This window comes from Lentzea alba, from assembly GCF_047445655.1.
GTDB classification, from domain to species: Bacteria; Actinomycetota; Actinomycetes; order Mycobacteriales; family Pseudonocardiaceae; genus Lentzea; species Lentzea alba_A.
The window spans coordinates 1-54,531 of the sequence record NZ_JAJAEG010000052.1; the positions used below are offsets into that span (position 1 = coordinate 1).

60 protein-coding genes and 1 pseudogene (1 of these 61 only partly in view) are annotated in these 54,531 nt (G+C 65.7%); 40 read left to right on the forward strand and 21 right to left on the reverse strand.

Annotated features, from left to right (window positions below; translation table 11 throughout):
• Positions 1–113: 113 nt before the first annotated feature.
• The gene (locus LFM09_RS46680; RefSeq protein WP_414103101.1) at positions 114–440 is read left to right on the forward strand and encodes a hypothetical protein; all 327 of its coding nucleotides are present in this window, start codon (positions 114–116) and stop codon (positions 438–440) included.
• Here LFM09_RS46680 and LFM09_RS46685 read toward each other — a convergent pair.
• Both LFM09_RS46685 and LFM09_RS46690 read right to left on the reverse strand, forming a co-directional pair.
• The gene (locus LFM09_RS46685; protein ID WP_414103102.1) at positions 437–937 is read right to left on the reverse strand and encodes a hypothetical protein; all 501 of its coding nucleotides are present in this window, start codon (positions 935–937) and stop codon (positions 437–439) included. The two genes, LFM09_RS46680 and LFM09_RS46685, sit on opposite strands and share 4 nt — an antisense overlap.
• A 103-nt stretch (positions 938–1,040) precedes the next feature.
• Positions 1,041–1,769, reverse strand: a complete 729-nt coding sequence (locus tag LFM09_RS46690; RefSeq protein ID WP_414103103.1) for a thermonuclease family protein — start codon at positions 1,767–1,769, stop codon at positions 1,041–1,043.
• 353 nt (positions 1,770–2,122) lie between these two features.
• Here LFM09_RS46690 and LFM09_RS46695 point away from each other — a divergent pair, with 353 nt between their 5' ends.
• From LFM09_RS46695 to LFM09_RS46735, 9 genes are all read left to right on the forward strand, one after another.
• Positions 2,123–2,443, forward strand: a complete 321-nt coding sequence (locus tag LFM09_RS46695; RefSeq protein ID WP_414103104.1) for a hypothetical protein — start codon at positions 2,123–2,125, stop codon at positions 2,441–2,443.
• A gap of 20 nt (positions 2,444–2,463) precedes the next feature.
• Positions 2,464–3,429 carry a hypothetical protein gene (locus tag LFM09_RS46700; protein WP_414103105.1) on the forward strand — a complete coding sequence of 322 codons (966 nt, stop codon included), beginning with the start codon at positions 2,464–2,466 and terminating at the stop codon, positions 3,427–3,429.
• 11 nt (positions 3,430–3,440) lie between these two features.
• Complete coding sequence (locus LFM09_RS46705; RefSeq protein WP_414103106.1) at positions 3,441–4,742, forward strand: peptidoglycan-binding protein; 1,302 nt, start codon at positions 3,441–3,443, stop codon at positions 4,740–4,742.
• Entirely contained in the window at positions 4,739–5,455 is a 717-nt protein-coding gene (locus LFM09_RS46710) for an ABC transporter ATP-binding protein (RefSeq protein WP_414103107.1), read from the forward strand. The genes LFM09_RS46705 and LFM09_RS46710 overlap by 4 nt, the downstream gene beginning before the upstream one ends.
• Positions 5,452–6,642 carry an ABC transporter permease gene (locus LFM09_RS46715; protein WP_414103108.1) on the forward strand — a complete coding sequence of 397 codons (1,191 nt, stop codon included), beginning with the start codon at positions 5,452–5,454 and terminating at the stop codon, positions 6,640–6,642. The genes LFM09_RS46710 and LFM09_RS46715 overlap by 4 nt, the downstream gene beginning before the upstream one ends.
• 910 nt (positions 6,643–7,552) lie before the next feature.
• Entirely contained in the window at positions 7,553–9,535 is a 1,983-nt protein-coding gene (locus LFM09_RS46720; RefSeq protein ID WP_414103109.1) for an AAA family ATPase, read from the forward strand.
• Positions 9,532–10,200: a hypothetical protein gene (locus LFM09_RS46725; RefSeq protein WP_414103110.1), complete on the forward strand. Its 669-nt coding sequence runs from the start codon at positions 9,532–9,534 to the stop codon at positions 10,198–10,200. The genes LFM09_RS46720 and LFM09_RS46725 overlap by 4 nt, the downstream gene beginning before the upstream one ends.
• On the forward strand, positions 10,193–11,257 hold the full coding sequence (locus LFM09_RS46730; RefSeq protein ID WP_414103111.1) for a hypothetical protein: 1,065 nt from the start codon (positions 10,193–10,195) through the stop codon (positions 11,255–11,257). The genes LFM09_RS46725 and LFM09_RS46730 overlap by 8 nt, the downstream gene beginning before the upstream one ends.
• A gap of 352 nt (positions 11,258–11,609) precedes the next feature.
• A complete protein-coding gene (locus LFM09_RS46735) occupies positions 11,610–12,647 on the forward strand; it encodes a hypothetical protein (RefSeq protein WP_414103112.1) in 1,038 nt (345 codons plus the stop codon).
• On the opposite strand, the gene LFM09_RS46740 is transcribed toward LFM09_RS46735, so the two are convergent.
• A complete protein-coding gene (locus LFM09_RS46740; RefSeq protein WP_414103113.1) occupies positions 12,648–13,358 on the reverse strand; it encodes an HAD family hydrolase in 711 nt (236 codons plus the stop codon). It lies immediately after the preceding gene.
• Positions 13,355–14,197: a GntR family transcriptional regulator gene (locus LFM09_RS46745; RefSeq protein WP_414103114.1), complete on the reverse strand. Its 843-nt coding sequence runs from the start codon at positions 14,195–14,197 to the stop codon at positions 13,355–13,357. Before LFM09_RS46745 ends, LFM09_RS46740 begins: the two co-directional genes overlap by 4 nt.
• 198 nt (positions 14,198–14,395) lie before the next feature.
• On the opposite strand from LFM09_RS46745, the gene LFM09_RS46750 reads away from it, so the two are divergent.
• The 9 genes from LFM09_RS46750 to LFM09_RS46790 all read left to right on the forward strand — a co-directional run bounded on the left by LFM09_RS46750 (position 14,396) and on the right by LFM09_RS46790 (position 21,002).
• Entirely contained in the window at positions 14,396–14,872 is a 477-nt protein-coding gene (locus LFM09_RS46750; protein ID WP_414103115.1) for a hypothetical protein, read from the forward strand.
• Positions 14,873–14,874: 2 nt separating this feature from the next.
• Positions 14,875–15,141 carry a hypothetical protein gene (locus LFM09_RS46755; RefSeq protein WP_090074554.1) on the forward strand — a complete coding sequence of 89 codons (267 nt, stop codon included), beginning with the start codon at positions 14,875–14,877 and terminating at the stop codon, positions 15,139–15,141.
• Positions 15,141–15,413 (forward strand): hypothetical protein, encoded by a 273-nt coding sequence (locus LFM09_RS46760; RefSeq protein WP_414103116.1) that lies wholly within the window; start codon positions 15,141–15,143, stop codon positions 15,411–15,413. Before LFM09_RS46755 ends, LFM09_RS46760 begins: the two co-directional genes overlap by 1 nt.
• A gap of 2 nt (positions 15,414–15,415) precedes the next feature.
• Complete coding sequence (locus LFM09_RS46765; RefSeq protein WP_090074559.1) at positions 15,416–15,835, forward strand: hypothetical protein; 420 nt, start codon at positions 15,416–15,418, stop codon at positions 15,833–15,835.
• Between the two features lie 348 nt (positions 15,836–16,183).
• Complete coding sequence (locus LFM09_RS46770) at positions 16,184–16,462, forward strand: hypothetical protein (protein WP_414103117.1); 279 nt, start codon at positions 16,184–16,186, stop codon at positions 16,460–16,462.
• Positions 16,459–17,919, forward strand: coding sequence for an FtsK/SpoIIIE domain-containing protein (locus LFM09_RS46775; protein WP_414103118.1), 1,461 nt, complete (start codon positions 16,459–16,461; stop codon positions 17,917–17,919). Before LFM09_RS46770 ends, LFM09_RS46775 begins: the two co-directional genes overlap by 4 nt.
• On the forward strand, positions 17,916–19,526 hold the full coding sequence (locus LFM09_RS46780; protein WP_414103119.1) for a replication initiator: 1,611 nt from the start codon (positions 17,916–17,918) through the stop codon (positions 19,524–19,526). The genes LFM09_RS46775 and LFM09_RS46780 overlap by 4 nt, the downstream gene beginning before the upstream one ends.
• A gap of 21 nt (positions 19,527–19,547) precedes the next feature.
• Entirely contained in the window at positions 19,548–19,742 is a 195-nt protein-coding gene (locus tag LFM09_RS46785) for a helix-turn-helix transcriptional regulator (RefSeq protein WP_414103120.1), read from the forward strand.
• Positions 19,743–19,778: 36 nt separating this feature from the next.
• Complete coding sequence (locus LFM09_RS46790; protein WP_414103121.1) at positions 19,779–21,002, forward strand: tyrosine-type recombinase/integrase; 1,224 nt, start codon at positions 19,779–19,781, stop codon at positions 21,000–21,002.
• Between the two features lie 21 nt (positions 21,003–21,023).
• On the opposite strand, the gene LFM09_RS46795 is transcribed toward LFM09_RS46790, so the two are convergent.
• A complete protein-coding gene (locus LFM09_RS46795) occupies positions 21,024–22,238 on the reverse strand; it encodes an acyl-CoA dehydrogenase family protein (RefSeq protein ID WP_053731936.1) in 1,215 nt (404 codons plus the stop codon).
• A 15-nt stretch (positions 22,239–22,253) separates the two neighbouring features.
• Complete coding sequence (locus tag LFM09_RS46800) at positions 22,254–22,883, reverse strand: SCP2 sterol-binding domain-containing protein (RefSeq protein ID WP_414103122.1); 630 nt, start codon at positions 22,881–22,883, stop codon at positions 22,254–22,256.
• A gap of 101 nt (positions 22,884–22,984) precedes the next feature.
• Between LFM09_RS46800 and LFM09_RS46805 the strand changes: the two genes are divergently transcribed.
• A complete protein-coding gene (locus LFM09_RS46805; protein WP_414103123.1) occupies positions 22,985–23,620 on the forward strand; it encodes a TetR/AcrR family transcriptional regulator in 636 nt (211 codons plus the stop codon).
• Here the strand turns inward: LFM09_RS46805 and LFM09_RS46810 are convergent.
• Both LFM09_RS46810 and LFM09_RS46815 read right to left on the reverse strand, forming a co-directional pair.
• Positions 23,609–24,367, reverse strand: a complete 759-nt coding sequence (locus LFM09_RS46810; RefSeq protein WP_414103154.1) for a MaoC family dehydratase — start codon at positions 24,365–24,367, stop codon at positions 23,609–23,611. The two genes, LFM09_RS46805 and LFM09_RS46810, sit on opposite strands and share 12 nt — an antisense overlap.
• Positions 24,367–25,602: a 3-oxoacyl-ACP reductase gene (locus LFM09_RS46815; protein ID WP_414103124.1), complete on the reverse strand. Its 1,236-nt coding sequence runs from the start codon at positions 25,600–25,602 to the stop codon at positions 24,367–24,369. The genes LFM09_RS46810 and LFM09_RS46815 overlap by 1 nt, the downstream gene beginning before the upstream one ends.
• A 53-nt stretch (positions 25,603–25,655) precedes the next feature.
• Here LFM09_RS46815 and LFM09_RS46820 point away from each other — a divergent pair, with 53 nt between their 5' ends.
• Both LFM09_RS46820 and LFM09_RS46825 read left to right on the forward strand, forming a co-directional pair.
• Positions 25,656–26,861, forward strand: a complete 1,206-nt coding sequence (locus LFM09_RS46820) for an acetyl-CoA C-acetyltransferase (RefSeq protein ID WP_414103125.1) — start codon at positions 25,656–25,658, stop codon at positions 26,859–26,861.
• Between the two features lie 60 nt (positions 26,862–26,921).
• Positions 26,922–27,179, forward strand: coding sequence for a hypothetical protein (locus tag LFM09_RS46825; protein WP_414103126.1), 258 nt, complete (start codon positions 26,922–26,924; stop codon positions 27,177–27,179).
• On the opposite strand, the gene LFM09_RS46830 is transcribed toward LFM09_RS46825, so the two are convergent.
• Both LFM09_RS46830 and LFM09_RS46835 read right to left on the reverse strand, forming a co-directional pair.
• Positions 27,169–27,417 carry a hypothetical protein gene (locus LFM09_RS46830; RefSeq protein ID WP_414103127.1) on the reverse strand — a complete coding sequence of 83 codons (249 nt, stop codon included), beginning with the start codon at positions 27,415–27,417 and terminating at the stop codon, positions 27,169–27,171. The two genes, LFM09_RS46825 and LFM09_RS46830, sit on opposite strands and share 11 nt — an antisense overlap.
• A gap of 74 nt (positions 27,418–27,491) precedes the next feature.
• Positions 27,492–28,085 (reverse strand): SIMPL domain-containing protein, encoded by a 594-nt coding sequence (locus LFM09_RS46835; protein WP_414103128.1) that lies wholly within the window; start codon positions 28,083–28,085, stop codon positions 27,492–27,494.
• A gap of 334 nt (positions 28,086–28,419) precedes the next feature.
• On the opposite strand from LFM09_RS46835, the gene LFM09_RS46840 reads away from it, so the two are divergent.
• The 5 genes from LFM09_RS46840 to LFM09_RS46860 all read left to right on the forward strand — a co-directional run bounded on the left by LFM09_RS46840 (position 28,420) and on the right by LFM09_RS46860 (position 32,777).
• Positions 28,420–29,613, forward strand: coding sequence for an AAA family ATPase (locus LFM09_RS46840; RefSeq protein ID WP_414103129.1), 1,194 nt, complete (start codon positions 28,420–28,422; stop codon positions 29,611–29,613).
• A gap of 158 nt (positions 29,614–29,771) precedes the next feature.
• The gene (locus LFM09_RS46845) at positions 29,772–29,918 is read left to right on the forward strand and encodes a hypothetical protein (RefSeq protein ID WP_167969512.1); all 147 of its coding nucleotides are present in this window, start codon (positions 29,772–29,774) and stop codon (positions 29,916–29,918) included.
• Between the two features lie 228 nt (positions 29,919–30,146).
• On the forward strand, positions 30,147–30,998 hold the full coding sequence (locus LFM09_RS46850) for an NAD(P)-dependent oxidoreductase (protein WP_414103130.1): 852 nt from the start codon (positions 30,147–30,149) through the stop codon (positions 30,996–30,998).
• 52 nt (positions 30,999–31,050) lie between these two features.
• On the forward strand, positions 31,051–32,418 hold the full coding sequence (locus LFM09_RS46855) for a S28 family serine protease (protein WP_414103131.1): 1,368 nt from the start codon (positions 31,051–31,053) through the stop codon (positions 32,416–32,418).
• Positions 32,419–32,432: 14 nt separating this feature from the next.
• Positions 32,433–32,777 carry an NTP pyrophosphohydrolase gene (locus LFM09_RS46860; RefSeq protein WP_414103132.1) on the forward strand — a complete coding sequence of 115 codons (345 nt, stop codon included), beginning with the start codon at positions 32,433–32,435 and terminating at the stop codon, positions 32,775–32,777.
• Here LFM09_RS46860 and LFM09_RS46865 read toward each other — a convergent pair.
• Together LFM09_RS46865 and LFM09_RS46870 are read right to left on the reverse strand one after the other, a co-directional pair.
• A complete protein-coding gene (locus LFM09_RS46865; RefSeq protein ID WP_414103133.1) occupies positions 32,774–33,547 on the reverse strand; it encodes a Cof-type HAD-IIB family hydrolase in 774 nt (257 codons plus the stop codon). The two genes, LFM09_RS46860 and LFM09_RS46865, sit on opposite strands and share 4 nt — an antisense overlap.
• A 21-nt stretch (positions 33,548–33,568) precedes the next feature.
• On the reverse strand, positions 33,569–34,228 hold the full coding sequence (locus LFM09_RS46870) for a TetR/AcrR family transcriptional regulator (RefSeq protein ID WP_414103134.1): 660 nt from the start codon (positions 34,226–34,228) through the stop codon (positions 33,569–33,571).
• A gap of 97 nt (positions 34,229–34,325) precedes the next feature.
• On the opposite strand from LFM09_RS46870, the gene LFM09_RS46875 reads away from it, so the two are divergent.
• Both LFM09_RS46875 and LFM09_RS46880 read left to right on the forward strand, forming a co-directional pair.
• Positions 34,326–35,231 carry an SDR family oxidoreductase gene (locus LFM09_RS46875; protein ID WP_414103135.1) on the forward strand — a complete coding sequence of 302 codons (906 nt, stop codon included), beginning with the start codon at positions 34,326–34,328 and terminating at the stop codon, positions 35,229–35,231.
• A 22-nt stretch (positions 35,232–35,253) separates the two neighbouring features.
• Positions 35,254–35,922, forward strand: a complete 669-nt coding sequence (locus tag LFM09_RS46880) for a dienelactone hydrolase family protein (protein WP_414103136.1) — start codon at positions 35,254–35,256, stop codon at positions 35,920–35,922.
• Here LFM09_RS46880 and LFM09_RS46885 read toward each other — a convergent pair.
• Complete coding sequence (locus LFM09_RS46885) at positions 35,919–36,962, reverse strand: NAD(P)-binding domain-containing protein (protein WP_414103137.1); 1,044 nt, start codon at positions 36,960–36,962, stop codon at positions 35,919–35,921. The two genes, LFM09_RS46880 and LFM09_RS46885, sit on opposite strands and share 4 nt — an antisense overlap.
• Before the next feature lie 357 nt (positions 36,963–37,319).
• Here LFM09_RS46885 and LFM09_RS46890 point away from each other — a divergent pair, with 357 nt between their 5' ends.
• The 6 genes and pseudogenes from LFM09_RS46890 to LFM09_RS46915 all read left to right on the forward strand — a co-directional run.
• Positions 37,320–37,667 (forward strand): SCO4402 family protein, encoded by a 348-nt coding sequence (locus LFM09_RS46890; protein WP_414103138.1) that lies wholly within the window; start codon positions 37,320–37,322, stop codon positions 37,665–37,667.
• Complete coding sequence (locus LFM09_RS46895) at positions 37,667–39,526, forward strand: NHL domain-containing thioredoxin family protein (protein ID WP_414103139.1); 1,860 nt, start codon at positions 37,667–37,669, stop codon at positions 39,524–39,526. Before LFM09_RS46890 ends, LFM09_RS46895 begins: the two co-directional genes overlap by 1 nt.
• 36 nt (positions 39,527–39,562) lie before the next feature.
• Positions 39,563–39,856, forward strand: coding sequence for a GroES family chaperonin (locus LFM09_RS46900; protein ID WP_166049398.1), 294 nt, complete (start codon positions 39,563–39,565; stop codon positions 39,854–39,856).
• A 280-nt stretch (positions 39,857–40,136) separates the two neighbouring features.
• The gene (locus tag LFM09_RS46905) at positions 40,137–41,936 is read left to right on the forward strand and encodes a VanW family protein (RefSeq protein ID WP_414103155.1); all 1,800 of its coding nucleotides are present in this window, start codon (positions 40,137–40,139) and stop codon (positions 41,934–41,936) included.
• A gap of 109 nt (positions 41,937–42,045) precedes the next feature.
• A complete protein-coding gene (locus LFM09_RS46910) occupies positions 42,046–42,774 on the forward strand; it encodes a DUF1206 domain-containing protein (protein WP_414103140.1) in 729 nt (242 codons plus the stop codon).
• Positions 42,775–42,897: 123 nt separating this feature from the next.
• Positions 42,898–43,932: pseudogene (locus tag LFM09_RS46915) on the forward strand (Cmx/CmrA family chloramphenicol efflux MFS transporter); the annotation flags it as partial.
• Positions 43,933–44,008: 76 nt separating this feature from the next.
• Here the strand turns inward: LFM09_RS46915 and LFM09_RS46920 are convergent.
• The gene (locus LFM09_RS46920; RefSeq protein ID WP_414103141.1) at positions 44,009–45,844 is read right to left on the reverse strand and encodes an acyl-CoA dehydrogenase; all 1,836 of its coding nucleotides are present in this window, start codon (positions 45,842–45,844) and stop codon (positions 44,009–44,011) included.
• Positions 45,845–45,995: 151 nt separating this feature from the next.
• Positions 45,996–47,030, reverse strand: coding sequence for an FAD-dependent oxidoreductase (locus LFM09_RS46925; RefSeq protein ID WP_414103142.1), 1,035 nt, complete (start codon positions 47,028–47,030; stop codon positions 45,996–45,998).
• Positions 47,031–47,112: 82 nt separating this feature from the next.
• On the opposite strand from LFM09_RS46925, the gene LFM09_RS46930 reads away from it, so the two are divergent.
• Positions 47,113–47,691 carry a TetR/AcrR family transcriptional regulator gene (locus tag LFM09_RS46930; RefSeq protein ID WP_414103143.1) on the forward strand — a complete coding sequence of 193 codons (579 nt, stop codon included), beginning with the start codon at positions 47,113–47,115 and terminating at the stop codon, positions 47,689–47,691.
• Here the strand turns inward: LFM09_RS46930 and LFM09_RS46935 are convergent.
• The gene (locus LFM09_RS46935; RefSeq protein ID WP_414103144.1) at positions 47,653–48,291 is read right to left on the reverse strand and encodes a LuxR C-terminal-related transcriptional regulator; all 639 of its coding nucleotides are present in this window, start codon (positions 48,289–48,291) and stop codon (positions 47,653–47,655) included. The two genes, LFM09_RS46930 and LFM09_RS46935, sit on opposite strands and share 39 nt — an antisense overlap.
• 243 nt (positions 48,292–48,534) lie before the next feature.
• On the opposite strand from LFM09_RS46935, the gene LFM09_RS46940 reads away from it, so the two are divergent.
• Complete coding sequence (locus LFM09_RS46940) at positions 48,535–50,049, forward strand: sodium:solute symporter family protein (RefSeq protein WP_414103145.1); 1,515 nt, start codon at positions 48,535–48,537, stop codon at positions 50,047–50,049.
• Here LFM09_RS46940 and LFM09_RS46945 read toward each other — a convergent pair.
• Positions 50,039–50,401, reverse strand: coding sequence for a hypothetical protein (locus tag LFM09_RS46945; RefSeq protein ID WP_414103146.1), 363 nt, complete (start codon positions 50,399–50,401; stop codon positions 50,039–50,041). The two genes, LFM09_RS46940 and LFM09_RS46945, sit on opposite strands and share 11 nt — an antisense overlap.
• 92 nt (positions 50,402–50,493) lie before the next feature.
• On the opposite strand from LFM09_RS46945, the gene LFM09_RS46950 reads away from it, so the two are divergent.
• Positions 50,494–50,910 (forward strand): hypothetical protein, encoded by a 417-nt coding sequence (locus LFM09_RS46950; protein WP_414103147.1) that lies wholly within the window; start codon positions 50,494–50,496, stop codon positions 50,908–50,910.
• Here LFM09_RS46950 and LFM09_RS46955 read toward each other — a convergent pair.
• From LFM09_RS46955 to LFM09_RS46970, 4 genes are all read right to left on the reverse strand, one after another.
• Positions 50,907–51,485, reverse strand: a complete 579-nt coding sequence (locus tag LFM09_RS46955; protein ID WP_414103148.1) for a response regulator — start codon at positions 51,483–51,485, stop codon at positions 50,907–50,909. The genes LFM09_RS46950 and LFM09_RS46955 overlap by 4 nt on opposite strands.
• 78 nt (positions 51,486–51,563) lie before the next feature.
• Positions 51,564–51,812, reverse strand: a complete 249-nt coding sequence (locus tag LFM09_RS46960) for a TIR domain-containing protein (RefSeq protein WP_414103149.1) — start codon at positions 51,810–51,812, stop codon at positions 51,564–51,566.
• 14 nt (positions 51,813–51,826) lie between these two features.
• Entirely contained in the window at positions 51,827–52,198 is a 372-nt protein-coding gene (locus tag LFM09_RS46965) for a hypothetical protein (RefSeq protein WP_414103156.1), read from the reverse strand.
• A 132-nt stretch (positions 52,199–52,330) separates the two neighbouring features.
• Entirely contained in the window at positions 52,331–52,747 is a 417-nt protein-coding gene (locus tag LFM09_RS46970; protein WP_414103150.1) for a roadblock/LC7 domain-containing protein, read from the reverse strand.
• 662 nt (positions 52,748–53,409) lie between these two features.
• Here LFM09_RS46970 and LFM09_RS46975 point away from each other — a divergent pair.
• On the forward strand, positions 53,410–54,054 hold the full coding sequence (locus tag LFM09_RS46975) for a hypothetical protein (RefSeq protein WP_414103151.1): 645 nt from the start codon (positions 53,410–53,412) through the stop codon (positions 54,052–54,054).
• 97 nt (positions 54,055–54,151) lie between these two features.
• On the forward strand, positions 54,152–54,531 hold the 5' portion of the coding sequence (locus tag LFM09_RS46980; protein WP_414103152.1) for a DUF2511 domain-containing protein. It continues 73 nt past the right edge of the window; the window shows 380 of its 453 coding nt (coding positions 1–380); the start codon lies at positions 54,152–54,154; its stop codon lies beyond the right edge, outside the window.

Consider the following 54,531-nt stretch of genomic DNA (forward strand, 5'->3'; position numbering starts at 1 on the left):
CCGCCCGCCAGCCGCGTTCCGAACCTCTCCGGTCAGTACAGCTAGATCACCCTCGCCACACCGGGAACCAGCTGGGCGCCCAGCTCGTTCCTGTAGCAACGAAGGGGGTCGTCATGTCTGCACTTTTCGAGTTGTTCGGGGGAGTTCTCGCGGAGGCGTTCGCGCCGGGCGGTGACGACAACAGCCGCGGCGACGGCGACGTCTTCCTGGACGGTGAGTGGCACGAGGGCGAGCTGTTCTTCGGGCCGTCGAAGATCATCTGGGCTGAGCGGATCGTCTTCAGCCCCGAGGAGGGCCGGGTCGAGATGGTCGTGGACCACGACCCGCCGCATCCGAACTTCGTGGTGCTGCACTTCCGCCGCGCCAAGGACATCGTGCTGCTCGCCGTGCACCGCCGCGAGCTCAAGCGCGTGGAGAAGATCCTTCCGCTACCGGTCTAACCGGTCTCCTTGATCCTGCGGGCCATCCCGGCGAAACCGAGCACACCACCGGCGAACGCGAGGCTGAAACCGGTCCAGGCGCGCTGGCTCGCGGCCTGGGCGGCGACGTACTGCTCCTCGGTCAGCTCACGGACGACCTTGCGTTGCGTCGACGTGTACTTCCCGTTCTCGTGGTTGAGGTTTCCGGCGAAGCTGTCGCTGGCCAGGGCGGTCATGAAGAGGAGCCAACCGCCGTAGAACGCAACGGCGGCCAGCGCGATCGCCCACTTCGGCAACGTCTCGCGCAACAACCGGAACAGCGTCGCAAAGCCCTTGACGCTGAACGACCCTCCGGACATCAGCAACATCACGATCATGAGCGCGACGCTCGCCAGCACCAGGGCGAGATTCGCCGGCCACGGCAAGAGCGCGGTGCCGGTGGCCAACACCGTCGCCACGATGATCGCGTCGACCACGATGAGGACGACCGCGGCCCATTGCACCGGTAACAGCTTCATGGCTCGGGAGGATAGGTCCAACCTGGACGTTTACCGCGCCATAACCGCGAAACGAGATGGTGTCGTGGTTGGCGGCCCGCCGGCGCAGGGGAACGGCGGGCCGTCATCTCAAGCCCTTCACGACGTTGCGCAGCTCGGCCTCCTTGCGGTACAGCGTCGGCACCACCTTGGTGACCTTGGCCAGCAGCACCGTCTGGTCCACCGGCGCCACCGCGTCCCACGTCAGCCCGCCGGGCTTGGCCAGCTGGTCGACCAGTCCGATCGCGGTCTTGGCGGTGTCCGCGGCGACGGTCAGCTCGGTTTTGCTGCCCCGCAACGGTTGTGCCTCCACGGCGGCCGCGGCCTCGGTGATCGCCCGCACCTGGCCGGACAGTGTGCACGGCACGTCCGGTGAGTGCAGACCCTTCTGCTGCGCGGTCGCGGCGTGGTGCGCCTCCTTGGCCCGGTCGAGGTACAGCGTGCCGTTGACCGTTGGCACCGCAAGACCTTCGCCGATCAACGCGGTGTTGACCAGCTCTCCGTCCTGTGTGGACACCGCGGCGAACGGGCCGTCGCGGACCACGGTGACCGGGGTGCCCTCGGGCAGCAGCTCGCTGAGCTTCAGCACGGACTCCCGGTGCAGGCACTCGGAAGCCGCCGGTGCGTCGACGTTGACGAGCTTGATCCTGGTGACGCGATCACCGTCGCGCACCTCGATCGTCTCGCCGTCGAGCACCTCCGCGACGTGGCTGACCACGAGCGGTTCGGGACGGTCCACGACCGTCACGACGTAGGCACTGCCCGCGGCACCGGCCAGGACCGCGGCGGCCAGGACGTACACATTCGGGAGCATCTCGATTCCCCCTAACGCCGTTCCACTGGGCTGATCGGAGCAGCGGGACGCGGCGTTACAGGCCGCTCACGGAGCGTTGGCGACGGCCGCTCGCATTCTGGGGCGCATGGAATTGTGAAGAAGCTGTTTGTAATGTTTGACATGGAATGTTAATTAGCGCGGATGGCGGTATCGTGGCCGAGTGCGCCGTGGAAAGAATGTTGATCGAGTCGGTATAGGGGACCGGCTCTCCGGGGGGAAGATCATTCATGTTCGCTGTCTGCGCATCGCGCTGTACGGCTTCCTTTGTGGAGCCTTTTGGCTCTGTCGTCCCTCCGGATTCCGCAATGGAATTGCTCTGTGAGGGGTGGAATATGAAGGCAGTTCTCAAGGGCGTCGTCGCTGCCGCAGCGGCGACGGCACTGCTCAGCGGCATGGTGGCGGGGACCGCTTCCGCAGGTGTTCGCGGTGACTACGACGGCAGTGCGGTGCGCGTTCGCACCCAGCCGAAGCTCAACGCGACCGTCCTCGGGCTCGGCTACCGCGGCAACGGGCTGTGCGCCTACCGCGTCGTCTCCGGCGACCCGGTGAACGGCAACTACGCGTGGATCGACCACAAGAACCTCTCGCGGCCGATTGCGCGTGGTTACAGCCACGCCGATCTCATCGTGCTTTTCGGTGGGACGTCTTGCTGAGTGAACTGACGGAAAGGTCGGTGGCCCGGGTTGTCCCGGGCCACCGGTCCCGGTTGATTTCGCTGCTCGCCGCCGTGTTGCTCATTTCCGCGTGTTCGTCGAATTCGCAACCTGAGAATCGCGACGGCACCGCCGACGTCGCACCGCCGAGCGTGCCGTCCTCGGTGCCGCCCATCCCGGCTGACCAAGGCGCGATCACGATGCCGCTGGACGCCTACGGCCTGGTCTCGGAGGAGGACCGGGTCGTGATCGAGAAGGCGGGGCAGATCGCGACGGCCCAGTGCATGAAGGCGAAGAACTTCGAGGTGCCGCCGGAGAAGGTGAAGTCGTCGCAGCCGCGCAAGAAGTCGGCGACCGCCGGGTTCGGCCTCGTCGACCGCGAACAGGCGCAGACCAGCGGCTACCTGCCGACCGGCGGGGTGCGGGTCAGCGCCGGGAGTGCGGCCGCCGTCGAGGACCTGAACAAGCAGCTGGGCCTGTCCTCGAAGGAAGAGGACATCGCCAAGTACGGCAAGCCCTGGTACGAGGCCATGTACGGCGTCGACTCGCCGACCGGCGACAAGGGGTCGGGTGGTTGCGTCGAGGCGCTCAACTCCTTCGACAAGGAGGTCATGGGCAACGCCGACGTCGACCTGCCTGCTCGCCTTCAGGCCGAGGCCGGCAGCAAGACGGGCGCACACGAGAAGGTGGCCGTGGCCGCCAAGGCGTGGAGCGAGTGCATGAAGGCCAAGGGCTTCACCTTCGGCACACCGCAGCAGGCCCAGAGCAAGAAGTGGCCGCAGCCGGTGGGCCAGGAGGAGATCGCCACCGCCACCGCGGACGTCGACTGCAAGACGCAGACGAACTACGCGGCGACCTGGCTGTACGTGGAGACCGAGTACCAGCGGATCTTCGTGGAACGCAACGCCGCGGCGCTGGACGAGCTCGCCAAGCGCAATGCCGCCCGCGTCGCGAAGGCACGCGAGATCATCGCGAAGGGACCGTGATCGGAGCCGTCATGCCGACTCTGCCGACTTCGCCGCGCAGGCGGGTCGTCATGATCGTGATCGCCGCGGCGGCGGTGGTCACGGCGGGCGGCCTGTGGGCGGCCACGCTGATCAAGTCACCGGCCCAGGTCGCCGCCGACGCGGCGCCGCCACCGCCGTCGGTGCTCACCGCACCGGTGGAGAACCGCGTGGTCAGCCAGACGCTCACGGCCCGCGGCGAGGTCGTGATCGCGTCGACGTTCACCGCCAACACGCCGCCGGCCGCAGGTCAGCCCGGGATGATCACCAAGATCCCCGCAGGCCCAGGCACCGAGGTGGAGGCGGGCGGTCAGGTGCTGGAGCTGTCCGGCAGGCCGGTGTTCGTGCTGGCCGGCGCGACTCCCAGCTACCGCGACCTGGCCGTGGGCGTGGCCGGTGATGACGTCGCACAGCTGCAACGCGGTCTGGCGTCGCTCGGCCTCGGCAGTGGTGCGGACAAGGCGGGCACGTACGGCGCAGGCACGGCCTCCGCTGTCGATCGTTTCTACAAACGCCTCGGCTACCCGGTGCTCACGTCCGGCGATCCCGGAGCTGTGAAGGCAGCCGCGGATGCCGTCGAGCAGAAGAAGCGCGAGGCCGCTGCCGATCCCGCGGCCAAGCCGGCGCTGGCAGCGGCCGAGCAGGAGCTGAAGCGGTTGCGCGCCGAGAACGTCGCGAAGGTGCCGGCAGGTGAGGTCGTCTTCGTGTCGCAGCTGCCCGCGACCGTCTCGGCGGTGGGCGGCGTGGTCGGTCAGGTCGCGAAGGATCCAGTGCTGACGCTGGCCGTCGGCACACCCGTCGTGCGCGCCAAGCTGCCCGTGTCGCAACGGGCCAAGGTCGCCGCGGGCATGACGGCCAGAATCGTCGACGCCGACGGCAAAGCGCACGACGCCAAGGTCACCGACGTCGGAGCACCCGTGCAGCCGGAACCCGGTGCGGGCAACGCGAGCGCCGAGGCACCGTACGTGCCGGTGACGTTGACCCCGGCCGAGGCGCTGAACCCGAGTGCGGTGAGCCAACAGGTCCAGGTCGCGCTGACGGTGGACGGCACGGCAGGTCCGGTGCTCGCCGTTCCGGCCGCCGCGATCTTCGCCAGAGCCGACGGCGGCCGTTACGTCCAGGTGCACGAGAACGGCGCCACCCGAACGGTTTCGGTGGTCGCGGGCAAGGTGGGCGACGGGTTCGTGGAGATCACCCCGCAGCCCGCCGACGCGCTGGCGGCGGGCACACCGGTCGTGATCGGGACGGCGGAGGCGGCGCCGGCGACCCAAGGTCAGGGACCGGGCCAGGGATGATCGAGTCACCGCAGGCAGCAGAAGCCGAGGCGTGGTCGGCCGAGCCGCCGGTCGTCGAACTGCGCGGCGTGGGCATGACCTACCCCGGCCCGCCACCGGTGTCCGCCCTCCACCCGACGCACCTGGCCGTGCACCGCGGCGACTACGTGACGATCAGCGGCCCGTCCGGCTCCGGCAAGTCCACGCTGCTCAACCTGATCGGCCTGCTGGACCGCCCGACCGAGGGTGAGCTGATGGTCGGCGGAGTGTCCACATCGGACATGCGCGACGACGCGCTCGCCTCGCTGCGGGCCGCGCACATCGGGTTCATCTTCCAGTCGTTCCACCTGCTCCCGTACCGCTCGGCCACCGAGAACGTGATGCTCGCCGGCATCTACCGCGGCTGGTCCCGCAAACAACGCCACAACCACGCCGTCACCGCACTGGACCGCGTGGGTCTGTCCCACCGCGCCCACGCCGCGCCGACCGAGCTCTCCGGCGGTGAACGCCAACGCGTGGCGATCGCCAGAGCACTGGCCGGTCAGCCGTCCGTGCTGCTCTGCGACGAGCCGACCGGCAACCTCGACAGCCGCACCGCCAGCGGCATCGTCGACCTGCTGGCCGAACTCCACACCGACGGCCTCACCATCATCGTCATCAGCCACGACGAAACCGTTGCCGCCCAGGGAGAACGACGACTGTCCATTCGCGACGGAGAGGTGCACGAGCAGTGACCAGCTCGCGGATGCGACTCCCGGACCTCGTGGGCGAGGCGCTGGCCGGCATGTCCCAGCGCCCCGGCCGCTCGCTGCTCACCATGCTCGGCACGGTGCTCGGCATCGGCTCGTTCGTCGCGATCATCGGCCTCTCCGACACCGCGAGCAGCCAGATCACCGCCCAGTTCAACCTGCTCAACGCCACCCAGGTGACCGTCACCGACATCGCGGAAGGCGTCACGACCAGCTTCCCCGACGACGCCGACGATCGCATGAGCCGCCTGAACGGCGTGGAAGCCGCCGGAGTGTGGTGGGTAGCGGCCCGCGACCAGCCCGTTTCCTCAGTGCCAGCGGTGGAGTCCGGCACCAGGCTCGACGTCTACGCGGCCACCCAGGGAACGATCGACGCCGCCGAACCCGCGCTCCGCCAAGGCGTCGCCATCAACAGCTTCCACCAGGACAGCGCGGCCCGAGTAGCCCTTCTCGGCACGAGCGGCGCCCGCTCGCTCGGCATCACCAGCATCGCCAACCAGCCCGCGATCTTCGTGAACGGCCAGGCCCTGACTGTGATCGGCGTGGTCGACGACACCCAACGCCTGCCTCAACTCTCACTGGGCTTGGTGGTGCCCGCCTCGACCGCCCGCGAACTCTGGGGCCCGCCCCGAGGTACCGACGGCGCAAGCATGATCGTCAAAACCGCACTCGGCGCCAGCCAGGTCGTGAGCCGCCAGGCACCACTGGCCCTGCGCCCAGACGCGCCGCAGTCGTTCCGCGCAACAGCCGCGCTCGATCCGACTTCCTTACGGCGCACCGTGGAAGGCAGCGTCAACAGCGTCCTGCTGTCGGTCTCGATCGTGGCCGTAGTGGTGGGCGCCATCGGCATCGCCAACACCTCGCTGGTCGCCGTCCTGGAACGCCGCAACGAAATCGGCCTCCGCCGCGCCCTGGGTGCCCGCCGCCGCCACATCGCCGGCCAGTTCCTGGTCGAGAGCACACTCCTGGGCCTGCTCGGCGGCATGATCGGCACGGCCCTCGGCGTGGTCGTGTCCCTGTCCGTGGCCATCGCCCGCGACTGGACCGCCGTCCTCAATCCACTGGTTCCGGCACTCGCGCCGATCGCCGGGGCCCTGGTGGGACTGCTCGCGGGGTCGTATCCGGCCCTGCGAGCAGCCTCCGTCCAACCAGCCGTCGCCCTGCGTCAGTAGGTCACTTGATCTGCATGCCCGAGATCATCCGCGACACGACGAGCCGCTGAATCTCCGACGTGCCCTCGAAAATGGTGAAGATCTTGCGCTGGGGTCGGGCTGATCTGGCTCTCTTGAAGGAGAATCGCGGCTGACCTGTGCGTTCCGGGTCGTCGTTTGTCGTTGTTGATCGACCCTTTCAGACCTTCGACGGCCTGGACACGGCCTGGCTTTGGGCTACCCACACCTCGGGCATCACCCCGACACGAAGCCGATCTCGCGGTCAGTGGTGGCGGGTCAAGGCACGCTCCCCCGCCTTGACGCGACGCTGCTGGCCTTGGCTGATCATGACGTGACGGGGTGGTGCCTTCGTGTTGCCCGCAGTTCGTTGGCCGTTGGCGCGGAGCGTCGGCGGGCGTCGATCGCCGTGCCCAGCTCGATCAGGGTGACCATGCGCGCGATCGGCCTGGCCGGTGCTGGCTGGGAGCTTGGTCCTGCGCGCCGCCGGCGGTGGTGCTGCCGACCGGCTGGCGGTGCCGCGCCGCCCGGCCGACAGGCGGAGCGAAGCGGGAGCCTGGCGTGCCGGGATGGATGTGGACACGGTGCCAAGGTGACAGGCACAGCGCGCCGCCGTCGGCGGCGCGCCTTGATCCCATAGAGCCAAGTTCTGCAACCCAAGCATGCCCGTCAACCATGCTTGTCTACTCAGAAGCTGAAGGCGAACAGCAACATGGCCGTCTACGCAGACTTCCCTCGAGGCAACACGATCGACGAGTGATGCTCTGTGGGTCATCAGCACCGCGGCATCCCATCACGTGCGGCAACACGCAGCAAATTCGACCTATCGGCGTAACGCAAAGCAAGGACGCCCCGACACACCCGTAGCTAAGGTCGTACGAGTTGCTCATAGCCCGGCCAAACCGAGGTACACATGATCAGGTTTCCGATTTTCGAACACCTCGCTGTGGAGCGGTATGGCCTGTACCCGGGCACCGAAGAAAGACCAGGCCTAACGGCAGCATTTGAACCCGGTCTAACGCTGATTCTTGGGGCAAACGGCCTCGGCAAAAGCACGCTAGTACTACTTCTGTACAGGATGTGCTCGGGCACTACCGATATTGCAGGGGTGACATCTAGGCCTGAACTTGGTTCCCGACAGCTAGATACGAGCGACATTCGAGCTGCCGATAGAAAGACCTTTGCGGCGCGGGTTCACAATGGCGCCACTGGCGCAACTGCCACTCTCCGGTTTCGCCTTGGAACTTCAGTCATTGAAGTAAAGAGAGAACTCTCAAACCTCTCGCTAATGTCACTGACTGTCGATGGGCAGCCCGTATCACCAACTGAAGACGACTACAAGACGACGATCACTGAAAAAGCTGGAGTGTACGGATTCGAAGACTGGATTCTCATTCTTCGATATCTGGTTTTCTACTTCGAGGATCGGCGATCTCTTGTTTGGGACCCGACAGCTCAACGACAGATCCTTCGACTGTTGTTTCTGCCTCCCGCCGAGACTGAGAAATACCTAGCGCTTGAAGGCGAGCTCCTCCGCAAAGATAGTGCCGCGAGGAACCTATCGGCCTCGCTGTATAAGCAAGAAGAAGCTCTAAAGACCCAGGAGAAGAGCGGAACTTCGCGCTCAGCTCTTGAAAACGCTCTAAACAAGCTTACCGCCAAGCAGGATTCGGACGAGCAGCAGCTAGAAAAGCTTGAGACAGAACTCAACCTGCTCGAATCTGAATTTCAAGCTGCGAAACTTGCATCGCTACGTGCTGCGGAGCAACGTGAAGCAGCCTACAGGTCCGTTGAGTACAAACGACTTGAGCAGATTCATCGATCTTTTCCTTCAACTAAGGAAAGCAACGCCTATATTCTGGGTCAGCTTCTATCTGCTGATACCTGTGTTGCGTGCTCAAACCATGTTCCACACTTCGCTGAAGAACTGCGAAACCGTCTAGATAACTCAATGTGCGTGGTGTGTTCGACGCCTACGGGGCCGCTTAGTAGCACTGATGGTGACGAACTCGATATGGCGCGCGCAACGAACCTACTTAAGAGTGCCGAAGAGCACCGCGAATCAGCGCGCAAGGCTTTGCGAGAAACAGATAATCGATACCGAAACGCGGTCAGAAGCACTCACGAGCTACGAGCCTCGCTCGCGCGTCGCGAGACAGAGATTGATTCGCTTGTCCGTCAACTCCCGAAATCCGAGCAGCATATACGGGACCGTCGCTCCGAGCTGAACGCACTTCGTTCACGGCATCGCGAATTGGTCGCCGAAGTTCAAATTATCCGCGAGTCGTATACGGAAATGATCGAAGAGGTGAACCGAAAGTTTGCATCCCGCCAAGAGGATGTGAAATCTGCCTTCGATGGACATGCGGTTGAGTTCCTGCTTGAGCAGTGTGCACTTATGTGGAGCAGTCACAAGGAGAAGGTTGGCCAGCAGGGTAGCCCTGTAGAATTCTCAATCTTCGAAGTCGACATGACCGGAACGGACTTCGACTCGCCTGTGAGGCGACGTGGAACTGAACAGGTTTCGGAAAGTCAACGCGAGTTTATTGACCTGGCTTTTCGGATGGCCTTGATCGCCGTAGCTGGCGAAGGCGGTGTTGGAACACTAGTGATGGACGCGCCTGAGTCATCGCTCGATGCGGTATTCGCACCTCGAGCCGCAAAAGTGCTCGCAGCGTTTAGTGCGCCCCCTTTGCAGAACCGCGTAATCCTGACGTCGAACCTCGTCGAAGGCAAGCTAATACCTACCCTTCTCCGGTCATCAGGAATTGATACGAGAACTGATCCTCGACTTGTCGACCTTTTCAGCATCGCTTCCCCGACTGCAGCACTAACTCAGCTGCGACCTGAATATGACGAGGCCCTTAAGGCGCTGTTCCCGGAGAAACAGCGGTGACGCCGGACGCAAAGACCGAACGCGCCCACTATGCGCGTATTGCGATACGACTTGTAGCAATCGTTCACGCTTGTGAGCGCGCGGGGATTTCTCCAGCTCCCCTTCAAGTGATTCACACAGTCGCGTACTTCGCCGATGCCCTGGCCCCGCTCTGGAATATTCCAGTCGTAGAAGGACAGCTTCTCAAGAAGGCCGACGTTCCGTCAAATCCAGAGATACAGGCAGATATTGACTCCCTTGTAGGGCGAGGAGTCCTTATCCCCTCCTCGGTGAGGCACGTGGAAACCTCAAATGGCAGGCGTATTGACGCAAAGTACGCCTTGAACATGGATTTCGCAGAGAGAATTCTAGAGGCGATTTCGCTGGACGAACAGTTTTCAAAAGAACTGAGCTTTGTTCACGAAGTTACGCTAGCCCTCTCTGGACTTGGCGTATCAGGTATGGGCAACGCGGTGCTGGTTGACGCGACTTATGCTGACCCGCTGCTCGACTTTGGTAGCATCGTTAATCTGTCACCAGACATCGTGCCGACACGCACAGTCCAAGTCAGCCAGCGCTTCTCTCAGCTTATGTCGACGGAACGAAGCCTTAGTGATGCAGAGCTGACACACCTGTATGTGCGTCATCTCTACGGCCTTGTGAGGACGGCCGACGACGATGACTAGCCGCAGCTCTGATCCGTGGTCCGATACCGCAATCGAAAGTACTCTCAAGAACTATCTCGGCGTTGGGCTCGATGCCGACTTGCCTGATGACGTGCGATTCCTCGCTAGCGTCACGCAACTGATTCGAAAGCGTATTGCCAAAGGGGAAGTGTCAGAAGATTCTCCGGCAATCTTTTTATTGCACCCACATGAGCCTGAGCTGCCCGCTACTCGGGAGAGCAGCAAGGTGTGGATGCTTGACAACGGTTTGCGCGGTGTATCCGGACGAATGTGGTTTGTAAACAAGACCGTAAGCAATGGAACCGCGGTACACCTAAGTCCAATGGACGAAGATAGTGATCTCTTTCAGTTGGCTGTTGATGAGCTTGACGCAGGAAATGTTCCGGCAGTCGTTTTCGACGCCAGAACGCCCGCCCCTGAAATGCGATACTATCCAGATGGACTAGTCGCCTCTGACAACTTCAGGTTTGTTCAAGTAGCTGGCAGCACGATAACGTTGAGCGATGTTTTCGACGTAATTGATCGTCTTCACCTACAGCAGTTGTGCACGCCGAGTGTTCAGCAAAAGGCCATGACCCTGTGGGCTAATCCCGATAAGCACCATGTTTCCAAGCATGCAGAAGATCTAATTCAGGGTGTGCTGCGTGCCGGACTAACGGGGCAATTTCCGGCGTGCACAATTAAGGCAGAGCAAGCGCAAGCTTCAGGTCGATTGGATATAGAGATCGAAGAAGCGTCGCCCTTCGATCGGTCACAAATAACTCGCCATGTCATTCTCGAGTTGAAGGTGCTTCGTAGCTTCGGATCGACTGGCGTAAAAGTAAGCGATACCGAAAATGAGGATTGGACGAGGAGCGGCGTAAAACAGGCAGCGACATACCGCGACGAGCGTGGCACACGATTGGCTGCGTTGTGTTGTTTCGACATGCGCACCGTTCACATCGGTGATAGCTGCTTCGACAACGTCAGGGATCTAGCACTACGACTGCAAGTGGAATTGCGCTCATGGCACATCTTCGCGTCTTCCGAGGCTTACCGGCATGCTAAGGTGTCATGACCACTTAAATCCCCAAGACGGTTACGGAGGGCCTGCGGACGTGTCCAGCGTGGCCGGAGATGATTTGTCCGCACACTACCGCGCGCTTGAGGCCAAGTGGGCGATTAGTGAGCGTCAGGTGGACTACGGCCCTCTTGTGACTCCGACAGGAAACTCCGAGGAACCAGTCCACAGGTGGTTTCACTTTAAGGAAGGCTACTCGTGGTCATTGTTGGCTAGGCTGTTTAAAGACTCTGCCTACACACCGTCAGGTAGCCTCTCGATTTGCGATCCCTTCCTTGGAAGCGGCACCACGCTCGTTAGTGCTCTTAGGCTCGCTCGTGAGACCGGCTTGTCTGTACGGAGCTTGGGGGTGGAGCGGAACCCTGCGATCCATACGATCGCCGCAGCAAAGATTGCAGGAATCAAGCTAGGACAGAGGCTGTCTGACGCGTTGATTCAGCACGAGACCGCGTTCTGGGATCAATACAAAAAGTCTCGACGCAATTGGCGATCTCTCGCAACAGTGTCGACAACGCTCAACAACGAGGCCTACTATCCAGCCGGTCACGTACGCGCATTGATTGCACTCAATCGCGCTGCCGATGGCATCGACGATGACGACGTCCGCACGGTATATAAGGCGTGCGTCGCTGCCGCAGTTGAGCCCGCTGGAATGCTGAGGAGAGACGGGCGCGCTCTGCGCTTCGCGCCTGGCCGAGTTCCAGTCGACCCGACTGAAGCCTTCTCTGCGGCATTGAGCAAGTGCATCGAAGACACGGCAATGCTGCCTTCTCTGGGATCTCGCGCGGAGACAGCAACTATTCTTGGTGACGCACGTGGTATAGAAACGCACGCTGAGTCGAAGAAATTTGACTGGATCGTTTGCTCTCCTCCGTATCCAAACAACATCGACTACACGGAGGTTTACAAGACAGAATCCTGGGCGCTTGAGGTATATAGCAATGCGCAGGAGATGCGTGATCAACGTTTGGGAACGCTACGTAGCCACCCGAGCATCAAGTTTCCAGATCAGTATTCCTACACTGATTCATTGCATCACAACGCAGTTCGCGATCTGCTTGAGCCGATCGAGAATGCCATCGCAGACGATCGCTATGCATTCGGCAGGCGGCAAGTAGTGGTTGGATACGCTGACGACATGCTGCAGGTGCTCCTCGGCCTGCGCAAGATCAGCGAAGCAGGCGGAAGGTGTGTGCTCGTCGTCGGCAATTCGGTTCACGGCACCGAATCCACGAGCTTGGTCATTGCTGCGGATCTCATGCTTGCTCGGCTCGGAGAAATAGCAGGTTGGAAGGTTGAAGAGATCAGAGTCGCAAGAAATCTTCGACGTCGTGGTCATGATTCAGCTCATCTGCGTGAAAGTGTTGTCGTGCTCAGGAACGAATAGTTATCGAATGGCGTCGATGAGCCATCCTAGGTTGGTCACGATCGCGTCAGGGCAATGGATCTCCTGAAAATCCTTTAGCTTCCCGTCCTTGTTTGCAAATCCGACGACCTTCATTTTGGCGTACTCTGCTGCTTCTATGTCGGTTGCATAGTCGCCGACAAAGACGCAAACATTTACTGCGACGCCCAATGCTGCTGCGGCTTCTCGGAGCAGGTGCGGGTTCGGCTTTAGGAGTGCGGGATCGGGTTGCGTGCGCCCGATTGCTGATCCAACTTCTTCTGTGAGCTTCCATTTCGCAAGATAAGCTTCGACTGCCATGCGTGAGTTATTGCTCGCGATTCCCAGAGGGATCTCCAGGTCGGCGCATACTCTAATTAGTTCGTGCGCTCGTTCGGTCGGTTGGGCTGTATCGACTGCCTCAATTTCGTGTGCAGTTAGTGCTGCTTCTATGTAACGAGCCTCGTCGAATCCGATTGTTGCCGAGTGCTTCAATACGTCAAACGGATCCCTTGTTTCGCCTACTTCTGGGGGTAGTTCGATATGACCGCCTTCAGCAAGAATTTCACGTAGTTGTCTCGCGACCTCGGGTGCAGGGAACCCGGAAAAGACGGAGCATATAGGGCCATCGAAGTCGAGGATCAGCGCTTTCGCCTCACTGAGGAGGCCAGTCAGAACGTTCGGATCGTCGACCGTCGGCTGACGTCCCGTCATCGCTTGTACGCCGTTGAGACGGTGCCCCACATGGAGTCGAACCACATGCGTGCTTGCTCGACGTACTGGCTGCCGGTGCTGGTGTCGTCGTCGGTGACGCTGTGGTGGAAGAGAATGGCTTCCTTGCCCACGAGGTCGTAGATCGGCTTGGGTTCGCCATCGAAGCGGATGAGATGCTCGCGGACGGGATAGAAGCCGAAGAAGGCTTCCTCGTTGTTGAGCAAGTAGAGCTTGAACAGCGGCGCGGCGCGGTGGACCTTGATCTCGACGGAGACTTCCTTGACCAGGCCCAGGTCTCCAAGTTCTTGGACATTGTCCACGATCGCGAGGGTGTGGCGTCGCATGATCTCGTCCATGCGCTTTCGGAAGCCTGGGCTGTCCTGCAAGTCCTCAACCTGGCACGGGATCGCCCACGGCTGAGATGTGTCCGGGACCAGCATTCGGATGTTGATCGAGGCGGGCGTCAATCGGCCGATTCGGATCTTGTCCAGCGGTTCCTGCATGACGCCCTGCAGCGTCTCACCAGAGAAACCGGAGAAGGCGATGGAGACGTGCTCGGCCTCGAACGCGCGCTCGATGTGCGGCCGAAGTCCCACTGGGCGTTCGGTGCGCTCGCGGACGAAGACGCCGCTGCCCTGTCGGGAGACGATCAGGCCTTCGTCGCGCAGTTCGCGTAGCGCGTTCTGCACGGTCATCGGTGCGACTTCGTACTTCTTCGCCAGCTCGGCGCGCGAGGGCAACTTGTCGCCGGCCTTGAACACCTTGGTGAGGATGGCGGCCCGTAGAGCATTCGCTACCTGCACGTATGGCGGGCGCGGGTCGTCCGGGTCCAGTGCCATGGCGTCCTCTCGATCTTCGATCCACAGAAAGGTCTCTGTGGCTGGTGTCCTAGAGCATAGGGCGACTTGTCTAGCCCGCCTAGGAAGCTAGCTCACCTGCGAAAACGACGACTTGCTTGACCTGGCTAGACAACCTAGCTAGCTTGTAACTTGTCTAGGTCGTACAGACGGCCTAGCGAGGCTAGGGAGGTTGCAGTCATGGCGGTTCCGTACGGCACTCGCTTCGAAGCGGCGTTTGACCAGGTCTTTCCGCAGGGCGCGCTGATGGTCGGCGTGGTCGCACCGGACATGGAGTACATGAGCAACGAGGACAAGGCGCGCGGCAAGCAGGCCAAGCAGAAGGTCGACGAGCGGTCCGGCAAGCGTCAGTGGAAGGTCGTCGTCACTGACCCGTCGGCGGAGAAGGAGCGGGACGCCTCGGTCACGATCACCGTGCTCGCGGACGTCCAGCCCGTCCCGCCTCAGGCCGTGCAGGTCATGCCCGGCGTTGAGGTCCGGCCCGTCGCGTTCGAGGGACTGACGGTCGAGCCGCGAGTCATGGGGGACCGGTTCAAGTACCAGGGCTTCACGATCCGGGCCACGGGTATCAGCGCGCCTCAGGTCGGGGTTCCGCCCAAGCGTGAGAACAAGCCTGCGGGTCAGCAGGGTCAGACCGATCAGAAGTCGGCGGCCTAACAGTGGCGCGGCCGTCGCGTGAGGCGGTCGCCCGGTGGAACACCGCGTATGCGGAGCAGACGGCGGCACTGTTTGCGGCGTCCCGTACGGGCGACAAGCAGGCACTTCTTCGTCTGGCTCTGGGCTACTCCGCGGTGGCGGAGGCGTGGCGGATCTTGGCCGCTGATTTGGCGGTGCCGCTGTGGGCTCGTCACGCCTGCTCCATCGCCGCTGAGGAGTTCGAGCGTCGCGCGCGGCTTGAACAGTCCCGTTCTGGGGAGGAGTCGTGATGTTGAAGCTCATGATCTCGCCTGGTCCTGCGGCGTCGGCGGACATCGTGGCGTGGCCCGACTCGGCCGCTGCGGAGCACTGCTTGCGGCTGAACCTCGATCCGGCGCAGATCGCAATCCACGTGCCGGACGGGCCTGACGGTCGGGAGCAGTTGGCGGCGTTCCTGCGGACGCTGTCGCAGCACGCCGGCCTGTTGGCTGCGGTGCTCGAACCGTCCAAAGGTGCTGGCTGGGTCGGGAATACGCCTGCGCCACTGATGGAGCGGGGCTAGCCATGCTCGATGAACTCCAGCTGTCTGACGCGGTGCTCGGTGAGTTCGCGGACGACGTGCAGGTTCAGCTGATGCTGGTGGCCCTGCTCGACGATCCGTGGAGCTTGTGGACCGTGCCGAAGCTGGCCGAGTTTCTTCGGCAACCGCTGTGGACCGTCTACCGGCGGATGGAGCGGTTGCGTCGCTGCGGGTTGGTGCAGCGGGTTCCGTTCTGGCCAGAGCAGGAACGGCCGTGGCGGTACTGGGTCTCGCCGGACGGGCTGCGGTCGTCGCGGTGGCTGATCCGGGCGAACTTCGAGGTGCTGCACGTGATGGCGGTGCCGCTCGGATTGTCGGTGCGCAAGGCGTTGGGGTTCGGCCCGGTCCTCGATGCCTGCCGGTGTGACTGTGGCCGGTGCTGTTGCGGGCTTCCGCACATCTAGCCGCGTGAGGCGGTGGTGCCGGTGAGGCCTCGCCTGCTGGCTCGGTTGATGTACCGGCTGAACCTGACGGCCACGCATCCGGTGACTGGCCGGGTTCGCATGGAGTACCGGGACTGCTCGCGCTGCATGGGTAGCGGCTGGTTCCGGAAGACGGAGAAACGGCCGCTCTGCTCCTGGTGCAGGGCGCTCGCGAAGAAACTCGGTCAGAGCTGATCCACAACTGAACAAACAGCGTTGGTGTGTGTCGCGCGGAAACAGTCCAAAGTCTTGGCGGGCCTTGACTGTTCCCGGCGACGTACACCGACTCGAACGACCCTGAAATCGTTGGGACACAAGGAGATTCGAGTCATGCATAGGATATCTGTGCGCACCTGGGGTGCGTCAAGTCAACAGGACCGGTTCGCCGCGATGGTGGAGCGTTTGCAGACCGTCGACACCTACACGGTGATGATCGACGGCGGCGGGCTGGTCAGCCTCGAACTCACTCAGGCTCAGGCCGAAGGGTTCGAGTGCCTGACGTGCAAGCGACTGTGCGGCAACGGGTTGAGCGCATTCAAGCCCGTGGGGTTCATCCCTAGTACAGGCATGGTGTTCCGCTGCGTCTCGTGCCTGGACGGTGCGGCATGAGCGGGACGAAGTGGGTTGATCCGGCCCCGTTCGAGGGTGCTCGGCCGCGTTTCCCTTGGTGGATCTGGCTTCCTCGGTGGGCAAAGGTTGTTGCGGCACCGTTCGTGCTGGCGGGCTTCGCCATGTGGCTTGGCGTCCGCCTGGTGCTCGTTGTCGTGCGGTACCCGGTCGTGGCCGGCCTGGCTGTCGTCGGGCTCGCGGCCTATCGGAGGTTCGGGCTCTCCCCGCTCGTGCTGGCGCTGCTCACGCTCGTTGCTGCGCTGCTGATCTGGTTCGGGCTCCATCAGCGGTCGTTTCTGCGGCACGGCTGGTACCGGGCGGTCACTGAGTGGCGGCGGGCCACGGTCTACGTGCCGAAATGGCGCACGGTCATGCGGCTGGCTGATCTCGCCAAGGAACACCGGGGCAAGGAGTACCGGCCTGAGCTGCGGCGCGTCCGGGCTGAGGGCTGGCGAGACAAGGTCCGGGTACGGATGATCCCGGCGCAGTCTCCAGAGCAGTGGGAAGCGCGACGGGACAACCTGGCGCACTCCTTCAACGCTCGGTCCTGCCGGGTGCGGGTACTGAAGCCTCGGCTGCTTGAGCTCGACTTCATCCACGCTGACCCACTGGCGCGGCCCGTGGCAGTTCCGCCGCTGGGGGATTCTGCGGACGTCGATCTGACGAAGCTGGTCGTCGGGCGGACGGAGACCGGTAAGCCGTGGAGGTTGAAGCTGCTCGGCTCTCAGATCCTCGTCGTCGGCGTCCCTGGCGCGGGTAAGGGCTCGGTGCTCTGGTCGATCGTCTGGCAGCTCGCTCCCGCGATTCGCGCTGGCCTGGTTCGGCTCGTCGGCATCGACCCCAAGGGCGGGATGGAACTCGGCCAGTGTCCGGACGCCTTCGACAAGGTCGTCTACGACAACGGGCCGGAAGCCGTGGAACTGCTGGAAGAGATCGCTGCGGAGGTCAAGGCTCGGGCGTCGCGGTACCGGGGTGTTCGACGGCTGTGGACTCGGAACGCTGGTGAGCCGTTCACGGTCCTGGTGGTTGACGAGCTGGCGGATCTGGTGGCTTACCAGCAGGACAAGCAGCTTCGGGAACGCGCTGCCCGTGCGGTGCAGACGATCAGCTCGCAGGGACGGGCTCCTGGTGTGGCCACGGTGGCGCTGGTGCAGGACCCGCGCAAGGAGGTCGTGAGCTTTCGGCACCTGTTCACCACTCGGGTGGCGCTGCGCCTGGACGAGCCGATTCAGGTGGACATGGTGCTGGGGGATGGCGTTCGGCAACGGGGCGCGGCTGCTCATGAGATCAGCGAGAGCACGCCTGGTGTCGCGTGGCTCAAGGAGGACGGGCAGCGCGAACCGGAGCGTGCGAGGGCCTTTCACGTGACGGACGCGGACCTGGTCGAGCTGGGCGTCTACTTCGCCCCGGCCACCGTTCACGACTTCCCGGCAAGCAGCGAGCGGAGGGCAGCATGAGCACGAACATCACTACGTTTCCTGGCGATGTAGCAGGCCAGACCCGCGCGCAACGGATGAGGCAGCATGCCGCGCTCGACGTCACCAAGGCTGCCGCTGAGCAGCACGGGGTGTGCGTCCGGCCGTTCACGATGGAAGTCGAGGACCACGAGTCCTACGAAGTTCGCTACGTCGCGGTCCCGTGCGGCTCGACGGTCGAGAGCGTTTGTGCACCGTGCGCGAAGAAGGCCAAGGCGTTGCGGATGGCTCAGTGCCGCGAGGGCTGGCACATGGAGGTAGAGCCCGACTTCACCCCCGAACCGGCCACAAAGGACCAGACGGAACTGCTGGAGTACCGCGCTGACCTCTTCAAGGCCTACAAGGAGGAAGGCGGCTCGGCTGAGGCGGACGAGCTGCGGGAGGAGATCCACAGCGTCGACGAAGAACTTCGGCAACTCGGCGTCCGTGGTCGCCTGCCCTCGCCGGACGACCCCGGCAAGCGGCCCGTGAAGCGCTCGACAAAGCGTCGGCAGGATGCGCCGGACCTGCCTCGGCGGCGCGTGGAGAAGCGGACGGTGGGACGGGAGTTCGCGGGAGCCTTCCGTCCCTCGATGTTCGTCACGCTCACCCTGGACACCTACGGCAAGGTGCGCGACGACGGCACGCCCGTGGACCCGGACACCTACGACTACCGCCGTGCTGCGCGGGATGCCGTGCACTTCGCGTCGCTCGTTGACCGGTGGTGGCAGAACCTTCGGCGGGTCGTCGGCTGGGACGTCCAGTACTTCGCCACGGTCGAGCCCCAGAAACGCGCTGCTCCGCACCTGCACGCGGCACTCCGCGGTTCGATCCCCCATGAGTTGATTCGCCTGGTCACGGCAGCCACCTACCACCAGGTGTGGTGGCCCAACCACGACGAACGTGTCTACGTAGACCAGCTGCCGGTCTGGGACTTCGACGCCAAGGCGTTCGTTGACCTGGACACCCGGAGGGCCTTGACCACCTGGGAAGACGCGGAGGTCGAGGAACCGGCGCACGTCGCGCGCTTCGGGCGTCAGGTGCACTCCAAAGGCATCCTCGGCGGGTCTGAGGAAGCTGGCCGGCACATCGGCTACCTGACGAAGTACCTCACGAAATCCATCGGTGAGGTGGTGGAGCAGGACACCGAACGGCAACGCCGGCATGCGGACCGCCTAGCGGACGAGCTGGCCGTCACGCCGTGCTCTGACCGCTGTGCGAACTGGCTCCTGTACGGCGTCCAGCCTCGCGGCGCGAACTCCCGCATGAGCCCTGGTCGGTGCAAGGGGCGTGCTCACCGCAGGGCCACGCTCGGGCTGCCTGGGCGACGTGTTCTGGTGTCTCGCAAGTGGTCGGGGAAGACGCTCGCGGACCACAAGGCGGACCGGAAGCGCTTCGTGCTCCAGGCGCTCAGGGCCGTGAGGATCGAGAAGCCGGAGAAGGACCCGGCCCGGCTCGTCTGGCACAAGGTGCGGCCTGGTGATCCGAACGTGCCGCCACGGGCTCACCTGCTCATGCACGCCATCGCGCAACGCGTGACGTGGAAGGCCGAGTACGACCGCGCGCTGCTCGCGGCGCAACCGCCAGATCTTTCGGCAACAGCGGCCTGACACACCGAAGGGGGAGCGGTGATGACCGGGGAAGCATTCGATCGGCTTTGGGGCGTTGAAGACCTCTCGGCCTTTCTCGGGGTGCCCGTGCACACGATTCGCGGATGGCGCACCAAGAACTACGGCCCGCCTGCTCGACGGGTCGGCAAGCACCTGCGTTGGGACCCGGCCAAGGTCCGCCAGTGGTTCGACGGCCTGGAATCCGACGCCGCCTAGGAGTTTCGGCAATTCGAATCAGAGGAGAGGTCTGTCATGGGACACGTGCAAGATCGCTGGTGGAAGGAGGTCCAGGACCCGGAGACGAAGGAGGTCACCAGGGTTAAGACCTCCTTGCACGGGTCAGGGCTGCGCTACAAGGTGCGGTACATCGATCCGGACGGTGTCGAGCGCTCCAAGAGCTTTCCGGACCGCCAGAAGAAGAAGGCTGATGACTTCCTCATTGAGATGGAGTCGGACAAGCGCGAGGGCAAGTACATCGACCCGAACGCGGGAAAGGTCCTCTTCCGCGTTCAGGCGGAGAACTGGCTCAAGGGCTACTCGGCGGACGCCGCGACGCGCCAGACGATCGAAAGCCGTCTGCGGAGTCAGCTCTACCCGTACTTCGGCAAGCGTTCGCTCGTGTCCATCTCGCCTCAGGTCGTGCGTGACTGGCTCGGCGAGATGAACGAGCAAGGGCTTGGGTCGACGTATCAGGCGGTGCTCTTCGAGACGCTGTCGTCGATCCTCAATTCGGCTATCGATGACAAGCGGATTCCCCGGAATCCCTGCAAGGTCAAGAGCATCAAGCGTCCGCAGCGCGCCTCTCGAAAAGTCGTGCCGTGGGCGGAGTCGCGGGCTCGGTCACTCCAGCTCGCGCTGCCTCCGCGCTTCCAGGTCGCGACTGCGCTGGGCGTCGGGTGCGGGATGCGGCAGGGCGAGATCCTCGCCTTCTCCCCCGACGACATCGACCGCGAGAACATGATGATCAACGTGTGTCGGCAGGTTCGGGTCATCAACCGGACGCTCGTGTTCTCGCTCCCGAAGCGGAACAAGGAGCGGCAAGTGCCGGTGTCGTCCGGTGTGCTCGAACAGCTTGACGACCACCTGGAGATGTTCGAGGCCGTTCCGGTGTCGCTGCCGTGGGACCAGCCCAACGGACAGCTCGTGGCGGTGAACCTGCTCATCTCCAAGGAGAGCGGCAAGCCCTACAGCGGCGACCTGTTCAACAAGGTTGTGTGGACGCCGGCCTTCAAGCGCGCGGGGCTGACTTACACGAACCGGCAAGACGGCATGCACGCGATGAGGCACCTGTACGCCTCGATCCTGCTCGCGCGCGGAGTGTCCGTGAAAGAGCTCGCGGACTTCCTGGGGCATGAGGACCCCGGCTTCACGCTCCGGACGTACACGCACCTGATGCCGTCCAGTCACCAGAGGGCGAGGCTTGCTGTGGACGGGGTCTTCAAGCCTCGCAAGACCCCGTCCCCTCAGACGGCCTGAGGACGGCCTGGAGTGATCAACTCACTTGATCTGCATGCCCGAAATCATGCGGGACACCACCAGCCGCTGGATCTCGCTCGTACCTTCGAAGATGGTGAAGATCTTGGCGTCGCGGTGCATCCGCTCCACCGGGTGCTCCCGCGTGTACCCGGCCCCACCGAGGATGTGGATCGCGCGCTCGGTCGCCCACACCGACACCTCGGACGCCTTGAGCTTCGACATCGAGCCCTCACCCGCGGTGAACGGCACGTTGTTGCGCCCCATCCACGCCGCGCGCCACACCAGCAGCCGTGACGCGTCGATCTCCATCCGCATGTTCGCGAGGTCGAACGCGATCGACTGGTTCTCGATGATCTTGCGCCCGAAGGCCTCGCGGTCCTTCGCGTACTCCAGGGCGTAGTCGTAGGCCGCCCGCGCGACACCGACGGCCATCGCGCCCACGGTCGGCCGCGTCGTCTCGAACGTCGCCATCGCGGCCTGACCGCCGGCCTTCAGGCCCTCACGCGCCCGAGCCAGCCGAGCCTCCAGCCGCTCTCGACCACCCAGCACGCAACGTCCAGGCACCCGCACGTCGTCAAGGAACACATCGGCGGTGTGCGAGGCGCGCATGCCGTGCTTCTTGATCTTCCCCGGAGAAGACAACCCAGGCGTACCAGGCGGAACGATGAACCCGGCCTGGCCGCGAGACCCAAGCGCAGGGTCGACCACAGCGGTCACGACGTGCACGTTCGCGATGCCGCCGTTGGTGGCCCAGGCCTTCTGGCCGTTCAGCACCCACTCGTCGGTGGCCTCGTCGTAGCGCGCACGCGTCCGATACCCGGCCACGTCCGAACCGGCCTGCGGTTCGGAGGCGCAGAAGGCCGCGAGCTTCGGGTCCGACTCGTCGCCGAAGCACTCCGGCACCCACTCGGCCAGCTGCTCCGGCTCGCCGCCCGCGAAGATGCCCGCGACGGCGAGACCGGTGCCCATCAGCGAAAGCGCGATCCCGGCGTCACCCCAGAACAGTTCCTCGGTGGCGATGGGCAACGAGAGCCCGATCGGGTCCGCGAACCAGGTCGCGAGCGCCTCGAAGCCGTAGAGGCCGATCTTCGCGGCCTCCTGGATCACCGGCCACGGCGTCTCCTCGCGCTCGTCCCACTCCGAGGCCGCCGGCCTGATCACGTCGCGAGCGAAACCGTGCACCCAGTCGCGCAGGTCGGTCTGGTCTTCGTTCAGTTCGAGCGAGAAGCCACCCACTGCAAAACCTCTCCGTCAGGCCTTCGGGATGTTGAACAGGCTCATGAACCCGGCCGCGAACCCGAGGTCACCCTTCACCTTCAGCTTGCCCGTCATGAACAGCACGGGCGCGGAGGCGTTGCCGGTCGCGAGCTTGAGGAAGTCGGCGGGTGTCAGTGTCACGATGGCACGAGCCTCGCGGGTCACGCCCTTGTTAATCGTGCACGTCGCGTCCTCGATGATCGCCTCGTACACGTCTTCGAGCACGTGGAAGTGCACGACGGCGCGCGTGGCACCGGCTCGTTCCGCGCGGAAGTGGACCTCCATGCGGCGGAACACCTCGTCGAGCACGCGGACGCGCAGCGCCGGGTCGGCCACGACGGCCTCGATCTGGTCCTTCGACGCGCGCGAGATGATCCGGGCGAAGTTGGACGGGTCCATCTTCGAGAGGTCGAGGTCGGCGCCGCCGTCGGCCAGCGCACCCAGCGCGTTCAGCAGCGCCGCGAAGTCGTCCTTGCCGAGCTTCTTCGGGTCGATGCCGCGAGCGATCACGTCGATGTTCACATCGGCGAGCGCCGGATCGTCCGGCGAGATCTGCTGCAACGTGCTGATCAGCTCGGCCGGGCTGAGCTTCGCGATCGCCTCGGTGGTGAGGTCGAGCGTCATCTGACACACCTCCTGGTACCTACTCGCGAGTAAGTCTACTGGCGGGTAGATAGAGCGGCAAGCCGATCGGATAATCTTGTGCTCCGAACCGAGGGGTAGTGATGCGCACAGAAGGTCGAGCCAAGCGCTTGCCACGCGCCGTGCGTGAGCGGCAGATCATGGACGCTGCCGTCGACGTGTTCTCGCGGCTCGGCTTCCACGCGGCTTCGATGGACGAGATCTCCGAGGTCGCCGGCATCTCCAAGCCGATGCTCTACGCCTACCTCGGCTCGAAGGAAGAGCTCTTCGCGACCTGCATCCGGCGCGAGGCCACCCGCATGATGGAGGCCATCGCGACCGGCGTCGAGCCTGATCAGGAACCCGACGTGCAGCTGTGGAGCGGCCTGCGGGCGTTCTTCGGGTTCGTCGGTGAGAACCGGGCGAGCTGGCTCGTGTTGCACCGGCAGGCGTCGAACCAGGGTGGGCCGTTCGCGGTCGAGCTCACGGACATGCGCAGCCGGGCGGTGTCGCTGGTCGCCGCGCTGCTCACCCAGTCCACGAAGGCGCCCGCGACCAAGCTGGAGGCCGAGTCGCTGGCCGCCGCGCTGGTCGGGGCCGGTGAGTCGCTCGCCGAGTGGTGGCTCGATCACCCCGAGGAGCCCGCCGGCGTCGTCGCGGCCCGCCTCATGAACCTCGTCTGGATGGGCTTCGGCGACCTCGTCGACGGCAACGTGTGGCACCCGCCGTCACGTCGCTGAGCCGACCAGGTGTGGGCCCTTGCCCCACACCGCGAACTCCCAGCCGTTCTTCTCGACAGCCGAAAATTCGACGCGCCCGGGGATCAGCAACGGCTTCTTGAACCGCACGTCCACGGTCACGGCTTCGGGCAGGCGGCCCTCCAGCGCGGCCAGGCAGCGGGCCTTCGTCCACATCCCGTGCGCGATCGCCCTCTTGAACCCGAACAGCTTGGCGCTCAACGGGTAGAGGTGGATCGGGTTGCGGTCGCCGGACACCGCGCCGTACCGCCGCCCGATGTCCGCGGGCACCCGCCACACCGCCGACCCGATCGGCCGCTCCAGCTCCTCGCTCGAACCAGACCCGGCGCCGGTCCGCCGCAGATAGGTCGAAACCCCTTCCCACACCCCGGAAACCGACGTCACGACGTCGACCTGGGTGCCCTGCGGGTGCGGCCGGAGATCGCGTGCGGACACCGTGATCTCCAGCGGCTCGTCCAACGTCAGCGGCCGCGACTGCGCGATCCGGTTCGCGATGTGCACCAGGCCGGGCAACGGGAACGGGAACCCCGCACCCGTCATCAGCTTCATCTGCAACGGAAAGCCCAGCACGTGCGGGTAGGTCAGCGGCAACGCGTCCCGCAACCCGAAACCGCACACCGAGTTGTACGCGGACAGGTGCTTCAGGTCGACCTCGCGAGTGGCCGAAACAGGTTGCGCCGACAGGGTTTCGCCCCGCCGGAACGACGTCAGCGCCGCCTTGAGCAACATCACGCCCCCAGCAACATCTGGCCGCACACCCGCACGACGTTCCCGTTCACACCACCGGAACCCGGCGCCGCGAACCACGCCACCGTCTCCGCCACGTCGATCGGCAGCCCGCCCTGCGAAAGGCTGTTCATCCGGCGTCCGACCTCACGTGTCATCAACGGCACCGCAGCGGTCATCTTCGTCTCGATGAACCCAGGCGCGACAGCGTTGATCGTGGCCCCACGGGCAGCCAGCACGGGCGCCAGCGTCTGAACCATCCCGATCACGCCCGCCTTCGAGGTGGCGTAGTTGGTCTGGCCGACGTTGCCCGCGATGCCGGCGATCGACGACACGCCGACGATCCGCCCACCGGATCGCAGCACGTCCCCTTCGAGAAGTGCCGCGTTGACCCGTTCCTGACAGGCCAGGTTGACCTCCAGCACCGAATCCCACAGCGAGGAATCCATGCGCGCCAACGTCTTGTCGCGCGTGATGCCCGCGTTGTGCACGACGACGTCCACACCGCCGTGCCGTTCCAGCAGGTACGACGTCAGTCGCGCGGGATCTCCGGTGATGTCGAGCTGCAACGCCGATCCGCCGACGGAGTTCGCCACCTTCGACAGTTCGTCGCCGGCCGCGGGAACGTCCAGGCAGATCACGTGCGCGCCCTCACGGCCCAGAACCGTCGCGATCGCCTCACCGATGCCCCGCGAAGCACCCGTGACCAGCGCGACCTTGCCCTGCAACGTGCTGGCAGCGGCGTTGCCGGACACGTGGACGACCTGCCCGGACACGTAAGCCGACCGTCCGGACAGCAGGAACCGCAGCGTCGACTCGACCCCGTCCTCGGCGCCGTCCGCCACATGGACCAGGTTCGCCGTACCGCCGCGTCGCAACTCCTTGCCGACCGACCGCACGAACCCTTCGAGTGCCCGCTGCGCCACGGAATCCGGCGACCTCCCGATGACGATCACCCGCCCGCACGGCCCGAGCTGCGTGATCGCCGGGTGGAAGAAGTCGTGCAACTGCCGCAGGTCGCCCACCGTCGTGATGTCCGACGCGTCGAACACCAACGCGCCGTAAGGAGCGGACCCTGTTTCCAGCTGCTTCAGGAAGGGCAACCGGGAAGCGCCCCCGACCAGCACGGGTGTCGCCAGAGCGGCGTCGCGGCGGAGCGGATAGGGGTTCGGCAGGCCGAGCCTGCGCACGAGCTGGCGCCCCAGCCCCGACGATGCGAACTTCTGGTACCTGTCCACGTCACACAACCTACTCGCTAGTAAGTCTACCCGCTAGTAGGTAGTATCGGAGCATGCGAGTAGCGATCATCGGCGGCAACCGCATCCCGTTCGCCCGCTCGAACGGCCCGTACGCCACCGCCTCGAACCAGGACATGTTCACCGCGGTGCTCGACGGCCTGGTCAGCCGCTACCACCTCCAGGGAGAGCGGCTCGGCGAGGTGGTCGCGGGCGCCGTGCTCAAGCACTCGCGCGACTTCAACCTCGTCCGCGAGTCCGTCCTGGGCAGCAAGCTCAGCCCCGAAACACCCGCGTACGACCTCCAGCAGGCGTGCGGCACCGGCCTGCAGGCGATCATCGCCGTGGCCAACAAGATCGCGCTCGGCCAGATCGAGGCAGGCATCGCGGGCGGCGTCGACACCACCAGCGACGCCCCGATCGGCGTCAACGAGAACTTCCGCAAGCTCCTGCTGGAGTTCAACCGCACCCGCAAGGTCAGCCTGCTGGCCAAACTCCGCCCCAGCCACGTCGTCCCGCACCTGCCCCGCAACGGCGAACCGCGCACCGGCATGTCCATGGGCGAGCACGCGGCCATCACCGCCGCCAAGTACGGCATCGCACGCGAGGACCAGGACGAGCTCACCGCCCGCAGCCACCAGAACCTCGCCCGCGCCTACGACGAGGGCTTCTTCGACGACCTCGTCACCCCGTACCTCGGCCTGACCCGCGACCAGAATCTGAGGCCCGACAGCAGCGTCGAGAAGCTCGCCAAGCTCAAGCCGGTCTTCGGCGACACGATGACCGCGGGCAACTCGACCCCGCTCTCCGACGGCGCCTCCGCGGTCCTGCTCGCGACCGAGGAGTGGGCCAAGGCCCGGAAACTGCCCGTGCTCGCCTATCTGACGTTCGCCGAGACCGCCGCCGTGGACTACGTGCACGGTGAGGAGGGCCTGCTCATGGCCCCGGTGCACGCCGCGCCGCGGATGCTCGACAAGGCGGGGCTCAAGCTGCAGGAGTTCGACTTCTACGAGGTGCACGAGGCGTTCGCGTCGCAGGTGCTCGCCACGCTGAAGGCCTGGGAGAGCGACCTCGGCGAGATCGACCGCGCCAAGCTGAACGTCAACGGCTCCTCGCTCGCGGCAGGCCACCCGTTCGCTGCGACCGGTGCCCGAATCGTTGCGACGCTCGCGAAGTTGTTGCACCAGAAGGGCAGCGGACGCGGGTTCGTGTCGATCTGCGCTGCCGGCGGGCAGGGGATCACAGCGATCCTGGAGCGCTGACGTCCGTCCATCGTGCACACTTTCAGAGCCGCGATGTTGCGGTACTGGGGGTAAGTGCTGATGACGTTCGAACCGCAGGTTGATCCAGAGGAAGATCCGGTGCTGGCCAGAGCCGTGGCCGCCACCCTGCGAGATGACTGGCGGCCTGCCGCCGACGCGATGGCCGCTGCCAGGGACTCCGACCGTCGCGATCACGTCACGGAGGTGCTCGCGAGAGCGGCGGTGCGGCGCAACGAGTGGCTGGCGAACTGGCGCAAGGCCAGGCCGGGTGACCGCGACGCGGCGGCCGTCCTGATGGCGATGCGAGCTAGCTCGTAGCGGTCGACCTGTCGATCCACGAGTGGTTCGGGCTGATCGGCCTGTGGCTGGTCACGTTGACGACGTGACCGTCGACCACCGCGACCTCGACGACGGTGCCGCCGTCCGGCCGCTCGTCGGAGCTGACCTGGACCTGGCTGCCCTGCTGCACGGTCTCGCCGCCGATGATCGCCTGCGCAGGCGCGATCGACGCCATCGTCGCCGCACCGACGACCATCCCGATCAAGATGTTCCGCATGGGACAGAACGCTATGTACGCGTGCCATCACCGCGGATCACGCCGAGGCATGATCCGCGCATCAGACCTGAGGACTAGTCGAGCAGCGCCCAGGACGCCGTGCAGGTCGCGGACACGGTGATCTGCTGCGCCTTGAGGTTCAGCTGGTCGACCATCCCCGCCGCCCCAGCCATCTCAAAGGACGCAGACCGGGCCATCGGCGAATAATGCCCGCCTTCGGTGTCACCGATCCGCAGCAACGGCCCGAGTCGTCGTCCCAGAGCAGACGCGTACCCCTCGGCACGACGCAACGCATCCGCGACGGCTGCCTTCTGCGCCTCGCGGATGGCCTCGGTGTCGTCGACGAGCGTCCACGACGGGCCGTTGATCCACGTCGGTTCGGCCTGCACCAGGTCGGCCAGCAGCCCGTCGAGGCGGTCGAGATCGGCCACCCAGATCACGTACTGCTGCGACGCGCGACTGCCCGCGCGCTGGTTGTTGTCCCAGTTGTCGTGCACGGACAGCTGCCGCGAGCGCACCTCGAAGTGCTCGAGCAGCGGTTCGACGGCGGAAATGCGCTGGTTGAGCGTGCTCACCGCCTCGGAGCGTTCGGCGCCGAGAGCCTCGAACGTCACGTCCACCTGGGCGCGGTCGGCGGTCCGCTCGACCTCGCCGGTCCCCTTAGTCACGACTTCAGCCACGTGCCTCAGCCAACCGGTGCCCCGGTTCATCCGCAACTATTACCTTCTATTGCTCAATCACTAGAAACCCCTATATCGGCCTATCAGGTGCCATGAGGGTGACCTTCATGGACCTCAGGTCCATGAAGGTCACCCTCATGGCACTACTTCGAGGTTCGTCTGCGCGTCTCTAGGGCACGCACTAGAAACGCCGATACGGTGCGAGTCATGGACCCGGTGCGCAACCCGTTCGCTCCCGGTGCAGGCCAGCGGCCTCCNCTACTTCGAGGTTCGTCTGCGCGTCTCTAGGGCACGCACTAGAAACGCCGATACGGTGCGAGTCATGGACCCGGTGCGCAACCCGTTCGCTCCCGGTGCAGGCCAGCGGCCTCCTGAGCTCGCCGGCCGGGACAAAGAAGTCGGCGCCTTCGAGGTGGTGCTCGAACGCGTGGCCCGCGGCCGTCCCGAACGCAGCCTCGTGCTGACGGGACTGCGCGGCGTCGGCAAGACCGTGCTGCTCGGCGAGCTGCGGTCGATGGCGGTGAAACGCGGCTGGGGTGCGGGCAAGGTCGAGGCCAGGCCGGACGCTGACCTGCGTCGCCCGCTGTCCGCCGCGCTGCACAGGGCGATCCGGGATCTCGCGGTCCGGCACCGCGCACCGGACCGGGTCGAGGCGATCCTCGGCATCCTGAAGGCGTTCGCGTTGAGAGCGGCTCCGGACGGCGCCAAGCTGCGCGATCGCTGGCAGCCCGGCATCGACGTACCGGCAGCGAGTGGACGCGCGGACTCCGGTGACATCGAGATCGACCTGGTGGAGCTGTTCACCGACGTCGCCGAGCTGGCGCAGGACGTCGGCACGGGCGTCGCGTTGCTCATCGACGAGATGCAGGACCTCAAGCCGGACGACATCAGTGCGTTGTGCGCGGCGTGCCACGAGCTCTCGCAGTTGGGTGCGCCTCTCGTCGTGGTCGGCGCGGGACTGCCGCACCTGCCGGCGGTGCTGAGCGCCAGCAAGTCGTACTCGGAACGACTTTTCCGCTACGTCCGCATCGACCGGCTCAGCCGTGAGGACGCGGACCGGGCGGTGCTCGCCCCGGTCGAACGTGAGGACGCGGGCATCACCGACGAGGCGCTCGACGCGTTGTTCGACGCGTCCGGTGGCTACCCGTACTTCATCCAGGCCTACGGGAAGGCCGCCTGGGACGCCGCGCCGGCCGATCCGATCAGCGCGATGGACGTCTCCGTGGCCGCTCCGGAGGCCGACGCGGAGCTGGCCGTGGGCTTCTTCGGCTCCCGATACGAGCGTGCGACGCCTGCTGAACGCGAGTATCTCCGGTCGATGGCCGAGTTGACCGACGGAAAGGATGCGGGCGTCAACACCGCCCAGGTGGCCGACCACCTGAAGCGCAAGCCGTCGTCGCTGTCGCCCGCGCGGGACTCGCTCATCAAGAAAGGCCTGGTCTACAGCGCGGAGCGGGGTCAGATCGCCTTCACCGTGCCGCACTTCGGGCGGTTCCTGCTCGGTCGCGAGGAGTGACGAGGGCTCCCTGCCGTTGTCCGGCTGTTCACGTTGTCAGCCGATGATTCATCGGCGTGTGCCCCAACTCACCGGATAATCGCGTGCGTTCGTAGGTCTGAGGGTGCATACTTAAGTCACCAACCAAACAGACCTCCGAGAGGGAAGTGCAGACCGAGATGAACTTCGCAGCGAAGCTCCGCGCCCGTCGTGCCGAGGCGCGCAACCGGAAGGCCGTGGCTCGCGCGATCGACATGGCCACCACCCCGGCCATGCGTCACGAGCTGATGGCCATCGCCCAGGCTCAGGTCACCACCCTGCGCTGACTTCACGACCCGGCACTCGCACGGCGCCCCGTCGCGAGTGCCTCCCCAAACGGGAACCCCTGGAGCACCTCCCGCGCTCCAGGGGTTTCATTCTGTTAAACGTGATCCAGACCACAGTATGCTGATGGTGTAACGGTGCGCGGCCGTGCACCGATCTCACGGATGACCTCGCGGTGCTGTCGGACCCCCGACCTGGCAGCACCGCAAGGTTTCTTGTTTGCTGGGGACATGAAGATCGCCGTGCTCGGCACCGGCCTCATGGGTGCCCCCATCGCCGCCAACCTCGCCGCAGCCGGACACGAGGTCCGGGTCTGGAACCGCACGCGCGAGAAGGCCGAACCGCTGGCCGCGCAGGGTGCGACCGTCGCCGACACGCCCGCTCAGGCCGTCGAGGGCGTGGAGATCGTGCTGACGATGCTCAACGACGGCCCGACCGTCACCGCGACCATGCAGGACGCCGCTGACTCGTTGCCGCACCACGCGGTGTGGATCCAGGCGTCCACGGTCGGCGTCGAGGCGATCGACGACCACATCGCGCTCGCCCGTTCGCTCGGGCTGGAGTTCGTCGACGCGCCGGTGCTGGGCAGCGTGAAGCCGGCGACCGAGGGCAAGCTCGTCGTGCTCGCTTCGGGTGCGTCGGAACTGCGCGAACGTGTCCAGCCGGTGTTCGACGTGATCGGCGCCCGCACGATGTGGGTCGGTGAAGCCGGTGCGTCGTCACGGCTGAAGCTCGTCGCGAACAGCTGGGTGCTCGCGCTGACCGCCGCGGTCGGGGAGGCCGTGTCGCTGGCCGAGGCGTCCGGGCTCGACCCGAAGCTGTTCCTGGAGGCAGTTTCCGGTGGCGCGATGGACTGCGCGTACCTGCAGATGAAGGGCAGCGCGATCATCGAGCGGTCCTTCCCACCGGCGTTCACCGTGCAGAACGCGTTGAAGGACGCCACGTTGGTCAACGAGGCCGCGGTGCGCGCAGGCGTCCAGCTGGACGTCGCGCAGGCGTCGGCCGCCCGGCTCAACCGCGCGGTGACCCGCGGCCACGGCGGTGAGGACATGGCCGCGTCTTATTACGCCAGCTTCGAATAAGTCCGACGATCGGCCGGTCCGGACGACCGCGAGGGCTGAATAGCTTGGCCGGGTGAACAGACTCGTACGCTCCCTGCTGGCGTTCGGCCTGGTTTCGGCGCAGGTCATTGCTGTCTCCTCGGTCGCCACCGCAGCCCCAGACATCAAGGACCGGATCGCCGCGCTGCCCGGCGTCCGGATCATCAGCGAAGGAACGTCCGGCACCGCGCGGACGTTCGTGCTCGCCATCTTGCAACCTGCGGACCACCGCAAGCCGCGCGGCGTGCAGTTCGAGCAGCGCTTCTCGTTGCTGCACAAGGCGGAGTCCAAGCCGATGGTGCTGCACACCAGCGGTTACGGCCTGCCGGGCACGATCGGCGCGTCCGAGCCGACACGGCTGGTCGACGGCAACCAGCTCAGCGTCGAGCAGCGGTTCTTCACGCCCTCTCGGCCGGCGCCGACCGACTGGGACGACCTGAACATCTGGCAGGCGGCCAACGACCACCACCGGATCGTGCTGGCGTTCAAGAAGATCTACGGCGCTCGCTGGCTGTCGACCGGTGCCAGCAAGGGCGGCATGACGTCGATCTACCACCGCCGGTTCTTCCCGCGCGACGTCGACGCGACGATCGCTTACGTGGCGCCGAACGACGTGGTGAACGACCGCGACGTCTACGGCGAGTTCATCCGCAACGTCGGCAACGACCCGACGTGCAACCGTCGCCTTGAGGGTGTGCAGCGGCAGATCCTGCAGCACCGCGACGAGATCGTGGCCCGTCTGGAAGCCAAGGGCTACACGTACAAGCAGTTCGGCAGCGCGCACCGGGCGCTGGAGATCCTGGTGCTCGACACGCCGTTCACGTTCTGGCAGTACGGCACCCAGGAGCAGTGCGCGCTGGTTCCCGGGGCTTCCGCCTCGGTCGACGACCTGTGGACGTTCATGGACAAGACCGTCGGCTGGGACTTCTACACCGACGCGGGCGTCGCGCCCTACTCGCCGTACTACTACCAGGCCGGTACTCAGCTCGGCTGGCCCGAGGCGGACGAGTCGGCGGTGCGTGACCTCCTGCGCTACCCCGGTGTTTCTGTGCCCCGCTCGATGGTGCCCGCGGACATCAAGTTCCCGCGCTTCGACCGGCACGCGATGAAGGACGTCGACCGCTGGGTGCGCTACCAGGGTTCGCGGCTGCTGTTCGTGAACGGGCAGAACGACCCGTGGAGCGCGGAACCGTTCCGCGTCGGGCCGGGCACGCGCGACTCGCTGTCGTTCGTGGTGCCGGCGGGCAACCACGGCGCGAACATCTCGAAGCTGCCGGAGTCCGAACGCGCCGCCGCGACGGCCGCCGTGCTGCGGTGGGCCGGGGTGTCCGCTCCGGTTGCCTCGCTCTCCACGGGCGACGACCCCGACTCGTTGGACGCACTGCGAGCGCGCCGGGGCTGAGGCAGTCTGGAGGCGTGAAGCCGTTGCTCGTGGTCGACGCAGCCAACGTCGTGGGTTCGGTGCCCGACGGGTGGTGGCGCGACCGGGCGGGCGCGGCCGAACGCCTCCGCGACGCGTTGCGCGGTCGCGACGAGGAGGTCGTACTGGTCGTGGAAGGCAAGGCGCGCAACGTGTCCAGCGTTCCTGACGTCCGTGTCGTCGCCGCTCCGGGAGACGGCGACGACGCGATCGTCGAGGTGGTGCGCACCGAGGGCGCCGGCCGTTCGGTCGTTGTGGTGACCGCCGACCGCGAGCTGCGGCGGCGGGTGACGGCGCTGGGTGCCGAGGTGGCCGGACCCACCTCGGTGCCGCGCCGTTAGAGCCTGAAGAGCTTTTCGAGGATCTGGGCGACGCCGTCCTCGGTGTTCGGCGGCGCGTGGTTGGCGCAGGCCTGCTTGACCAGCGGGTGCGCGTTGCCCATCGCGTACGCCGTGCCGGCCCACCCGAGCACCGACAGGTCGTTCGGCATGTCCCCGAACGCGATCACCTCGTCCTTGCCGATTCCCCTTGTGTTGCACAGAGATTCGAGCGTCGCGGCCTTCGAGACGCCGGGCGGGCAGATCTCCAGCATGCCGAGCCCGCCGGAGTGCGTGACCGTGACGTGCTGCCCGACGGCCTCCCTGGCGATCTCCATCAGGTGGTCGGTCTCCGCGTCCGGCGCCCACGCGAGCATCTGCACGACCTGGTGCGCCTCCTCGAAGACGTGGTCGAGCAGTTCGAGTGTCCGATGTGGATTCTTCGGCCCGAACCCCTGGAAACCGGGCCCCGACACCGTTTCCAGTCCGGTCTCGACCGCGATGCCGACGTTCGGGATGACCTCCGTCAGCGCCTCCGACACCTTCCGCACGACGTCCAGCGGCACCGTCTGCGCGTGCGTGACCTCGCGGTTCGTCAGGTCGTAGATCATCGCACCGTTGGCGCAGATCGCCGTGCCGGTGAGCTCCAGGTTCTGCACGAACCGCGGCGGCCGCGCGGTGACGATCACGACGTCCGCGTCGACGGCGTCGAGCGTGGCGCGGGTGCGGTCGCTGAGCACCCCGCCCGGTTGCAGCAACGTGCCGTCGAGATCGGTCGCGATCAATCTGATCATGGGCCGATTATCGGGCAGCGGCTACTTCCGTCGAGCGAGAATTCCCGAGGCGGTCACCTCAGCGGTGCGGCGGACGGTGTCGGTGAAGTCGACACGCAGGGCGGCCAGGGCGGGGTCGGCGGCGAACGCGCTGAGGATCGCCTCCGGCGGCCGGCTGGTCGGCCACGCGCCGATCGCCGTCAGCATGACGGTTTGCATGAACGCGATGGCGTCGCCGTCGTCGAACTCCGGCAGGTACCGGGTGGCGATCCCGACCAGCTTTTCGAGGGACTGCTTGGCGGCGTACTTGTGGCGGATCGCCGTTTCGGCGGAGATGTTGTGCTCCAGCACGGCGGCCTGCGCACTGGCGAGGTCGCACAGCGCATGCCTTCGTGCCAGTGAGGACGCGAGCAGCTCGGCCAACTGGTCCCCGCGCTCCGTGGCGCTGCCGTCGGTCGGCGCCTCGCGCTCCAACTCGGTGGTCCAGTCCGCGAGCTCCGCTTCCAGCAGCTCCAGCAGCACGGCTTCGCGCGAGTCGAAGTAGCGCAGCACGTTGGCCTTGGCCAGGCAGACCCGGCGGCTCAGGGCGCTGAGGCTGAGCTGCGACACCGGCATCTCGGTGAGCATCGCGGCCGCGGCGTCGAGGATCTGCCGCCGCCGCTCGGTGCGCTGCTCGTCGGTGCGCGCTCGCTGGAAAGCCATGTCACGCATGTTACAGACCGGCGGTACTTTACTAAGAGACCGCCGGTCCGTTATGTTGGAGGCATAAGATACCGACAGTCCGTTATGGGGTCTCGCCATGTATCAGGTTCCTGACCAGCAAGGAAAGCTCGTCGTCGTCACCGGTGCGAACAGCGGCACCGGCAAGGAGACGGCTCTTCGGCTAGCCGGCGCCGGGGCCGACGTGGTCCTCGCTGTGCGCACCGAGTCCAAGGGTGAGCAGGCCAAGGCGGAGATCCTCGCCGCGCATCCGGGCGCTCAGGTCGAGGTTCGTCGGCTGGACCTGGCGGACCAGGCCTCGGTGCACGAGTTCGCCGAGGGTCTGATCGCGGACGGCAGGCCGTTGGACGTGCTCGTGAACAACGCAGGCGTGATGAACGTGCCGAAGCGGGTCGAGACGGTCGACGGCTTCGAACTCCAGCTGGCCAGCAACTTCCTCGGCCCGTTCGCCCTCACCGTCCGGTTGCTGCCGCTGCTGCTGGCCGCACCAGCGCCCAGGGTCGCCACGATGAGCAGCGGTACCGCGAACGGAGGGCGGATCGACTTCGACGACCTGCAGTCCCGTCGCCGGTACAGCCCGCTGCGCGCCTACGCCCAGTCGAAACTGGCCGACCTGCTGCTGACCACGCACCTGGCCTCGCTGGCGGCTGATCGGGGCTGGCCGCTCCTGTCGACCGGTGCGCACCCCGGTTACACCCGCACCAACCTGTTGACCTCCGGTCCGAACCTGAACGGCCGGCCCAGCTGGTACGAGGTGCTGGCCTCGAAGATCGTCCCCTCGCAGGGGGTGGAGCAGGGCTCCGAGCCGCTGCTCTTCGCGGCAGCCGACCCCGGTGCGGTCTCCGGCGCCTACTACGGACCTCGCTGGGGCCTCGTCGGCCCGGCCAAGCGCGTCGCGCTGCCACGCTCCGCCCGTGACAAGGCGGTGGCCGCACGGCTGTGGGCCGAAGCAGAAAGGCTGACCTCCGTGGACGTCCTGATCTGATGAGTTCGGGCAGGATCTTGGTATGACCCATCGAGTTGACGACATGCCGTTGCCGGTCTGGCTGCCCGAGTCCGGTTCCGGCCCCGGCATCGTGCTGATCCAGGAGATCTTCGGCCTGGACGGGTACCTGCGCGGCGTCGCCGAGAAGCTGGCCGCCCTCGGCTACGTCGTGGCCGTGCCCGAGCTGTTCCACCGCTTCCAGCCGGGCTGGGTGGGTGAGCACGACGAGGCCGGCATCCAGAAGTCCATGGAGGTGGTCGGCAACCTCGACTTCCCGCTCGCCGTGCAGGACGTCGTCGCGTCGGTCCAGTACCTCCGCGGCCTGCCCGAGGTGACCGGCGGCGTCGGCGTGCTCGGCTTCTGCCTCGGCGGCACCCTGGCCTACGCGGCGGCTGTGGGAGCGGACCCGGACACCGCCGTGTCGTTCTACGGCTCGGGCGTGCCGGACCAGATCAACACGCTGGACCAGGTGTCCTGTCCGATCCTGTTCCACTTCGGCACCGAGGACGAGTTCATCACCGGGTACCAGAAGGTCGTGGACGCGGTGGAGACCCACCCCGGCGCCGAGATCCACCTGGAGCCAGCGGGCCACGCGTTCCTCAACCACCTCGGCCCCTGGTACGACGCGGCCGCCGCCGACCGCGCGTGGGACCTCACCGCGGCGTTCCTCGCCCGCACACTTCCCGCCTAGGCAATGCACGGCACCGCGAGCTGCCTGGAGAAGAACCTCTCCAGCGGCTTGCGGTGCAACCTCTTCTCGACCGCGATCAGCTCGTTCTTGCGGTAGTGGCTGATCTGCGTGCTCGTGACGACGAACCCGTTCCGGCTGGTCGTCGGCATCTCGTCGTACATGATCGCGTGCTGCCCTTGCGGCACAACAACATCCGCCAGCCCTTCCGGGATGTGGTGCGCCCGGCTGGCCACGGTGGCGGCGAGTGAATCCGGCCGGTTCCTGAGCTTCCGATGCGGCCACGGCACTCCGTGATGCTCAGCCTCCAACGTCCGGTGCAACGCCCGCGCCGCATGCCGAATCGCCTTGATCGAGTCGCCGGTGAGGACGTGCACGTTCGCGGTGTCGAGGCTCGTGTCCCTGCGAAACCCGGTGCACACGATGACCTTGTCGTACCGCAGCTCCCCGGTGCCGTCGATCGTGGCCACGAACTCGTTGCCGTCCTTGGCAATCCGCTCCACAGTGCGCCCAACCGTGTGCGTGATCTTCGCCGTCGCCGCGATGTTGTCCGCCGTCTCGAACGCACTGTGCCCGCGCCCGATGATCAGTACCCGCTTCCCCGCGTACTCGGTCGGATCGGTGCTCGCGGTGGCGTACGTCTCGGCCGCTTCGATCCCAGGAATGCTTGGCACGTAAGGCTTCTTGCCGGTGGCGATGATCGTGTGCCGCGCCCGGTACTTCTGCGGATCCGCGTTGTAGTGCACGTTCAACGTCCGAGCGAAGTCCTCCAGATACCGCACCAGATCGTCCGCACTGGGGAACGACCGCTTGCTGTAGCGCGAGAACGGCACCCCGTCGAACAACGAGTTGTCATCCGTCGAAAGCACCCGATGCCGCGGAAACTTGCGGAAGAACCCCGCAGGCCCCGGCCCGGCCTCGACGACGACGTAGTCACGGCCCGCCCGATGCAGGAAGCGCCCCATCTGCAGGCCCGCCGGACCAGCACCCACCACCAGGTACTCCACCATCACGCACCTCCCGGCGTCCTCTACGCCGAACACGGCGCAAAGGTTCAGACGGGCGGTCTGCGTCCATGATGGCTGCTACCGATGGGTTTTCGTCAACGTTCGCTCCAACGGGCGAGGAAGTCAGTGCTGCCGTCGTGGTAGCGCTCTTCCAGAGCGTCGGCCCAAGGCGCCACTTGCCGTTCATCAGCCGTGCCTCGCTGGTGCCACCCGGCGAGGTTCGAGCAGCGGCGTCAACTCGTCGTACCGCGCATCCATCCCTCCGCAGGCGGGATGGGCAGCCGTTCCCGGCGAGGTCGATCGCCAGTGCTCCCGCTCCAGCGCGATGCTCCGGACGTCCACCCGAAGCTAACGGGACACTGCAGGCGGTTCGACCGGATTTCTGGGGGAAGCATGACCGAGCTCGAAGCACCGGACAGGCGCGGCGACATCATCGACGCCCTCGACGTGCTGATGACCATCACGCCGGAGACGGTCGAACGGTGGCCGGGTCTCACCGAGGCGGTCCACTGGCTGGTCGACGACACGTTCTGGGACCAGAGAGACGCGGCCGAGTCGATCGGGTGGACGCTGCGCGACGAGCAGGAGGTCACCGCGATCAAGGCCGTGCTGGCCCCTCTGCTGGCCGTCCTCGACGAGCTCGGCCCTGTCGAACCCGACCCCGCGTACCTGCGTCACCCCAGCTGGCCGGACGTGCGCACCACCGCAGCCAACGCCCACCGGCTGCTCACGTCCACATGATGGACGCCGGAACACGCAACCGTCCCACCGTGTTGGATACGGCCGTGACGACTGCGAAGCGCCGTGCCCGTGTCCGTGCCCCCGAACTCGTCGGACGCGGCTGGCTCAACACGGGTGACACCACGGTCAGCCTCAAGGACCTCCGCGGCAAGATCGTGCTGCTCGACTTCTGGACGTTCTGCTGCATCAACTGCCTCCACGTCCTGGACGAGCTCCGCCCCCTCGAAAAGCAGTACGAGGACGTCCTCGTCACGATCGGCGTCCACTCCCCGAAGTTCGTCCACGAGGCCGACCCGGAAGCCCTCAAGGCAGCCGTGGAGCGCTACGAGGTCCACCACCCGGTCCTCGACGACCCGGAGCTCACCACCTGGCAGAACTACGCCGTCAAGGCCTGGCCGACCCTCGTCCTGGTCGACCCCGAGGGCTACGTCGTGCACGTGGCCGCGGGCGAAGGCCACGTGGATGCCCTCAACACGATCATCAAGGAACTGATCGAGGAGCACGACGAAAAGGGCACCCTGCACCGCGGCGACGGCCCGTACGTCGCCCCGGAACCGCAGAACACCACCCTCAGGTTCCCGGCCAAGGCGATCGTCACCCCGGGCAACACCATCCTGGTCAGCGACTCCGCCCACCACAGCATCGTGGAGCTGGAAGCCGACGGCGAGACCGTCATCCGCCGCATCGGCACCGGCGAACGAGGGCGCACGGACGGCCTCAACCCCACCTTCTCCGAGCCGGCGGGCCTCACCCTCATCCCCGGCACCCAGACCGTCGTCATCGCGGACACCGTCAACCACCTGCTCCGCAGCCTCGACCTCGACACCGGCGAGGTCACCACGATCGCGGGCACCGGCGAGCAGTGGCGCGACGGCGAGACGGACGGCCCGGCCGACAAGATCGACCTCACCAGCCCGTGGGACGTCGCGTGGTGGAACGGCGGCATCGCCATCGCCATGGCCGGCAACCACACGCTGGGCTTCTACGACCCCAACACGAACCAGATCAGCCGCCTGGCCGGCACCACCGTCGAAGGCATCAACGACGGCCCCGCGGACCAGGCCTTCTTCGCCCAGACCTCGGGACTGGCGGCCGACGAAGAGCGCCTGTGGATGGTCGACTCCGAGACCTCAGCGCTCCGCTACCTCGAAAACGGCGAAGTCCACACCGTGATCGGCAAGGGACTCTTCGCGTTCGGTCACAAGGACGGCGACGCGGAAGAGGCACTCCTCCAGCACCCACTGGGCGTCACGGTCCTCAAAGACCGCTCGGTGGCGATCTCGGACACCTACAACAACGCGATCAGGCGCTACGACCCCGAGACCAACACCCTGACCACGATCGCGACCGACATCGCCGAACCGTCGGACGCCCTCCAGATCGACAGCGAACTGATAGTCGTGGCCAGCGCCGCCCACAAGCTCGAACGCTTCTCGGCGGCTGCGACGAAGATCGACGGCGAGGAACACGCGGTCAAGCGCCCCAGCACCGACATCCCATCCGGACAAATCGAACTAGCGGTCATCTTCACCCCGCCCACGGGCACCAAGCTCGACGAGCGGTACGGCCCGTCGACCCGTCTGGAGATCACGAGCTCCCCGGAAAACCTGATCTTGGAGGGCGCTGGCGTCAGCACCGAACTGGTACGGGTGTTGCGGATCAACGATCAGATCACGAACGGCGTTCTGCACGTAGTAGCGCAGGCGGCCAGTTGCAGTGACGATCCTGCCGACGAACACCCGGTCTGCCGTCTGACCAGGCAGGACTGGGGCGTCCCCGTTCGAGTGGTTGCCGATGCACCTACCCGGCTCCCCCTGCTCATGGGCGGCATGGACGAGGCACCTCCGGCAGCCACGTAGACTCTGCGGGTGCCTGATGTCAAGCTCGAGATCCAGATGCTGTACGACCGGGTAATGGTGCGCATCTCGCCGGAGGACGGCGAGCGGCGTTCCAGCGGTGGCATCGTGATCCCCGCTACGGCCCAGATGGCGAAGCGGTTGGCGTGGGGCGATGTGTTCGGGGTCGGTACCAGCGTGCGGCACGTGAAGGTGGGCGACCGGGTTCTGTTCAACCCGGAAGATCAGCTTGAGGTCGAGGTGCACGGCACCACGTATCTCGTGATGAGGGAACGCGATCTGCACGCTGTGGCCAGCGAACTCACCGAGCACGGTACTGGTCTGTACCTATGAGCCGCCGGTTAGTGATCTGCGCCTGATAGCTACACACATATGCCGCCTCAGGAGAGACAGGGCAACGGGGAGAGCTGTGCCGTACGACGCTGACAAGACGAGAGCGATGCCGCCGGTCAACCCCGGAGGCACCGCCTCCGAGCAGACGACGAAGATCTCGCCCGTGACCGTGGACGCGTCCACGGAGGCGTGGCCGTCTGAGGAACCGGACAACGAGCCGACCATCACCGCGGCGGTGCCCGGTGTGGGCTTCCCGGCCGGTGAGGACGCCACCGAGTACATGCAGCCGGTGCCGCCACCGCCGCCACCAGCACAGCCACTGCCGCAGCCGGAGGACTCCGGCGTGTACGGGCCCGTCATGATCGAGCCCGGCGAGGAAGAGCAGCCCAAGAACAACAAGAAGAAGGCCCTGATCGTGGCCGCGGCCGTCGTCGGCGCGTTCGGCCTGCTCTACGGCCTCGACATCCTGGTCTCCAGCGGCAACGTGCCGCGCGGCGTGACCGTGGCGGGCGTCGACGTCGGCGGCATGAGCCACGACGACGCCGAGAAGAAGCTTCGCGACGAGATCGGCCCGCGGCTGAGCAAGCCGGTCGCGCTCAAGGCCGGTGACGTCAACGCCGAGCTCGACCCCCAGGCGGCGGGTCTGGAGCTCGACTGGGACGGCACGATCGACCGTGCCGGCAGCCAGCCGCTCAGCCCGATCACGCGCGTCACCTCGTTCTTCACCAGCCGTGAGGTCGGTGTCGCGACCAAGGGCGACGACGCGAAGGTCACCGGCGCGCTGGAGGCCCTGCGCCCCAAGCTCGACCACGACCCGATCGAGGGCACCATCAAGTTCGAGGGCGCCAACCCGGTCGCCGTCGACCCGCACGACGGTCAGAAGCTGCGTGCCGAAGAGGCCGCGAAGGCCGTCGTCGCGAACTGGGCGTCCGGCAACGCGGTCGAGGTCCCGATGGACTTCACCCCGGTCAAGACGACCAAGGAGGGCGTCGAGAAGGCGCTCAACGACATCGTCAAGACGGCGGTCTCCGGCCCGGTCAAGATCAAGGGCGAGGGCAAGGACGCGACCCTGACGCCTGAGCAGGTCGCCACCACGCTGGCGTTCGCGCCCGGCGAGGGCGGCGCGCTCAACGTCGCGGCGAACAAGGACAAGCTCATCGAAGCCGCCGCGCCGCAGCTCAAGGACACGGTCAAGGAGGGCAAGGACGCCCAGATCGTGTTCGAGGGCGGCCGGCCGACGGTCAAGGAGTCGGTGGACGGCCTCGACATCGACTGGGACAAGAACCTCCAGCCGTACTTCGACGTGCTCAAGAAGACCGACCAGCGCGAGCTGAAGGCCGAGTACAAGCACACGCCCGCGAAGGTCACCACCGAGCAGGCGAACAAGATGGGCATCAAGGAGGTCATCGGCGAGTTCACCACCAACAACTTCGCCGCGGCCTCTGGCGTCAACATCCGCGTCGTCGCCGAGAAGGTCAACGGCGCGATCGTGAAGCCCAAGGAGACGTTCAGCCTCAACAAGTACACCGGCCCCCGCGGCACCGCGCAGGGCTATGTCGAGGCGGGCATCATCGAGAACGGCATCCCCGGCAAGGCGGTCGGTGGTGGCATCTCGCAGTTCGCGACCACTCTCTACAACGCGTACTACTACGCGGGCATGAAGGACGCGGGCCACAAGGAGCACAGCTACTGGATCACGCGGTACCCGAAGGGCCGCGAGGCCACCGTGTTCATGGACGGCGCGGGCAACAGCCTGATCGACATCGCGTTCACGAACCCGGACGACACGGGCATCGCCATCCAGACGATCTGGACCCCGTCCTCGATCACGATCAAGCTCTGGGGAACCAAGAACTACGACGTCACCGGCTCCACCAGCGGTGAGTTCAACCCCACCCAGCCGCAGGAGAAGAAGGTCAACAAGGAGGGGTGCTCGCCGAGCCCCGGTGCTCCTGGCTTCTCGGTGACGGACACCCGCACGATCAAGGACCGCCGTACCGGCCAGTCCCGCAGCGAGTCGCGCACGGTCCGTTACGACCCGCAGTTCAAGATCATCTGCGAGCCACCACCAGGCGGCTGAGCCTTCTTCAGGTTCGACAGTGGCCACGCGCGGGTATCACCCGTTCGTGGCCACTGTTGCGCATGAAGCACGAAGACATCCCGCCGTCCAGGTCTTGGGGCGGGCGGGCATGGTTGTGTACGGAGCCGTCCACGTGCTCGTCGCGTGGCTCGCGCTCCAGGTCGCGTTCGGCACGGACGCGGAGAAGACGGACTCGAAGGGCGCGCTGAGCGAGCTCGCCAAGAACGGCGCCTGGCTGTTGTGGACGGTCGGCATAGGCCTGGTGTTCTTCGCGCTCTGGCAGTTGCTGCTGGCGTGCGTCGGCTACTCGTACATCGGCAAGAAGCGCAAACGGATCTCCAAGCGCATCGGCTCCGTCGCACGCGCCATCACCGCGGGCGCGATCGCGCTGGGTGCCTTCAAGTACGCGACGAGCGGCAGCTCCGGAGACTCGACCCAGCAGCAGCAGGAGCTGACCGCACAGGTCATGGCGTGGCCGGGCGGCCAACTGATCGTCGGCGCGGTCGCGATCGGCGTGCTCATCACCGCCGGCGTGATCATCTACAAGGGCATCAAGAAGTCCTTCGAGAAGGACCTCGACATGAGCCGCGCGCCGTCGTGGATCGAACCCGTCGGCCGGATCGGCTGGATCGGCAAGGGGTTCGCGTACGGCGTGATCGGTGTCCTGATCGGACTGGCCGCGATCAACGCGGACCCGCAGCAGTCCGGCGGCATGGACAAGGCGCTGCACACGTTGGCAGCACAGCCCTACGGCATGTTCTTGCTCGCGGCCGTGGCGATCGGCATCGCCGCGTTCGGCGTCTACTGCTTCGTCGCGGCGAGGGCTTTGAGGGAATAACGGCGTGCGCCGACCAGAGCATCGCCAGTAGCGTGCTGCTCGTGGTGACTCCGGAGGCGAACAGGTTCGGGGCTGCGGTCTAGCCGTCAGCCCCGAAAACCTCTTCGCCTCCGGAGCCGTTCCGTGCCTTTTTCGCTGTACCTGCTTGCCCTGGCCGTGTTCGCCATGGGCACCTCCGAGTTCATGCTCGCCGGTCTGCTGCCGGCCATCGCCGACGACTTCGGCGTGTCCGTCGGCACTGCCGGGCTGCTCACCTCGGCGTTCGCCGCCGGCATGGTCATAGGCGCACCGCTGATGGCGGTGCTCACCCGCAACTGGTCGCCGCGCCTCAGTCTGTTCGGGTTCGTCATCGTCTTCCTGGGCGCACACGTGGCCGGGGCCATCACCACGAACTTCGGCGTGCTGCTCGCCACCAGGGTCGTCGCCGCGCTCGCGAACGCAGGTTTTCTCGCCGTGGCACTGACAACGGCTTCCACGCTCGCGTCACCGCGCCGGCGTGGGCGCGCGCTCGCCGTGTTGTTGTCAGGAACGACCGTGGCCACGATCGCCGGTGTGCCGGGCGGCTCGTTGCTCGGCACCGCGCTCGGTTGGCGTGCAACGTTTCTCGCGGTCGCCCTGCTCTGCGCACCGGCGGCGATCGGTGTCCTGAAAGGGATTCCGGCGAACCGCGACCGCGTCTTCACGCCCGCGCTGCGACCGGAGCTCGCCGAGCTCGCCAAGCCGCGGCTGGCGCTGGTGATGGTGCTCGCGGTGCTGGTGAACGCGGTGACGTTCGGCCACTTCACGTTTCTGGCGCTGGTCGTCACGGACGTCGCCGGGCTGAGCGACTGGTGGGTGCCGGTCGCGCTGGTGCTGTTCGGGATCGGGTCGTTCGTCGGCGTCACCGTCGGCGGCAGGCTGGCCGACTCCTCGCCACGGCCTGTCGTCGCGTTCGGTGGACCGCTGGTGCTCATCGGTTGGGTGAGCCTCGACGTGCTCGGCAACGAGCCGCTCGTGTTGCTGCCGCTGGTCTTCGTGCTGGGTGCGGTGTCGTTCGCGGTCGGCAGCACGTTGATCGCCCGCGTGCTGCACCACGCGGCGGGTGCGCCCACGATGGCCGGTTCCTACGCGACGGCCGCGCTCAACATCGGTGCCGTCGCCGGACCGCTGATCATGGCCCTGTAGATGAGAAACGGGTCCCCGCACCTCGGGCAGGAGGTGCGGGGACCCGTCGTCTGTTCGAGCGAGACGCGTCCTAGAAGACGTTCTCGTCGATGTCCATCAGCGAGTTGTCGGTCGACTCGGCGATCTTGCGGCGGGCGGTGAGCTCCGGCAGCACGCTCTTCGCGAAGAACGACGCCACGGCGATCTTGCCCTCGTAGAACGCCTTGTCCTTGGCCGACGGCGCGCCGTCGAGCTTCTGCAGCGCGACCTCGGCCTGGCGCAGCAGCAGCCAGCCGACGAGCACGTCACCCGCGGTCATCAGCAGGCGGACCGAGTTCTGGCCGACCTTGTAGAGGTTGCGGACGTCTTCCTGCGACGAAGTCAGGAAGCCGACCAGCGCGCCGAGCATGCCCTGCAGGTCCTCAAGACCCTGCTTGAGCAGTGCGCGCTCCTCCTTCAGGCGACCGTTGCCGCCCTCGTTGTCGAGGAACGACTGGATCTCGCCGTTGATGAACGCGAGCGCCTGGCCCTTGTCGCGGATGATCTTCCGGAAGAAGAAGTCCAGCGACTGGATGGCCGTGGTGCCCTCGTACAGCGAGTCGATCTTCGAGTCCCGGATGTACTGCTCGATCGGGTACTCCTGCAGGAAGCCCGAGCCGCCCAGGGTCTGCAGCGACTGCGCCAGCTGCTCGTACGCGCGCTCCGAGCCGACGCCCTTGACGATCGGCAGCAGCAGGTCGTTGACCTGGGCCGCGAGCTTGGCGTCGTCGCCGCCGAGCATCACCTTGTCCTGGAACGTCGCGGTGTACAGGTACACGGCGCGCAGGCCCTCGGCGTACGCCTTCTGCAGCATCAGGCTGCGGCGCACGTCCGGGTGGTTGGTGATGGTGACGCGCGGGGCGGTCTTGTCCGTCATGCGCGTCAGGTCGGCGCTCTGCACGCGCTCCTTGGCGTAGGACAGCGCGTTCAGGTAACCGGTCGACAGCGTCGCGATGGCCTTCGTGCCGACCATCATGCGGGCGTACTCGATGACGTCGAACATCTGCGCGATGCCGTCGTGCACCTCGCCCAGCAGCCAGCCCTTGGCCGGGGTGCCGTGCTGGCCGAACGTCAGCTCGCACGTGGTGGACGCCTTGATGCCCATCTTGTGCTCGACGTTGGTCACGAAGGCACCGTTGCGCTCGCCCAGGTCACCGGACTCCGGGTCGAAGTGGAACTTCGGCACGAGGAACAGCGACAGGCCCTTGGTGCCCGGCTTGGCCTCGACGCCTTCGCCCTCGGGGCGCGCCAGCACCAGGTGCATGATGTTCTCGGTCAGGTCCTGGTCACCGGACGTGATGAACCGCTTCACGCCCTCGATGTGCCAGGAGCCGTCGTCCTGCTTGATCGCCTTGGTGCGACCGGCACCGACGTCGGAACCGGCGTCCGGCTCGGTCAGCACCATCGTGGCGCCCCAGCCGCGGTCGATCATGATCTGCGCCCAGTGCTTGTCGCGCTCGGTGCCGTTGTTGTAGACGACCGTCGCGAAGCTCGGGCCCGCCAGGTACATGTAGATCGGCGGGTTGGCGCCCAGGATCATCTCGGACGCGGCCCAGGCGACCGAGGGAGGCGTGCCGAAGCCGCCCAGCGCCTCGGGCAGGAACATGCGGTACCACTCGCCGTCCCACACCGCCTTGTACGACTTCTTCAGCGACTCCGGCAGGGTCGCCGTGAACGTCGTCGGGTCGTACTTCGGCGGGTTGCGGTCGGCGTCGGCGAACGAGTCCGCGAGGGGACCCTCCGCCAGCGTCTTCATCTCGGCCAGAACGCCGCGCGCGGTGTCCTCGTCGGACTGCTCGAACGGCCCCTTGCCGAGGTGGTCCTGCACGTTGAAGACCTCGAACAGGTTGAATTCGAGATCCCGGACGTTGCTCTTGTAGTGGCCCATCTCGTCAGCTCACTCCTCAGGGTCGCGGCGGGGTCGCCTACTGACCGGTAACAACAGGGTATTACTCGACAGTAACCCCGGCAAGGGCGACCACCCACTGGTGGCGAAGTAGACAGTCCTCTGCGCACCCTGAATCGGGCATGAGAGCCGGTCAGACGCGTATCGGGCGCTCAGGAACCATGTCGCGCAGTCCCGCGTTCGTGCGCTCCTGTGCGTCGATCGCGCGCGGCAACATGACAGATTCGTAGGCCCGCACACCGTCTCGGACACCGTGCTCGGTGATCGCGAGCGCCAGTTCGGCGGCGTCCTCCATGGCGAGGTTCGCGCCGACGCCCAGCGGTGGCATCAGGTGGGCGGCGTCACCGAGCAGTGTCACGCCCGGCGTGTTCTCCCACGTGTGGGGCACCGGCAGCGCGTAGAGCGGGCGGTGGACCAGGTCGCCGGCGAGGAAGGCCTGGAGCGACGGGTGCCAGTCCTCGTAGAGGTGCAGCAGCTCGCTGTTGGAGGGCCTCCAATCCTCACGCGCGCGCATGCACGCGTACGCGCGGATGTGGTCGCCGCTGCTGCGCTGCGACCACAGCATCAGGCCCTCGTGGTCGGCGACCATCGTGCCCTGGCCGGTCAGGTCGAGCAGCTGCTCGTCGTTGTCGTGCCGGGTCTCGACGAACATCACGCCGGTGTACTCGGGGATGGCGTCCGACAAGGCCGCGCGCACCCGTGACCAGGCGCCGTCCGCGCCGATGACCAGGTCGAACGACGCGGTCGAGTCGTCCAGGAAGGTCACCTCGCCCGGTGTCGCAGCCTTGATGCCCAGGCCCCACGTCACGGTGCTCGGCGTGAGCGATCCCAGCAGCAGGTCGCGGAGCTGACCGCGGTCGATCTCGGGCCGGAAGTCGCCCTCAGGTGGTTCGTGCTCGATCAACGCGGCTGTGGCGTGGTCGACCTTGCGCTGCTCCTGGCCCTCGAAGCGGGCGAGCGCGCGCCACTCGTCGAACAGGCCGGCGGCGCGGATCGCCTCCTGGCCGCTGTCGGCGTGCAGGTCGATCGTGCCGCCCTGCTGGCGGGCGTCGGGTGAGCTCTCGCGCTCGAACACGGTGACGTCGTCGAAGCCGTGCAACTGGAGTACTCGGGCGCAGGTGAGGCCTCCGAGGCCGGCTCCTGCGATGGCGATGCGTGGCGTGGTCATGCCATCGATGAAACCGTATCAACTACAAAAGTGCAATCACTACACTTTTGAAGTGGCTCAACTCGCACGCTAGGATCGGGCGGTGACCGAACTCGGCCGCCGTGAGCGCAAGAAGCTGCAGACCCGCCAGTCGATCGCCGACGCGGCGCTGGAGCTGTTCCTGGCGCGAGGGTTCGACGACGTGGGTGTGAAGGAGATCGCCGACCGCGCGGACGTGTCGGTGACGACGCTGTTCAAGCACTTCCCGAGCAAGGAGGCGCTGCTCTTCGACGAGGACGAGGAGCAGGAGACGGCGCTGGTCGACGCCGTGCGGAACCGCCCGGCCGGGCAGTCGATCCCCCGTGCGCTGCGGGACCACTTCGTGGGCATGGCCTCGGGGCACGCCGACCACCCGTTGTTCGTCAGCTTCCACCGGCTGGTGGAGTCGACGCCCGCGTTGCGCGAGTACGAGCACCGGATGTGGATGCGCCACCAGGTGCGGCTGGCGCGGGTCATCGCCGGCGAGATCGGCGCGCCGGAGGACGACGTCAGGTGCGCCGCGCTGGCTCGGTTCGCGCTGGAGGCGCGGGACGTGATCTTCGGGCGTGAGGACCGCGAGCGGGTCGCGGACGAGGTGTTCGGGCTACTCGAACACGGGTGGGCGGCCGACCAGCAGTCCTGACCGGTAGGCGAGCGACACGGCGTGCGTTCTGTCGCGCGCACTGAGCTTGCGCAGGATGCCCTTCACGTGGGTGCGCACGGTCTCGACGGACACGATGAGCTCGTCGGCGACCTGCTGGTTCTCCAGGCCGTCCGCGATGAGCGTGAGCACCTCGTACTCGCGCCGGGTCAGCGTCGGTCGTTCCTTCGGTCGCAGGTCGGGGTGCACGTAGCCGCGTGAACGGCATGTTTCCGCGATCACCCGCACGATCTGCTCCGGCTGGGCGCTTCGCGGCACCACGCCGCGCACTCCCGCCTCCAGCACGGAGGTCACGTAGTTCGCGTGCGAGTGGGCGTCCCTGACGAGTCCGATGACCAGCAGGGTCGGGTCGCGTTCGACCAGCAGCCGGGCCAGATGCCCGACCGGGTCGAGCACGGAGTCGACGAGCAGCACGTCGGGGCGCAGTCGTTCGTGCAGGCGAACGGCCGCGTGCAGATCGCCCGTCGAGCCGAGCCACCGCAGGCCTGGGGTCCGCCGGACGAGCGCGGACAGGCCTTCGCGGTAGAGCGGTACGGGGTCGATCAGCGCGACGCCGGGGGCAGGCCGGCCGGGCGGGAGCATCAGCACCTCCGTTCGTGCTTCTGGAGGTGAGACGTGGTTCCCCTGGTCGTGTGACGCGGAATAGCCGGTTCACGTGGGTGAACAAGGGTCACGAATGTGATTCAAGACTGGCTGGGGTCTTCCATCCCGGGGCAACAGTCTCGTAAGACCTACGTCACATATCCCGTGCGGATGTGCCAGGTTCCGCCGCCCGAGGCCTGGTGCGCTCTCGCGGGCACACGTGTGTGCACGCAAGGAGGTCACATGGGCACCCTCGATTGGATCGTGGTCGCCGGATATTTCGTGGTGATGGTCGGCATCGGGCTCTGGTCCCGCGGGCGGATCAAGAACATCGCCGACTTCTTCACCGCGGGCGGCAAGATGCCGTGGTGGTTGTCGGGCATCTCGCACCACATGTCCGGGTACAGCGCCGTCATGTTCGTCGCCTTCGCGGCGGAGGCGTACCGGCTCGGTCTCACGGTCTACATCTGGTGGTCGCTGACGATCGGTCTCGGCGTCGGCATCGGCGCCTTCCTCTGGGCGCCCGCCTGGAACCGGCTGCGCGCCAAGCACGACGTGAAGTCGCCGCTCGAGTACCTGGCCATCCGCTACAACGTGCCGACGCAGCAGCTCATGGCGTGGGCCGGTGCGGGCCTGAAGGTCGTCGACATCGCGGCCAAGTGGGTAGCCGTGGCGTTGTTGCTCAAGGGTTTCGCCGGCGTGGACATCCCAGTGGGCATCGCGCTCGTCGGCGTCGTCACGATGGTCTACTCGGTGCTGGGCGGCCTCTGGGCCGACGCGCTGACCGACTTCGGCCAGTTCATCATCCAGGGCCTCGCGGGCTTCGCGATGTTCTTCGCGGTCGCCTCGCACTTCGGCGGCATCGACTTCATGTGGACGATCTGGGACAAGCTCCCCGAGAGCCACAGCGACCCGCTGACCGGCCCCTACACGCTGACGTTCTTCATGGCGCTCTTCCTGATCAAGACGCTGGAGTACAACGGCGGCATGTGGAACCTGGCCCAGCGCTACATGGCGGCCCCGTCGGGCTTCGCCGCGAAGCGCTCGGCCCTGCTCTCCGCCGCGCTGTGGCTGGTGTGGCCGCTCATCCTGTTCTTCCCGATGTGGGCGGCGCCGCTGATCGTGCCGGGCATGGAGGCGAACGCGGAGCAGGCCTACGTCGAGATGGGCAAGGCCATGCTCCCCGCGGGCATGGTGGGCCTCGTCCTCGCCGGCTTCTTCTCGCACACGATGGCGATGGTCTCCTCCGACGCCAACGTCATCACCGCCGTCATCACCCGTGACATCCTTCCGCGCATCTGGAAGGGCGCCCGTGCGATGACCGCGGACGCGCAGCTGAAGCTGGCGCGCATCACGACGTTCCTGTTCATCGGCCTGTCGATGACCATCGCGTTGACGGCGGACACCAAGGGCTTCGTGCTGAAGGTCGTGATCGCCCTCGTTGCGGCCACGATGGGCCCGATCGCGATCCCGCTGATGCTCGGCCTGCTCCCGTGGTTCCGCAAGGTCGGCCCGACCGCCGCCCTCACGTCGACCATCGGTGGCCTGAGCACCTGGGTGTTCCTCTACGTCGAACAGCAGTTCCTGAAGGACTTCGCCGTCTCTCAGGCCCTGATCGTCTCGACGCCGCTGCTGGTCTCCCTGGTCCTGTACCTGGTGATCGGCTTCGCGAAGCCGGAACCCTCGGCCGAGCGCGACGCACTGATCGACTCGCTGAAGTCCGACGCTCCCGACGACGTGGAAGCCGTCAAGGCGTAACGCGTTCCTTCTGAATGATCCTCGCGGCGGCGCACCCGAACAGGGTCGCCGCCGCGAGCCATATGTACGGCATCGGCGTACCCGTGTACGTCAGCGTCGTGAGGGCCAGGACGGCCGAGGCACCGACGACGAGCCCGCACGTGTGCGTGACCGGATACGGACTCTTCAGGACCGTGACGACCGCGAGCGGCACCAACAGGAACCCGTACGCCAGCACGCGTGTGAGCAGCGTCGCGTGCTCAGCAACCTCGTACTTGAACGCCGGCACAGCGAGCTGGGTGAGGACGAGCCCGACCAGGAGCCCGATCGCGAGACTCAGCAGCACGGTAAGCCCTTGCCAGACGCGCGTCATGCGCTTCAAGACGCGTGTGTGACCCGATGGTTGCCGTGGCGTGCGTCATCACCACGAGACTCATGCGCCGTCACGCATGCACAGTGGATGCCATGGGTGCGTGGTTTCCTGCAGACGAGGCCGAACTGGCCGCCGGCTTCCGGCTGTGGCTTGAGCTGAGCGACCGCGTCTACCCCGACCCGTCGTGGGACGGCACCCCGGCCGACGCCATCCGCCAGGTCCGCGACCTGCTCGCGGCCTGCGAATCGATCCGCCTGGACTACCTCGCCGAGGCCTCCGAGCCCTCCGTGGCGCTGCTGCAACTCCTGCAGTCCATGCCGTTCGTCGCTTCGTTCCCCGTCGACCTGTGGCACGACGACACACACCCTCTGGACGTCGAACGCGCCGAACTGCTGCACGGCGACCTCGCCTCGTTCGCCGACCACGTGGCCGGGGTGCGTGCGGCGCTGGCTCGTGGTGGTGGCTGGGTGGAGCTGGACCGGCGGCCGTGGGGCCTGCCGGTCGACTAACGCAGTGCCTTGGTGACCATGTCCACCAGTTCGCTCGGGTCCGCGGTCACGCCCTGCGCGCCACGGGCCGCCGCTTCGAGCTGGTACTCACGCGCTGCCGGACCGGTGTAGAGGAAGAACGGCGTCGCCTGGTCGTTCGCCCGGAGCTGGTTCAGCAGTGCGAAGCCCTCTTCCGGCCCCTCGGCCCGGCCCATGTCCGAGATGATCGCCCCGTACCGGCGGTGACTGAGCAGAGCCATGGCCTGGGACGTCGACGTGGCGAGCGTGAACTCGATGTCGAACGACTCGAACGCGGTCCGCTCGTGCCGGTTGTTGTCGGGATGGTCGTCGACCCAGAGGATGTGCCGCTTCCAGTCGTCACCTTCGAGCAGGCCGACGGCAACGCCCGCCCGCAGGACGCGGCCCGCGGCCTGTGAGATGTCGAGCCCTGACGGTTCCTTGTCCTGTGCCAGCACGAGCGAGAGCGCGCCGACGAGGACCTTCTCCAGCTGCGAGACGTTCATGTTCGAGACCAGCGTGCTCGCCTCAGGAACGGCGCGGTCCTGGCCGTCCAGCTCAGCCGCTCTGGTCGCCACGACGGACAGCTTCCGCTCCCAGGCAGCGCCCTGGAGGATCGGCGGCAGGTCCTTCTCCGGCAGCGACGAGTCGGCCAGCTACACGATGATCGGCACGCTGGCGCCCCAGAACGCCCCCAGCTCCGCGCCACACCAGCTCGACCGCACCGACGCATGGGTGGCGACGAAAACGCACACCGAGCACTTCTGCACGGCCGTGCGGAGCTGATCGCCCAGCGAGGAGCTGCCGGTCTTGATCTCGGACGGGTGCCAGTACGGCACGTCCATCTGGTCCAGCCAGTCGGTGACGTTCTCGTGCCGATGGGTGTCCGCGCGCCTCGCGGACACCCATCGGCCTCGGCTCAGACCACCAGTTCGGATTCGATGCGCTTGAGCTGGTGCCGAGCCATGGCGAGGTTTGCGCCATCTCTTTCCAGCACCAGGTACAGGAAAAGAGAACCCCGCGACTTCACGCCTCCCATGAGGCGGATCAGGTGGTACTGGCGGTGCAGCGTGATCAGGATGTCCTCGATGCTGTCGTTCAGCCCGAGAGACGACATCACCCGGAGTTTTGACCGGATGACCTCCGTATTTCCGGCCGCCGCGATTTCCAGGTTCAGCCAGTCACCGCCGCCGCTGGAGCCGAGCGACATTCCGCTGTCGTAGTCGACCAGTGCGACACCGACGGCACCGGCGATGGACATGGCTTCTTTCAACGCGATATCGATGTTCATCTGAATCAACTTTCCTGGGTCGGCTGATGGTTGGGACGACGTGGCCGATCTCCGGTGTCTCGGTCGCATGCGGACACGTCTCCATGCAGAAGAAATCGTTGACGAGAGCAATGAGCCGAGCGTCGTCATGTGTCAGGAGGCCAGGATCGCCCCGACCCGCTCGACCACGGTCTGGGACTCGTGGAGCAGGCGGCCGAGGTTGAGGCCCTTGTCCCCGAGCACGACCAGCAGTGACAGTCTGCCGATGGCGAAGACGGCCAGGTAGCCCTTGCTGCCGAACACCACGGTCTGGTTGAGCGGGCCCAGACCTGTCAGCTCCGCTGCCTGGCGTGCGACTCCGAGCTCGGTGGCGGCCAGCGCGGAGATGTGGGCGGCTTCGACATTTCTCGAAATGTCGGCGAGGATGGGGATCCCGTCGGATGCGGCTATCACCGTGTCGGTCACGCCGGTGACCTTTTCTCGAAGCTTCCGCATTTCGACGCCCAGGGCGTCGTGGTCCAGTTCGCCCCACTCCTGAACCGGAAACGCCGAACCGCTCAGGACTAACATTCCACCTCCGAAGACCTCAGGAATCACTCCGAGTGAATCCTGGATTGCAGAGCGGTATCTTGCGAACTGGCCATCCGATCGGGGGTACTTCACCCTCATCGACGGAGTGACCGTGAGGGTTACTTCTTACCTGTCGTTTCTGGCTGATCTCGCCCAGCGTCACCTGATCGAGTGAAGCATTCCAGGTCGTTCAGAAAAATTGTCAACCGGACGGTTCAATCGAAATTTTCATTCCCGATGGATGAGCGCCCAGGCGTGAGATCAAAAAGAAGGCCCAGGTCGCACGGACCTGGGCCTTCGAGTGGAGCGGGTGACGGGAATCGAACCCGCCTCTACAGCTTGGGAACCCGTTGCGGCAGGCCACGTCGAGGCCCTGACCTGCGAACTGGGTCAGTCACGATTGGCCGTGACGTACCCCTGCTGACCTGGGCTTACAGCACGCGGACAGCACGGCCGTGTTCTAGGGGCAGCTCGTCGGCATAGGTTCGGAGTTCCATCGTGCGGCAGTTGGAGACGGCAATAGCAGCTCGTCTACCTGCATGTATGCCAGGTGAGCTGGCTGGTGTCCCGTGATGGTCCCGCGCCACGTAACAGCCTGCTCAGTCGCTCGATGTTCTACGTACGTGTTTGCGCTCGCCGTTGTCCAACAGTAGGAGTCCGGTGTGTCGGTAGCTTGGGGCACGGTGCCGGACTGGATTGCTGGGGTCAGCACCTTCGGTGCGTTGTGTGCAGCTGCCGGTGCCGCCAAGGCTGCATACAAGCAGCTCACATACCTACGCTCTGATGAGCAGAGGCGGGTCAATGCAGACCGTCAACAACAGGCAAACCAGGTATGCGTGTGGATCACCGCCGACGCGTTTGGCGTCCCACACGTGTACTTCAATAATGCCAGCAATCTGCCGGTTTACGGCGTGACTGTCCGCTGCCGAGTGCCATGGCATCAAATAGGTGAGCTGCCGGGCATAGTCCACACGGAACTAGGAACACTCGGGCCGACAGAGAAGCCGATAGCGCTCTACAAAGTGGAGCAGGACCTACTGAAGACCGCGAAGGATCAGCTGATTAAGGAGGAGGCTGTTGACCACTATCGGTTCAAGGAAGGTTCTGAGCTTGCAAACTGGCAGTGCGACACTTGGGGACAGCTCGTAGAGCGCGACGTGAGTATAGGCGTGGCATTTCTCGATGCATCAAATCTGGCCTGGAGCCGCCACATGGATGGAACGCTGACGGACCATCGCAAGCTGGGACAAGCCCAGGAGGCACTCTTGCCGATCGCCTTGCGCAGAACTTCTATTTCTCCCACCTAACATCAGAGCTCGCCTGTCACCCAACGAAATGAAGCGCAAGCTTGCCTATGCGGAGCTATTGCGCCGACCTACATATAAGCAATATTCGGGAGGGCCGATGAACCCGAAGACCGCCAAACATCTATCATTTCTTTTGGTTGCCGCACTTGCTGGAAGTTGCAGCACACAGGCGCCCCCAAGTGGATCGAGTATAGATCCGACCGTGTCCACCGCTACACCGACGTCCACAATTTTATCTGTATCCGCGCCTGCACCTACCACAACCACGAACCAGACTCGCAATCCGACGCAAGCAAGAAGAGAACCGGGCGAAGTTCGGCGAGAGGACTTTGGGGAGAAGTGGCCACTCACGGTTGACGCAGGCATAGTTCGATGCCAGAACGGGGCGGTCACCTTCACCGCGAATGGTTTCAACTACGACGTTAATGGAACTGCGATGACAAAGAATCGAGGAAAAAAGATCGATGAAATCTGGGC

Bases quoted from the DNA above. Each gene is read 5' to 3' on its own strand.
- LFM09_RS46680 (WP_414103101.1), top strand. From the start codon at position 114: ATGTCTGCACTTTTCGAGTTGTTCGGGGGAGTTCTCGCGGAGGCGTTC.
- LFM09_RS46685 (WP_414103102.1), bottom strand. From the start codon at position 937: ATGAAGCTGTTACCGGTGCAATGGGCCGCGGTCGTCCTCATCGTGGTC.
- LFM09_RS46690 (WP_414103103.1), bottom strand. From the start codon at position 1,769: ATGCTCCCGAATGTGTACGTCCTGGCCGCCGCGGTCCTGGCCGGTGCC.
- LFM09_RS46695 (WP_414103104.1), top strand. From the start codon at position 2,123: ATGAAGGCAGTTCTCAAGGGCGTCGTCGCTGCCGCAGCGGCGACGGCA.
- LFM09_RS46705 (WP_414103106.1), top strand. From the start codon at position 3,441: ATGCCGACTCTGCCGACTTCGCCGCGCAGGCGGGTCGTCATGATCGTG.
- LFM09_RS46710 (WP_414103107.1), top strand. From the start codon at position 4,739: ATGATCGAGTCACCGCAGGCAGCAGAAGCCGAGGCGTGGTCGGCCGAG.
- LFM09_RS46720 (WP_414103109.1), top strand. From the start codon at position 7,553: ATGATCAGGTTTCCGATTTTCGAACACCTCGCTGTGGAGCGGTATGGC.
- LFM09_RS46730 (WP_414103111.1), top strand. From the start codon at position 10,193: ATGACTAGCCGCAGCTCTGATCCGTGGTCCGATACCGCAATCGAAAGT.
- LFM09_RS46740 (WP_414103113.1), bottom strand. From the start codon at position 13,358: ATGACGGGACGTCAGCCGACGGTCGACGATCCGAACGTTCTGACTGGC.
- LFM09_RS46745 (WP_414103114.1), bottom strand. From the start codon at position 14,197: ATGGCACTGGACCCGGACGACCCGCGCCCGCCATACGTGCAGGTAGCG.
- LFM09_RS46750 (WP_414103115.1), top strand. From the start codon at position 14,396: ATGGCGGTTCCGTACGGCACTCGCTTCGAAGCGGCGTTTGACCAGGTC.
- LFM09_RS46760 (WP_414103116.1), top strand. From the start codon at position 15,141: ATGTTGAAGCTCATGATCTCGCCTGGTCCTGCGGCGTCGGCGGACATC.
- LFM09_RS46765 (WP_090074559.1), top strand. From the start codon at position 15,416: ATGCTCGATGAACTCCAGCTGTCTGACGCGGTGCTCGGTGAGTTCGCG.
- LFM09_RS46770 (WP_414103117.1), top strand. From the start codon at position 16,184: ATGCATAGGATATCTGTGCGCACCTGGGGTGCGTCAAGTCAACAGGAC.
- LFM09_RS46775 (WP_414103118.1), top strand. From the start codon at position 16,459: ATGAGCGGGACGAAGTGGGTTGATCCGGCCCCGTTCGAGGGTGCTCGG.
- LFM09_RS46780 (WP_414103119.1), top strand. From the start codon at position 17,916: ATGAGCACGAACATCACTACGTTTCCTGGCGATGTAGCAGGCCAGACC.
- LFM09_RS46785 (WP_414103120.1), top strand. From the start codon at position 19,548: ATGACCGGGGAAGCATTCGATCGGCTTTGGGGCGTTGAAGACCTCTCG.
- LFM09_RS46790 (WP_414103121.1), top strand. From the start codon at position 19,779: ATGGGACACGTGCAAGATCGCTGGTGGAAGGAGGTCCAGGACCCGGAG.
- LFM09_RS46800 (WP_414103122.1), bottom strand. From the start codon at position 22,883: ATGACGCTCGACCTCACCACCGAGGCGATCGCGAAGCTCAGCCCGGCC.
- LFM09_RS46805 (WP_414103123.1), top strand. From the start codon at position 22,985: ATGCGCACAGAAGGTCGAGCCAAGCGCTTGCCACGCGCCGTGCGTGAG.
- LFM09_RS46810 (WP_414103154.1), bottom strand. From the start codon at position 24,367: ATGTTGCTCAAGGCGGCGCTGACGTCGTTCCGGCGGGGCGAAACCCTG.
- LFM09_RS46820 (WP_414103125.1), top strand. From the start codon at position 25,656: ATGCGAGTAGCGATCATCGGCGGCAACCGCATCCCGTTCGCCCGCTCG.
- LFM09_RS46825 (WP_414103126.1), top strand. From the start codon at position 26,922: ATGACGTTCGAACCGCAGGTTGATCCAGAGGAAGATCCGGTGCTGGCC.
- LFM09_RS46830 (WP_414103127.1), bottom strand. From the start codon at position 27,417: ATGCGGAACATCTTGATCGGGATGGTCGTCGGTGCGGCGACGATGGCG.
- LFM09_RS46840 (WP_414103129.1), top strand. From the start codon at position 28,420: ATGGACCCGGTGCGCAACCCGTTCGCTCCCGGTGCAGGCCAGCGGCCT.
- LFM09_RS46845 (WP_167969512.1), top strand. From the start codon at position 29,772: ATGAACTTCGCAGCGAAGCTCCGCGCCCGTCGTGCCGAGGCGCGCAAC.
- LFM09_RS46850 (WP_414103130.1), top strand. From the start codon at position 30,147: ATGAAGATCGCCGTGCTCGGCACCGGCCTCATGGGTGCCCCCATCGCC.
- LFM09_RS46865 (WP_414103133.1), bottom strand. From the start codon at position 33,547: ATGATCAGATTGATCGCGACCGATCTCGACGGCACGTTGCTGCAACCG.
- LFM09_RS46870 (WP_414103134.1), bottom strand. From the start codon at position 34,228: ATGGCTTTCCAGCGAGCGCGCACCGACGAGCAGCGCACCGAGCGGCGG.
- LFM09_RS46875 (WP_414103135.1), top strand. From the start codon at position 34,326: ATGTATCAGGTTCCTGACCAGCAAGGAAAGCTCGTCGTCGTCACCGGT.
- LFM09_RS46880 (WP_414103136.1), top strand. From the start codon at position 35,254: ATGACCCATCGAGTTGACGACATGCCGTTGCCGGTCTGGCTGCCCGAG.
- LFM09_RS46890 (WP_414103138.1), top strand. From the start codon at position 37,320: ATGACCGAGCTCGAAGCACCGGACAGGCGCGGCGACATCATCGACGCC.
- LFM09_RS46895 (WP_414103139.1), top strand. From the start codon at position 37,667: ATGGACGCCGGAACACGCAACCGTCCCACCGTGTTGGATACGGCCGTG.
- LFM09_RS46900 (WP_166049398.1), top strand. From the start codon at position 39,563: ATGCTGTACGACCGGGTAATGGTGCGCATCTCGCCGGAGGACGGCGAG.
- LFM09_RS46905 (WP_414103155.1), top strand. From the start codon at position 40,137: ATGCAGCCGGTGCCGCCACCGCCGCCACCAGCACAGCCACTGCCGCAG.
- LFM09_RS46910 (WP_414103140.1), top strand. From the start codon at position 42,046: ATGGTTGTGTACGGAGCCGTCCACGTGCTCGTCGCGTGGCTCGCGCTC.
- LFM09_RS46920 (WP_414103141.1), bottom strand. From the start codon at position 45,844: ATGGGCCACTACAAGAGCAACGTCCGGGATCTCGAATTCAACCTGTTC.
- LFM09_RS46925 (WP_414103142.1), bottom strand. From the start codon at position 47,030: ATGACCACGCCACGCATCGCCATCGCAGGAGCCGGCCTCGGAGGCCTC.
- LFM09_RS46935 (WP_414103144.1), bottom strand. From the start codon at position 48,291: ATGCTCCCGCCCGGCCGGCCTGCCCCCGGCGTCGCGCTGATCGACCCC.
- LFM09_RS46940 (WP_414103145.1), top strand. From the start codon at position 48,535: ATGGGCACCCTCGATTGGATCGTGGTCGCCGGATATTTCGTGGTGATG.
- LFM09_RS46945 (WP_414103146.1), bottom strand. From the start codon at position 50,401: ATGACGCGCGTCTGGCAAGGGCTTACCGTGCTGCTGAGTCTCGCGATC.
- LFM09_RS46950 (WP_414103147.1), top strand. From the start codon at position 50,494: ATGGGTGCGTGGTTTCCTGCAGACGAGGCCGAACTGGCCGCCGGCTTC.
- LFM09_RS46965 (WP_414103156.1), bottom strand. From the start codon at position 52,198: ATGAACATCGATATCGCGTTGAAAGAAGCCATGTCCATCGCCGGTGCC.
- LFM09_RS46970 (WP_414103150.1), bottom strand. From the start codon at position 52,747: ATGTTAGTCCTGAGCGGTTCGGCGTTTCCGGTTCAGGAGTGGGGCGAA.